Raw genomic sequence first — 57,671 nt, 5'->3', positions numbered from 1 at the left:
CTGTTAAATTAATTTGACCTAAAGAAAAATATTTAAAATCTGCACCCCAAGCTGCATTTTCACTAAATCTATTCATATAAGAAGCACTTCCTACAAAAATATCGTCTGTTAAATTACGTAGCCAAGGCGAATAGGTAATTCCTGTTTTTATTTGCCTGTTACTAAATGCCATTTTAGACGGATTGTGAAACATAGAAAAAGCATCTGCTGTTGTTGCAACACCTACATCTCCCATACCTGCAGCTCTTGCATCTGGTATAATAAGTAAAAATGGGGCTGCTGTTGTTATTCCACCAATTCTATCTGTATTAATTGTACTTTGAGCACTAATTTTTAATGTTGTTAAAACACAAAGTACTAAACATATTCCTAATTTCTTCATTTATAATTATCTTATTAATTGTTACAAATATACTATTTATTGAAGTATTACCAATTTCTCGTATTTCTCGGAAACTAAATTACTTATGGTAGATTTTACTTTTAATTTATATACATATACTCCCTTTCCTATTTTATTTCCAAAATCGTCTAAACCATTCCAACTAATACTTCTAGATAAATTACCTGTTGTTTGTATGTTTCGATTGATTGTTTTTACCAATTTACCTGAAACAGTAAAAACCTGTACTTGAACTTCTAAAGGTTCATTTGGTTTGTTATGATTGAACCAAAACTGGGTGTAATTTACAAAAGGATTTGGGTAATTTAAAACGTTTTCTAAATTTAAAATAGCATCACTAACAACCACGAAGTTTAACGTGGTTTCTGATGAGTTATTGTATGTATCCCAGGCTTTTATTTTTAAAGTATGTGGACCAACTGCCAAATCTCGTAATCTGTACGTTACTTTTCCTTTTGTAAAGTCATTCAATTCTGTTTCATAAAAATCGTTTAAAATAATTGGGTTGGAGGTATCTCCATCTAAAATTCCAACAATATCGTGGTCTACAGCTGTAATAGAAGTATTTATTCCACTGGAGTCCGACAATACTGCTATTAAATTAGGTGATGCGTTTGTATTGGCTCCATCTATAAAAGATTCATCATTCATAAATAATTTAATTTCTGGGCCAACTGTATCTTCTGGAGCGTTTTCGTCAATTCCACCAATAGTTATTTTATTATTAAAACCTGCTTTGTCTGTTTTTCTATTTTCTGCATAAAAACTTAACTTTCCTTTGCCATAAGCTATTTTAATATCTTTAGGAACAATAAAATCGAAACTAAAAATTCCGTTTGCAACTGTAGATTTTCCTCTAAACAGTTTACTGTCTTGTGTATCAAAAGGTAATTTTTCGTTAAAATTATTGTTTCCTAAAGTTTCTCTATCTACAGATTTATCGTAAACTGTGGTGTAAAGTGTGCCATTAAAGTTTCTTAAAAGATTGTTTGAATTATCTAAAACTTCTCCTTGAAAACTTACTTTAGAAAGTGCTTTTAAAGTATCTGGCTTTCTTATCGTTGGTTGTGTAATATCTTTACCATTCATCTTTACAATTCTAACATTGGGTTCTGGTACTGCTAGTTTCATTGCTGGGTCTCCGAAAGAATAAATAAAGAATTTTTGAAATTTAAATGAGCCTGAATAATTATTTTTCGTTTTCATTAAAGTTTCAGAAATCGTTAAATCTTCAATAGGAATTAAACCATTATTAGGAAACTTAAATAAAATTCGAATGAACTCTTCATTAAAAGATTGCCCCATTGAAATATAAACTTCTCTAGTAGTAGTTATCATACTTGCAGCACCTCCATTTTTGTTCCATAATGTAAGTTCGCCAGCAGTAATTCTATTTGGATTATCGAACCTAGAAAAATCGCAGGTAACTGTTATTAATAATGGCAATGTGTTTGGATTGTTAAAGTCTTGTATTTGAGGTTTTTCTAAAATTCGTTCTGCAGCAAAACCATCTTCTCCTCCATGTCCAAAATAATCAAAAACAAGAGTACCTTTTTCTATTGCATTTGTAATTGCTTTATTTACTTCTGGATAACGTTCTCCACCAGAAGAATTTTCCTGTACATAAGCATCTGCATAAATTTTATTAATGTTAAATACGGGCTTGTTGTTTTTAATTTCGTCTGCAATAGACTCTACACCTCTTTGTATAGGAATATCAAAATCATCATCTACATCATCTGCTAACAAAGTAATTGTATTGCGCCAATCTCCAATAGCTGTTTTATTATAGTAAGATAGTATTTTATCTACAACTTGTTTTGCTTGTGTTGTTGTACTTACTGGGATTCTACTGGAGGCAACGTTTAAAGTATGTGATGGAGACATGGTTCCTTCATTATCGTCTAACATCACAAAATAATCGTCGGTAACATAAGAACTTGCCAAATTAAAACTGTCTATTGATAATTTTACTGGAACAATATTGTTGTTGCCAGGAACTCTATCTTTATAATCGTAAGAAGCATCTCCAAAAAAACAAACATATTTTAATTTTCCATCTCCAGACGAATTGTTATACAAGTGTTTTATAAAATCTCTAATTCCTGTAATATCTTTAGAACCTGAAGCAAATTCGTTATAAATCTTATCTAAAACTACTACTTTTGTAGTTAAACCAGAATTCTTTTTGTGGTAATCTGCCAATCTTTGTGCTTGAGAAGATAATTCTGAATTTGTTACTACTAAATAATTAATATCTTTTAATGCATGTAAATTTTGATTTTTAACCTTAGAATTCTCCACGGTTTCTGGAATGTAAAAATCAGACTGATTTAAAACTACATATTCTCTTAAAACCTCTTTATTATTTTTATCTCTAGCTCTTGTTTGATCTTTAAAAGTGAAGTTGTTTCCAGTACTTTCGTTTGTAATTAATTTTGGAGAAAGAAAATCGGACACATCCCAAACTTGGAAAATATTATTTTTATTTTGAATGTCGAAAGTTACGGATCCAGATGCTTCAAATTGCTCGAAACTTCTAAACGAAAACTGCTTTCCATTTGCAACCAAATTCTTTTTCCCAACAATTTCAATATAATCTAAATAGGTATTTGCAGATGGATTCCCTCCATTATCGTAGGTAATTTCTACATTAATGGCTTCATTAGAATTATTAATTAACTTTGTTTGCTCTTTAGATTCTGCTTTTGAAAGATTCAAATTAGCTCCACTTGGGTTTGTTCCAGAAAACGCTAATCTAATCTGTTCTCCATTGATATTCGCTGTTATATTAGAAGCTGTTGCAGAAGTAGAAACTGCTCTTATTTTAAAAGATATATTTTCATTCGTTAAAGCCTTTTTAAAAGGTATAGAAAATTTTTGTGTATTTTCAACATTAAAATTATCATCAAAAAACCATTGTGTGCCAGCTGCAATTATATTTAGTTCTTCTTTTTCGAAAAAAGTAAAATCGTCGAACTTGTTTATGGTTAAGGAAGACGAATTTATATTCGGTACTTTTGTTGTAATTCTTTTACCATCTGTTTCGTTAACAGTAATAAAGTAATAGGCTTTATCTGAATAGATGTTCTGATTATGTTTTGCCGTTTTTGAAGTTGTATTTACATTCCAACTATGAGGTCCTTTTGCATAAAAGAGAATAAAATCGCTATTATCGAAACTTCCATCAGTTTCACCTTCTATAAAAATGGCATTTTCTTGCAAATCTTCATATCTAAAATCGCTATTTAACTCTGGTAATAAATTACCTCCATTACCATATATATGAATTTTCTTCGGATTTAAATCATTTGTAGAAATACCAATGCTTTGTAGTAAATTTTTATCAATTTTAAAAACCCCAGTAGTATCTACAGAAAACTTATACCAACTTCCAGAAGATAAAACAGAAGTAGTCGTTTGTGCCTTGGAAAAAGGAATAACTAAGATAAATAAAAATAGTTGTAAAAGTCTTTTCATAAAATATATTCAAATAACGCAAATAAATTACAGATATTTTACATGGTTACAAAGATAAATTATACTAAATTTAAATTGTACTCGTTTAATAAAAAGTGAACAAAAAATTGATGCGTTAAATTTTATTATTTACTTGCTTGAAAGTATAATTATTGTAAATTGCATCGCAAATAAGAAAAATCATAAATAATTTTCAATTTGGAAATGAAAAATATCTTAAAAATAACTTTAATTGCTCTAACAACATTGCTTTTAGCAAATTGTAATAGATCAAATGCTGGTAAATCTCGTTTAACAGGTTTATCTTTTAATGACCCTAAAAATGGTAATTATATTCGTTCTAGTTCTTTCAAGGGTCAAAAACCACCTTTAGGAATGGTAGAGATTGAAGGTGGTACCTTTACAATGGGAGAAGTGCAAGACGATGTTATGTTCGATTGGAATACAACTCCAAAAAAAATGCACGTTCGTTCGTTTTTTATGGATGAAGCAGAAGTTACAAATTCGGAATATTTTTTATATGTACAATATATAAAAGATGTTTTTCCTCCTTCTGAAGAAAAATACAAGCACATCTATAGCTCTGTTTTACCAGATACTTTGGTTTGGAGGAAGAGTTTAGGGAATACAGACCTTTTAGCTGAAAATTATTTTCGTCACCCAGCATATGCAGATTATCCTGTAGTTGGTGTAAGCTGGTTACAAGCAAATGAATATTGTAAATGGAGAACAAATGCCGTAAACTTAAAAACATTAATCGAAAAAGGACATATCGAAAATATTTTTGAAAAAGATTCTGTAAGAAACTTTTTTGACACTGATGTTTTTTTAGTGGACGACTCTAAACTATTTGAAGGAGATACTACTATTTATAAAAAAGGTGTTAGAGTAAGAGGAAAATCTTCTAGTGCTAAATCAAATTCTTTTCAAGGAAGAAAAATTACAAAAGCAGATGGAATTCTTCAACAAAAATTTAGATTACCAACAGAAGCAGAATGGGAATTTGCTGCAAAAGCAATTATTGAAAACAGAGAATACAACAATATTAGAGGTAGAAAGAAGTATGCTTGGAATGGAAAATATACTAGAGAAAAGAAAAAACGCTTTAGAGGAAACCAATTAGCAAACTTTAAACAAGGGAATGGAAACTATAGTGGTTTACCTGGCTGGAGTTCAGATGGGTCTGATATTCCAATTCGTATAAAATCGTACCCTCCAAATGCTTTCGGTTTATATGACATGTCTGGAAACGTTGCAGAATGGGTGGCAGATGTTTATAGACCAATTATAGATAACGAAGCAAATGACTTTAACTATTTTAGAGGTAATTTATTTACCAAGAAAATGATTAATGAAAATGGGCAAGTTGTTATTGTTGGAGATGAAAATGCACAAGTTGAATATGATACTTTACCAAATGGCAGAATTATACCAAAACAGCTTCCTGGTTCTATAAAATACATTCCAATCACAAAAGACGATGCTACTTTTAGAACAAATTTCTCGAAAGCAGAAAATGCAAATATTGGAGATGGAGATTTAAACTCTACACGTTATTTCGAAGATGACGAAGAGAGATTTGCATCTAGACCTAGTATGTACAACTCTCCAAAAAGACCAATGAGGATAAGAGATTCTATTACAGGAAAAGATATTATTGCTACAGATGCAAAAAACAGAACAACTTTAATTAGTGATAGAACAAGAGTTTACAAAGGTGGCTCTTGGTCCGATAGAGAATATTGGTTAGACCCAGCTCAAAGAAGATATTTACCAGAATATATGGCTACAAACTACATTGGTTTTAGATGTGTTACAGATAAATTAGGTCCAATGACTTACAAGAAAAGAAAAAAAAGAACCTCAACTAGATAATTTAATGTATCTTTAGAATATTTACAACCTCATTGTTATCTTTACAATGAGGTTTTTTATTTTTCCTCTCTCGAAACTTTCTAAAAAAACTTTCGAGCTCTCCAAAAGAAAAATACCTAAAAAAATTATATTTGAGATTTAAAAGATGAGCATAAAAGATATTTACAAAAAATATACAGAACATTATTTAGTTGATACAGATACTAGAAAAATTCGTTCTAACACTATTTTTTTCGCATTAAAGGGCAATAATTTTAATGGAAATAAATTTGCAAAAAAAGCTTTAGAATTAGGAGCTAAATATGCTATAATAGATGAACCAGATTACGAAATTGAAAATAAAACCATCTTAGTTGATAATGTATTAGAAACATTACAAAATTTAGCAAAATATCACAGAATTCAATTAAACATTCCCATTATTGGTTTAACAGGCAGTAATGGAAAAACGACTACGAAAGAACTTATAAATTGTGTGCTTTCAGAAAAATATAAAACTACTGCCACTGCTGGTAATTTAAACAACCATATTGGAGTTCCACTAACTTTACTATCTATAACTCCAAGTACAGAAATTGGTATTGTTGAAATGGGTGCAAATCACCAAAAAGAAATAGCATTTTTATGTTCGATTGCTCAACCAGATTTTGGGTATATTACAAACTTTGGAAAAGCACATTTAGAGGGTTTTGGAGGAATGGAAGGTGTTATAAAAGGCAAAAGTGAATTGTATAATTACTTGATTAAAAATAAAAAAACCGCTTTTGTAAACCCTAATGATTGCATTCAAATGGAAAAAACTGCAAACTGTAACAGCGTTCTTTTTTCTGATAAAATTAAATTTTTGGAAGCAAACCCATTTGTGAAACTAACTTACAATTCTAAAAATATTTCCAGCAACTTAATTGGAAAATATAATTATACAAACATTGCAGTTGCTATAACATTTGGTAGTTATTTTAATATTTCTGATGAAATTATTAAAAAAGCAATAGAAAAGTATTCTCCGACAAATAATCGTTCTCAAATTATAAAAACAACTTGTAATACAATTATTTTAGATGCCTATAATGCAAATCCATCTAGCATGAAAGCTGCTTTGGATAATTTCTTACTTTTAAAAGAAACAGATAAAACAGTTATTTTAGGAGACATGTTCGAATTAGGAAAAGATAGCTCTAAAGAACACCAAGCAATTGTAGATTTGTGTGATAGTTATTCCTTTAAAAACATATTGTATGTTGGGGAGTTATTCCACAAGACTAAAACCAAAAACAAAACCTTTAAAACGTTTGAAAGTTTGAAACTATACATCATAAAAAAACCTCTGGAAAATCAGTCTATTTTAATTAAAGGTTCTAGAGGTATGCAATTAGAAAGAATTCTCGACTTTATTAGTTGATATTATTTCTATGGTATTCTAATAAATTGTCAATAGGTCTTTGGATAACATCTGTTAATTGTAAATTATTTTTTCGAGCAATTTTCTCTAAAATATCTCTAAAATAATGCGCAATAGAACCTATAAAATAAATTTTAGTTTCATTATTAATGTTGTAAGGTAAAATTCTATATTTAAAAAATTCTTGAAACCCTTTTTTAATAATTCTTTTAATATATTTTTCGTCTTTAAAGTCGAACATAAATTTTGCAAAAGAAGCTAAATACATGTTTGGGTTTGGCTCTTTATATATATTTTTCTTGATATAATCTGCTTCTAAATTAAACTCCTCGTTAAACTTTTCTGCAATTGCTTTTGGCATTTTACCATAAAAATAATCTACAATTAGCTTCTTACCAAAATAATTACCACTTGCTTCGTCCATTAAAATATACCCCAAAGAAGGTACCAACATCTGCATCTCATTACCATCGAAATAACAACTATTAGATCCCGTTCCTAAAATACAAACCATTCCAGGATTTTTACCAGTTGCTGCATAAACTGCTGCCAACATATCTTCCGCAATAAAAACTTTTGCATTTATAAAAATAGATTCTAATATTTTTTTTAAAATATCAACAGGTTTAGGAGTTCCACAACCAGCTCCATAAAAGTGAATTTCAGTAACATCGTCTTTAATGTTTATTAACTGAAACATATTTATAATTCTATTATGCAATTCTTCTTCTGGAACAACAGCTGGATTTAAACCTAAAGTTCTTACTCTAAATTCTTCGTTTTTATCTTTATTTATGGCTATCCAATCTGCTTTGGTAGAACCTCCATCTGCAATTAAAATCATATTATTTGTATTTATTATCAAATATATAACAACAGAAGCATTTTGGCAATAATTACTAAAACTTCAATCGATTTCGTTATCATAAATAATCTGAAATGTTGTAAATTTGTGATAAAATTTAATTTATGCTTTTTTTAAAGAAGAAAACAATACCCTTAACGGATTTTTTCTCTGATAATTTTATTGACATCCATTCGCATTTATTACCAGGTATAGATGATGGTGCAAAAAACCTAAAAAAATCATTAGAATTAATTTTGAAGATGTATTCTTATGGAATTAAGAACTTTATAACGACTCCACATGTTTTAGGTGATGTTTACCCAAACTCTTCTGAAACTATAAAAAGTAAGCTTATTGAAGTACAAAGTGCCTTAAAAGAAAAAGGTTATTTAGATATTAAGATAAATGCTGCTGCAGAGTATATGATGGATGAACAATTTAGCTTTCGTTTAGAAAAAAATGACATTCTTACTTTAAAAGATAATTATGTTTTAGTGGAAATGTCTTATTTTAATGCTCCTATTAATCTATATGAAATTCTTTTTGAAATTCAGTTAAAAGGCTACAAACCTGTATTGGCACATCCTGAACGATATAATTTTTATCATAACGATTTCAACAACTTTTACAAACTTAAAAAGGCGGGTTGTTTGTTTCAATTGAACTTGCTTTCATTAACGGAGCAATATGGAAAAAATGTTCAAAAAATTAGTCATGAACTTTTAAAGGCAAATATGTACGATTTTGTAGGTTCAGACACGCATCACAATCAGCATTTAGAATTACTTAAAAAGATTGGAACGAAAAAAAATTATACAAAAATTGAGAAACTATTGATTAATAATGGTAAAGTATTTAACTAAAAAATATTTCTATTTAGAAAACATCTTTTTATACCAAGGTTTTGTTTCATCTTCGGAAAGATACCCATAACCATATCCACCATATCCATAACCATAACTTCGCTTTGGATCTGTATCGTTTAAAACGATAGACATATTTGGTAATCTTTTATTCTTATACAACTCTTCTGGCACAGCTAATAACCTTTTATCTAAATAATTTGCTCTTACTACATATAAAAACATGTCTGCATATTTAGAAATTAAAAGCGTATCTGTTACCAGGTTAACTGGAGCAGTATCAACGATAATAAAGTCGTAATAATCTAAATCTCTAACTTCTTTGAATAAATTTTCAACACTTTTACTCGCTAATAATTCAGCCGGATTTGGCGGAATTGCTCCAGAAGAAATAATATCTAATCCTTTAGCTTCTGGAATAGTAAATTTAATATCATCTAAAGTTAAATTATTATTTGTAATGTAATTCGTAACCCCTTTTCTACTTTCTATCCCTAAATATTCTGTTACTTTTGGTGCTCGTAAATCCATACCCATTAATAACACTTTTTTTCCTGAAAGCGCTAAAGTAGCTGCTAAATTAATGGAGATAAAAGATTTTCCTTCTCCACTTGTAGTAGAAGTAATAAAGACAAACTTACTATTTTTTGTATTGTTCGCAAGCATGAAATCTAAGTTCGTTCTTATTAAACGAAATGCTTCAGAACCACTTGACCTAGCATCATGACTTACAATAACTTTCTCATTGCTTTCAGATTTTGGAATGTCTCCAAGAAAAGGAACGGATAGAGCTGCTTCAACATCTTTTTTATTATGAATTTTAGTATCTAATAAATTTTTCAAATAAATAATAATAAAAGGGATTAGAAAACCTAATAGTAATGCCGCTAAATAAATAATTTTTTTCTTTGGAGAAACTGGTTTTTCTGAACTGTAAGCAACATCAATTATTTTTGCATTTGGTACAGTAACTGCTAAAGATATAGCTGTTTCTTCTTTCTTTTTTAACAAATACGAATATAAATTTGCTATAATTTCTTGTTGTCTTGCAATATCAATATAACCTCTTTCTATAGAAGGAATTGAAGAAACTTTATTATTAACTAAAGTAGCAGCCTTTTGTAAACTATTTAACTCTGACTTTAAGGAGAAAATTAAGTTATCAATACTTTTCCTTAAATTTAATCTTAGATTTTCAATCTCAGAAATTAGCTGTAAAACCCCTGGATTTTTTTCACCTGCATTAATGGTTAACCTATTTTTTGTTAACACCAATTCATTATATTTCTCAATAGAAGAAGTGATACTAACGTCAGAAAAACCTAAGTTTTGAGGTAGTGTTTTATCCGAAGAACTATTTTTCTTTAAATTATTCGCAATGGACTCTGCTAATGTTAGTTGAATTTTTAAATCGATTAATTTTTCATTGTTTTTAGAAGCATTTTCTAAAGCCAACTCACCTTCTTTTGAAAGACCTGTTATTCTATTGTCTTTTTTATAATTTTTAGCAGAATCTTGTATAGATGCCAAGTCTAAGTATACTTTCGCTAATCTTTCTTCTAAAAATTCTTTTGTTTTCTTAGAAACCTCACTTTTATCGTTTATCGCATCTAAATTGTATTGTTTTACCAATTCATCTAGAAAATCTTCTGCTTTTTCTCGAACTGTATTATTAATGGAAAGTGAGAGAACACTTGAGTTCTTCCCAATTGGATTAATATTAACACCTTTTCTATATCCATCAATAATTTTAGATCTCTTATTAATCGTGATAAAGACATCAGATTCATCATCATCTGTTATTGAATCTTTCGTGATTTTAAACTCCCCAATTTTAGAGCTAACAACTTCATTATATTGATGCGTTGAAATAATTTCTTTGTCAATATTTTTTAAATAAAATTCATTTTTATCTTTAAATGAAACTGTAATTAAAGTGTCTTTATTAGTAAAAGTAGAGTCTTTTGATAAAAACACTAATCTAATTGGGCTAGTTTTATATAATTCAGTTTTCTTTATCCTACCTTCTCTAAAATAAGCAATGTCTAAATTTAAAGAATCTACAACTTGACCAATAATTTTTCGAGATTTTATAATTTCTATTTCGTTGTCTGTATTGTTGACAGAACCTGTTCCTACAATTCCCAAATCTGCAATGGCAGATAATTCTTGCGATATACCAGACTTTTGATTGTCTTTAATCATAATTGTAGCAGATGCATTGTATTGTGGCGTTGTATATCTCAAATATAAAAAAGCTCCTATAATTGCTAAAATAACACCAATAACAAACCATTTCCAATGAAGTGCATATTTCTCTATCTCCTCTCTAATGTTTATTGTATCGTTTTCTTCAATATGAGAGTTTATAATATCATTATGTTTTTGCATGGTCTATCTCGTTAAAACAGCGATTAAAGAAATTAAAACAGAACCTATTGAAATGAAAAGTCCTGTGTTTTGATTGTAAGAAGCCGATTGGATTGCAGCATTATTATGTTCTACATACACAATATCGTTTTGTTGTAAATAGAAAACAGGAGAGGTATTTAGTTTATTGGACCTTAAATCTACTCTATATTGTATTTTCTTATTATCAATCTCTCTTTGAATCATTACATTATCCCTTCTTCCAGATATATTTAAATCTCCAGCTAATGCTATCGCATCGATTATACTTACACGCTCATTTGGAATATTATAAGTACCTGGTTTTTTTACATCTCCCATAACCGAAATTTTAAAGTTAGAAATACGGATGTTTATATTAGGGTCTTTTACATAATCTGGATCTAATTTAGATTTTAACAAATGTATTGTTTCCTCTCTTGTTAACCCTCCTATTTTTAATTTTCCTAAAATAGGAAAGTCAATTTCTCCTTTACTATCAATTAAATAAGACTGCTGTCTTGGCTGCCCAACCACAGCATCTGTTGTTGTGTTAAATGTTACTGCTGGCAAATTAAAAGGTTTTACTGCTTTTAAATCTTCAGAAGAAATGGTAATTTGCAGTAAATCATCTGGTTTAAAGATGGTTTTGTAGTTGTTACTTACTTTCGCTTGGTCTATTTCATCATATTGAAAATAAGCAATTTTTTTATTTGAAACACAAGAGGTTAAACTTACTAAAACCGCAAGAAATAATATAGATTTCTTTAAAGACATATTTATTACAATAATTTATCGCAAAAATAGCATTTTTTAATTGAAATCTTAATTATTAATATCTAATTTTTCATAGATAGAATTTTTAGAAACATACTCTGGTACAATTTCTTTTATGGCTTCTACAATTGCATAATTATTTAATTGAAAATTCCCAACACATAATTTTTCAATTTGAGCTTTTACACTTGCGTGTTCCATATCTGGAGAATTTGCAATCATTATTTTTTCATGGTAAGTCTTTTTAGTATTTTCTCCATTTGCTAACAATTCTTCATATAATTTTTCACCAGGTCTTAGGCCTGTTATCTTTATATCTATATCTTCTGGATAATTTAATCCTGAAAGAGAAATCATTCTTTTTGCCATCTCAAAAATCTTTACAGATTTCCCCATGTCAAAAATATAAATTTCTCCACCTATTCCCATGGTTCCTGCTTCCAACACTAATCGACAAGCTTCAGGAATTGTCATAAAATACCTGGTAATATCTTGATGTGTTACCGTAAGAGGCCCTCCATTTTCAATTTGTTTCTTAAACAAAGGAATTACAGATCCATTGGAACCTAAAACATTTCCAAATCTTGTTATTGTAAACTTTGTGAATTTAGATTCTTTACTTAAACAACTAATATATTTTTCGGCAACACGTTTTGATGCCCCCATTACATTAGTAGGGTTTACAGCTTTATCTGTTGAAACCATAACAAATCTTTCCACTTTATATTTTAGTGACAAGTCTGCAATATTCTTTGTTCCACAAACATTAATTTTTATAGCCTCGTAAGGACTGTGCTCCATTAATGGCACATGCTTATATGCTGCTGCATGAAACACTTTTTCTGGTTGAAATTTTTTAAAAATTTCTTCCATTCTAATTATATCTCGAACATCGGCTACAATTGCGATAAAATCGTTTATGCCTTTTTGTATTAACTCTTGTTGTAAGTCATATAAAGGGGATTCTGCTTGGTCTACTAATATCAAGTTTTTCAACTGATATGAGGCTAATTGCCTTGATATCTCACTTCCTATAGACCCTGCTGCACCAGTAACGATAACTACCTTATTATTAACCTCTCTTTTAACAATAGGGTTGTCTATAGAAATTTGATCTCTCCCTAATAAATCATCAATATTAATTTGTTTGATTTGATTAGCCTGTAAATCTCCTCCAATCCACTTGAATAATGGTGGCACAATTTTAACTTCTACTCCTAAGGCAAGTAATTTATCTGTAATTTCTAAAAGTCTATTAGGTTTTATATTTTGAATAGAAATAATAACCTCATCAATATCATGATAATCTATAAATTCTTCGTCGATTTTAGCAGGGTCATAAATTTTAATTCGGTCTATTTTTTTTCCTATTTTATTTGAATTATCATCAATAAACCCCAAAACATCGTAGTTATTCTCTCTTTCTCGATTAATTGCTCCATAAGTAACTAAACCAGAGTCACCTGCTCCATATATTAGAACGTTTGTTATGGATTTTAATTCAGTAGAAATAACTTCATAAAAAGCTTTAAATATATACCTGCTTATTATCAATAAAAAAACAGATACTAAATAATGAATTAATACGATAGATTTTGGAATTGTAAAACCTGTATAAATAGAAAAGAATTGGTTTATAACTACCAAAAAAACTATAAATACTGAAAAAATAGTGACTCCAAAGAAAACATTGAAAGCATCTTTTGTTCCTGTGTGTCTGATAATACCTTTGTAAGACCCTACAAAAAGAAAACAGATTAAAGCAACTATAGCCACAACAGGCAATTGTGCTTGAAGGTTTGAAGTGTTAAAATTAAAACTTATATTAAAGCGAATTGCATAAGCTACGATAAACGCAAAACAAATTAATAAAATATCAATACATAATACAATCCATTTGGATGCATACTTATTTAATGCTTTTAAAAAAAAATTTCTAATCATCTTGTTAGCAATAGTAAAGAATAATGCGAAGTTACAATAATTTCTTTATAGAAATAGAAATTCTTTTAAGTTGATTTTTAGTAAGATTTGAACCTGAAGGTAAACAAAGACCTTGTTTAAATAAATTTTCTGAAATAGATCCTCCAAAATAGAGAGCTTCTTTAAAAATTGGTTGCAAATGCATTGGTTTCCATAAAAGTCTTGATTCTATATTGTCTTCTAATAACTGTAAGCGTATATCTTCAGATGCAAAACCAGCTTCTTTTTCATTAACAATAATACAACTCAACCAATGATTTGAAAACAAAATTTTATTTGACTCTTCAAAAACATATATTCCATCAATATCTTTAAAAATACTCTTGTAAAATTGATTAACACTTCTTCTAAAGGAAAGGTATTCGTTTAAAAAACTCATTTGACCTCTACCAATACCAGCTAAAACACTACTCATTCTATAATTATACCCAATTTGTGAATGTTGATAGTGAGGAGCTTGATCTCTTGCTTGAGTTGAGAAAAAAAAAGCCTTTTCTTTTTGCTTAACATCCTTACAAATTAATGCTCCACCACCAAATGTTGTTAAAAGCTTATTGTTATTAAAAGATATAATTCCAAAATCTCCAAAAGTTCCACATTTTTGTCCTTTATATGTTGAACCTAAGGCTTCTGCTGCGTCTTCAATTAGAATGATATTGTATTTTTTTGCAATTAGAGAAATTTCTTCAATTTTAGCAGGCATACCATACAAATGAACAAAAATTATAGCTTTTGGTTTTTTTCCATTTTTTATTCTGTGTTTTATGGCTTTTTCTAAATAAAAAGGACACATATTCCAAGTATCTATTTCACTATCTATAAATATGGGATTCGCTCCTTGGTAAATAATTGGATTGGCAGACGCCGAAAAAGTAAAGCTTTGGCAAACTACATCATCTCCCTTGCTAACTCCTGCTAAAAGTAAAGATAAGTGTATTGCAGATGTTCCTGAATTAACGGCCAACACCGATTTTTCTTCACCAAAATACTTTTCCAATAATTTTTCGAATTCTAAGATATTATTATCTTCTAATAAATTTAAGTTTTTTAAGGGAACATTAGATTTAGATAAAAATATTCTATTATCCATTAGATATTTTTTTTCGTTTTAATTTTATAAACAAATAAATATATAAAAGTATAAATGCTAAAATTAAAGATATAAAAATAATAAATTGAGTTTGTAGCTCTAAGCGATACGTTTTAAAAATAAGAACATTAATTACTATTTGAATCATTGCATATACTGCAGAAACTTGTAGATGAGACATACATTTATTGTCTACTAATTTTTGATAAATGTGATGCCTATGAGGCTCTAAAACACTTTCTTTAGTGAAAAATTTTCTGTAGATTAAAGTATTCCCTGAATCTGCACCATATACTATAACTAATAAAAGAATTAATGGAGAAGACAAATAAAAGGTAAAATACATTCCTAAAAAAAAGATTAACATACCAATGGCTATGCTACCTATATCTCCAGCAAAAAAAAGTGCTTTTTTTCTAAAGTTATAAAAACCAAAAATTAAAAGAGCTATTAAAGAATATATAATTAGATTCGAGTTTATTAGACCTTCATTACAATTTATTAAATAGAAACCTAGTAAAACTGAAATGCTGTATAAGCCAGTAATACCATTAATACCATCCATAAAATTAAACATATTTACAATACCTACCCCAAATATTAAGTAAAAAACAAAAACATAAAAAGGCTCAAAAGGCACTCCTACTTGGTACAAAATAAGAAAAATTGCTATCATTTGAAATGGAAATCGGATCTTAGAACTTAGAGTATAAATATCGTCAAGAAAACTAATAATTGAAATAGCAATTACACCGGTAAAAAAATAAGGGTATTGAAAATTGTTAAATAAGAAAAATAAAATTATAGCTATAGGAAAAAGAATTCCTCCTCCCCTAACTGTTATTTTCTTATGAGAACTTCTTTTGTTGGGTTTGTCTATAATCTTATATTTAACTGCTAACCTTAAATACAAGTAAGAAAGAGCACATAGAATAATTAAAACGAGTAAATAGGTTTTCATAATTTAAAATGAAGAAATGGTTTTTTTAATTCCTTCTTCCGACGATAAAGGTAGTTCTTTTTGAATTGCTTTTTTTATTTTTAAATTAGACACTTCGTAATTTTCAGTAAGTTTTTGAAGCCTCTCTGAATTTAAAGGCAATGGTAAAACATCTCCAACTTTAGCTAAAAGACGAATTAATGATTTTGGTAAATTTAGAATTTTTGAAGGTTTATTTAAAACATCTCCCATTATTTTAACCAAATCTACAGTAGATAAAGAAGTATCGTCTGCAATATTATAAATACCCGATTTTACTTCTCTATTGTCTAAAATTTCGTTGATAATAAAACATAAATTTTCTACAGAAACAAAAGATCTTTTATTTTTATATTTTCCAAATGGATATGGTATTCCTTTGGAAACAAAACTATACAAAAGATTTAAATTCCCCTTATTATTAGGTCCATGAATCATGCAGGGTCTTAAAATATAAACTCTTTTGTTATTTGGAATCTCTTTTGATAAGATATATTTCTCTGCCGCTAATTTAGACTTTCCGTAAACAGTTATTGGGTTTGGTAATACGTTTTCATCTAAAACTCCATCAACAACATCTGCCACTGCTTTTACTGAACTCATGTATATAAAAACTTCACAGCTACTTTTTAAAAATTTATCAAAGATTTTTTTTGTTAATTCTGTATTCACTTCAAAATATTCGGCATCTTCGGATGTTTTTTTTAAATCATGTGCTTTACCCGCTAAGTGGACAATCCCTTTTACATTATTTAAAATATCTAAATCTAAAGCCTTGTAATGCACCTCACTTTTCAAGGGAGATCTAGACACTCCTATAATTTGCTTACTATTTTGAAGTAAAAATGTCGTTAAATTTCCACCAACAAAACCTTTATTCCCTGTTATTAGTATTTTCATAAGCGCTAATTATAGATTCTGACATTAAAATATTAATTTTTTCTCTTGAGTAATTATCTACAAAGGCATTTCTTAATTCTTTTTTATATTTATACTTTTTTAAAGAAACTATAAACTCTTTAACATTTCCTGGTTCAAATAAAATCACATTCGATAAATTTTCTTCAAGAAACTCAGAGGCATAACCACCCACCCCTGCAATTATAGGCTTATCAAAAGCACCATATTCGAATAATTTAGACGGTAAAACTCTTTCAAAAGCTTTATATTTATTTAAGTGAAGAAACAAAAAATCTGTTTTTTGATACTCTTCTATCAATAACTTTCTGTTAATAGGTTTTTTTATTTCTATATTCTTTACTCCCTTTTCTTTTATTGCCAACATTAACTTTTGCTTAGCCCCTCCATCTCCATAAACAACAAATTTATATTTTTCTGGAAAAGCTTTTGCTACTTTTGGTAAAATAATATGCAAACCTTGTCCTTCTCCAATATTACCTGCATATACAATTGTTTTAAGTTTTTTATCTTCAATAGCCGTTTCTATATTCTTATTTAAGAAAACAGTATCGATTCCATTTGTGAAAAATGAAAAGGTACACTGCTTGTATTTAACAAAATAACTTTCAAAACCTTTTGAAACTAAATTTATGTGATTTGCCTTTTTAAAAGTATAATTTTCAATAGGCTTTAGAAAAAAATCTAATCCGATTTTAACTACAGGGTTTTTAAAAATCTCAACAATACTTTCTCTAAAAATATCTCGAATATCCAAATATAATTTTGCCTTATTTTTTCGAGCTAATTTTGCACCAAGAAATGCTGTAAATAATCTAGAGGAAGAAGCATAAACGAAGTCATATTTTTTATCTTTTGCTATTTTTTTAGCTTCATTATAAAAAACTCTAAAAGACTTTATTTGTCCAAATAAACCACTTTTATGGTCTGGAATAAGAACTCTATTTATTGTAATATTATCCCCTCTTTTTTCCATCTTATCTGCGGAAACCTTGTAAGAATCGTATCTATTTGGATAAGTTGTAATTACATCGATACTATCTGTACTTTTAAGTCTTGGAGCTAAAGCTTTAAATAAAGATGTATTCCTAAAAGAGCCAGCACATAAATCCGGTTCGAAATAATAAGTTAGAAATAGTATTTTCATAGCACTAATAATGTTTTTTTTTAAACTTTTTCTTATTTTTTTATTAAACAAATCATGGTTATATTATATTTAAACTAACCGTGACCAATTATTAATTTTTTATAGAATATTGAATCTATATAATATGTTTCTTTAAAATATTTACTAATTCATTAAATTGCAAATCCCAGTTTATTATTTTTTTTATATTAGGGTTGTCTAATTTTTCTTTTGTTTTAAATAAACCCGCGTAAATACTTGAAAATACAAAAGAAAAATAAGCCCAAAGTCTTCCAATAAAATTTACATTATAACTCTCGGAAACGTGGCATCTTAAAACGTTTACATTTTTATAGAATTGCTTTTCTTTAAATATAAACTTTCCTTTATATCTTTTAGCTTTTTTCCCGGTTGCATAATGGACCATTCCTGAAAGTACTGTGATATCATGACCTTCGTTAGCCCATATCTTAGTCATCTCATTAAATCTTGAACCTCCTCCATCTCCTTTTTCTAAAAAATACTGGTGAATAAGTAGTATTCTCATTTAATTTTGAATTCTTATTGTAGTATTAAACACATTTTCTTCAGAGGCAAATGTAAGCCTTATTGACTTCTCTTTAAAATCATAATACCTAGAAAACCATTTTTCTTCAATTAACGGGGTTATAATTTTCCCGTTTTTATCTAATTAAATTATTTTCCTTTTAACCGTAATTTAATTCTAAAAAAAAGCACCTTGGATATTGATAAAATTCTAGAGATGTAGAAACTGAAACTGTATTTAGTTATTGAAGAAAAATAAATTTTAGAAAATAAACCTATTTTAACAATGTAATTTTTTAAATCCGCAGATAAAGGTACAGTCTTCCTAATTGTAGAGTCCTTTCTTAATACTCTGTAATAAATACAGTTTTCAGGTGAAAAATCAATTAACTTTATTTTATTTGATAATTTGAAAAGAAACACAGCGTCTTCTGCAATTGGTAGTTTAACATTAAACCTATCTTTACCAATTACAGATTTATCGATTAGCTTGCCACACACACTTGACAAAAACTTCCTGTAAGTAAATAAATTATAAGAATTTCCTTTAATCCTATTATAAGCGTTTGAAATGTAATCATTATTAATTTGCCCATTTAAATCAGTCTTAAAATTACTTTGTACAATTGAAATTTTATTATTTTTTTTCTTTAATAAACTTTGCAAATAATTATTAGAAACATAGTCATCATCATCTATAAAGGTTATATAGTTACCTTTAGCTTTTTCGATTCCAAAGTTTCTTGCACTTGAAACTCCTTTTATTGAATTATAATACAATCTGAAATTTTTTTTATTTTCTATTTTTTTAAGTATTTGTGTAAAATAAGGTAACTTTTCTCCATTCAATACAAGTATAACTTCAAACAAATTGGGTTCTATGGTCTGATTAAATAAAGATGTTAAACATTTATCTAAATACTCTTTTGGCTCGTAAGTAGGTATTATAACGCTAATTTCAATCATTAAGTCTAAATATTTTTTATACTTTTATTTAAAAAGAAAATTATCATAATAAATTTTCATAATATTTAATAAATTTTGTCTTTTCCGAAGTAATTAAACTTTCTAAGACGTTTTCTGAAATTGAAATTTTAAATAATTTTTCTAAATTATCTTTACTTTTTATTTCTTCTATAAACCTACCACAATTCATTTCTTTCACCATTTTATTAAGCACAGGGTTATCTTCATTTACAATAATTGGTACATTATTTTTTAAGGAAATATAGAAACGATTTGGAGCACACAATTTATTATTAATATAAGTTGGCAAATACATAATTATACTTGCATCTACTTTTTCCCAAACATAGTTTAAATCTTTATAATCAACATATCCTCCATAAATAAACAAGTTTACATCTAAATTATACTCAAAAATAAAATCTGAAAAAACTTTTTCATTTACACCAATTATTAATATTTTAAAATTACTAAGTCTTTTTTTTGCAAAAGCAGCTAATTTTTCTCTTCCACGCTCCACTTCAAGTGACCCCTGATGCATAATTATTTTTTTTTCTTTACTTGCTATTTCAATCTCAGATATTAACCGAGTAGTTGCATCTGAAATTCCAGTAGAGCTGTCTTGAGAGTTCTCGTAATAAGGTAAATTTAAAAAATAATTAATTTTTTCTTTACTTATACCATATATTTTTGAGACAACAGAGGCTCTTTCACTATTTGCTTCAATTATAAGAGTCGATTGCTTCATCAATTTAACCTCTAAAAAACTAAAAATCTGGTATTGAAAATTTTCATTCTCATTTGGTATTTCATGGTCATCATAAATTAACTTTAACTGACTTCCTTTAAAATACTTATATATAAGAATTGGCAAAACCACAGCACTGTCCTGAACATGAATTTGTTTTGGTTTTATTTTTATTAATTTAACAAGTGTTTTAATCGTAAACTCTAAAACAGTTAAAAATCTTAATAATGAATTGTTTCTAAAAAGAGTACTTATGGGGTAAATTTTTACGTTAGTTCCTAAACTTATAGTTGTCGGACTATCCTCTAAAAGTAAAAAATCTATAACTATTTCAGGGAACCTTTCTTTTAATATTTTTATTTGATTTAAAATTCTACCATCGTTATTAAGATTTGTTTTTGCTATAAATAAGATATTTTTCATTTTTATACTTTAGTTTTTCATTTGTTATAATTAAAATAATTATTAAAAAGAACACTGTGTTTTGTCTTAGTAATGAATCTATATTTAATGACGATATTAAATATAGCACAAAAATAGTTTTGTAAAAATTATTACGTGAAACCTTATAAAGTTGCTTAAAAATGAGAACTATAAGAAATAAAGGTATAATACCATAACGTAATAAAAAAGTTATAACTGAAGTATCTGTAACGCTCATTTCTCTATCTTCACCTGTAGACCATTTTCTTAACCAAACGAAAATGGGTTTTTTCATTGGTAAGCCTATCCAAAAATACCCAGAGTTTAACCTGTCTAGTACTCCTTCATAAATTACTCGCCTGTTACCATCTATTGTTGAAGATTTTAATGTCTTTTCACCAAGTACTATTGAAGTAATTCTTTTATCTACACTATTCTTTATAATCTTATTGTTATTATAAATCAATATAATAAGTAAAATAAAACTAGCGCTTAATAAGAAGGTTTTAATTAATTTTCTAACTGAAAATGTTTTTTTAACTAAGTATAAAATTTCTATAATTAGAATTGCTAAAAAAGTTCTGTTAAAAGAAAGCATCAATGATATAATACTTAAAACAGATACGAATTTTACCAATTTACCGCTACTGTACCATTTCTGCTTTTTTGATAATAATAAATAAATGCCAATTAATCCAAAAGAGGCATTCGAGTTAATTATTCTTCCGTTGTTTTTAGATAAAAAATTTTGTCCATTTTCTATGTCATAATAAATAGGTAAAGGGAAATAAATAGAAATTATTGATAAAACGACAGAAATACCTATAGCAACTAACAAGACTTTCCAAATTATTTTAATATCACCCCTTATACCCTGAAACAAAAGTATTAACGAGGAAAATAATGGCAACCCTATTCGTATAGCCTTGAAAGATTCAATAATTGTTTGATTATATATTAAACCCTTAACAATTACTTCTGTAAAAACTATAATAATAATAACTAAAAAAATATTTCTTTTTAGTTTAAAATTAGTTACTAAAAATTTATTTTTTGAAGAACAAAATAAATTGATAATTGGTAACAAGAAGAACGATATTTCATTAATACTTAATAATACTCCGTCAATTGAAATATAATAACTACTATTGCTTGGTAAGAAGAAACCAAGGAAAAGAAATATATAAAAAAGAATATTTGGTAATTTCATTAAATATAAATTTTAAATGAACCATTCAATATAAATTTAATTTCTTGTAAACGAACTGTTAATAATTTTACAACTTTATCAAAATGTATTCTATTATTTATTTTTCCTGTTTTTTTTGTCTCGATACTAAAACCATAGTCTAAATCTTTCATTTGTGTTTTTTTTATACCAATTTTTAGGGACCATAAACATAAAACTAATATTAATGTTACGATACTTAAAATAGACGTTATAAAATGTAAAAAAACAATAAAATTACCAAAGAAATTAGACCTTATGTTAACAAAAAAAAATAGAAAACTCAATACAAAAAAAACATTAAATATTAACGCAGGTGCTACTGGTTTATTAAAATCCCTTTTTTTTCTTCTTTGATTGAAAGTCATTAGATATCTATTCTTTTTCTTGCAATTGGAACTATTATCTTAAAATTAATTAAACTTATTTTTAAGTAATCCTAAAAAATTAAAATTCATCTTAAAACAAGCTTTAAAATATTCTAAAAAACTTGCTCTAGTTAACTTAAATACAAGTAACCTCCAAGCTGGTAAATATAAAATTATCATTGAAAGTGTAACACCAATTGTTACCCCAACAATACTAAATCGGGAACCTAAATAGATAAAAAGCGGAGTAATTAATAAAACTATTACATTCCAAACAAACTCCAAATCTGTTCTACCTGTCGCTACAACTAAACTACCTATTGGGTTACCAAGAGACCTAAATATCATATAAACAGATAAAATTCGAACAATAATTACTATATTTTCAAAACCAGTACCATATAAAACTTGAACAATGAACGATGCAAATATAATGACTCCAAAATAAATAGGAATATTAATTGATGCTACAATGTTTATTAATCTTAAATACGCTTTTTTTAATTCATTAATATCTTTTTGGAATAATGCCAGCGTAGGAGTAGCAACTTTTACCAAAATAGGGTTAATTAACTGTGCTGGTCTAAAAACTAATTGTTTTGCTAAACTATAGCCTCCCAATGCATCAGCTGAGAATAGCTTTCCTATTAATAAAATATCTAAATCTCTATTAAAATAATTTATAATTTGTCCTCCGACTTGATAAATACCAATCTTAATAAAACTTTGTATTTCTATAAATTTAAAATGGAATATAAGTCCTTGTTGTTTTATACCTATAATAAAAAAAGATATATTTGTAAATAGAGATTGGAATATAAGTGAATATACTAATGAGAAAACTCCATAACCTTTAATCGCTAGAAATATTGCAATTATTAACGAAAAACAAGCTCCTACAATTTCTATTATGCCTATTAAATTGAAGAGCATTTTTTTTTGCTGTATTGTTTTAAATTGCCTTCCTAAACCTGATAATAACAAATTTATTCCTATAAGAGGAATTAGCGTATTCAAAAGTGGTTGTTCATAAAATGAAGCTACATAGGGAGTAAGCAAATAAAGCAATCCAAATAAAAGCAAACTAACACACCAATTAATCCAATATAAACTAGCATACTGCTTTTTTGTAATATCCTGTTTATGTAAAATTGCAGAACTTAACCCCATGTCATTAAATAGTTCCATAAAACTCATTACAAAGGTAACTAACGCCATTAAACCAAAATCTGCTTTATCCAAGAAACGTGCTAAAACAGAAATTTTAAGAATGGCTACAATAGCTAAAACAATAGAACTGGCAGTAGTCCATTTAACCCCTTTTGTAACTTGTTTTTTTAACGACATATAACACTATTAATCGCTATTTTTAAATCATTTAAAAGTACTTCTTTATTAATTTCTTCTTTTAAACACGCTCTGTTATGTTCTTGCTGGGCTACTGTTAAACTGTTTAAAGCTTCTTTATTTTCTGGAATAAAATCTTTTGAAATTTCATATATATTTACTCCTATTCTTTTAAGGTAATGATATAATGTATTTCTTTTATCTAAATATACTTTAGAGCCCATCCACAACATTGCAAGTACATTTCCTACAGCTTGTTGCCTATAATGGTTCATAATTACGATGCTACAATTTTGAACATATGCATTGTATTTATGTAATGGCATAAAATTTACTAATGGCTTAAACTTATCTTTTAGTATTTGCTTCCCTTTTTTTTCTATTTCATTTTTATAATTTTTATCTCCATAGCTTAAAGGTGTAATAATTTTACGTCCATCAAGATTCATTTTTTTTAACATATCAAAAGCCTCTAAATGATTATTAGTGGTACTTGCTGAATTACCTAACAGAATATTTATACCTGAAATTTTTGAATTTATATCACCAATCATTTTTTCAATTGGATAATAAGAAAATTTAATATATTCTATTTTAGTGTTAAGCTTCTCTTTTACTAATTGAAATTCTTCTTTGTATAAAATACCACAATAATTTGCTCTTTTCATGGCTTTTGTTATTTCATAAAAAGGGCTTCCTGTTTTATTTCTTATACGGTAGTAAACCCCTCTAAAATAATCTTTATATTTCCCCTTCAATCTATCCAAGATATTTTTAGACAAAAATTTAGCGTATGTTTTTTCTCCAATATTTTTTTTTGTGTTTAGCAGATGAGAATTATTATGTACTTCTTTGCCGAATAATATCCATAGTACTTTTTGATTTCTAGGTAAATTATTTAAAACGATACTACTATAATAATCTAAACCATGGAAACATACTAAAGTTGCCTTATCTAATGATTTTCCTAAAATTTTTAAGTTTCTTATATTTAAAGAAACTAAATTCATACCGTCCTCAATATTTACATGCTTTAGTTTTTTATCAACATCTTGTACAAGTATATAAAATATATTTTCTTTTTCTCCAATATTGTTAAATTGCCAATAAGCACTATTTATAAACTTTTCGTCAGACGCAATGTGTATTATCATTATATAGTAGTAATAATATCTATTATTTTTTTTATATCCTCTTCTTTTAATTCATAAAATAAAGGCAACCTAACCAAACAATTTGAATAGTGATTTGATTTAGGCAAAGCTCTACCATCGTGTTTAGAATGATAAAAAGGGCTTTCGTGTAAACTTAAATAATGAAATACTGCAGATATGCCGTGCTCTTTTAATTTCTTTATTAAAATTGTTCTTTGTTCAATGCTCTTACAAACAAGGTAAAACATGTGCGCATTATTTGTAGAATAATCTGGCCTATAAGGCAATATTACATCATTTTTTTTTGCCCATTTCTCTAACCCAAAATAATAATTGTTCCAAATACCTATTCTTTTAGTTTGTATCTTCTCTAAGTTTTCTAGCTGTGCCCACAAAAAAGCGGCAATAATTTCTGAAGGTAAAAAAGAGGAACCTATATCTACCCAACCATATTTATCTACCTCACCTTTAAAGAATGCAGATCGATTAGTACCCTTTTCCCATATTATTTCAGCACGATTTGAAAATTTTAAATCATTTACAACCAACATTCCTCCCTCTCCAGATATAATATTTTTAGTTTCGTGAAAAGAAAAAGCACTTAAATGGCCAATACTACCTAATACTTTTTTTGAGCCATCACTAAACGTATAGTAACTGTCTATAGCTTGTGCTGCATCTTCAATAACCAATAAATTATATTTAGTTGCTAAGTTCATTATTTTTTCCATATTACACGCAACACCTGCGTAATGAACTGGAACAATCACTTTTGTTTTTTCAGTTATTAAAGATTCTATACTAGCCTCATCAATCCCTGGATGATCTTTTCTACTATCAGCAAAAACAATTTTTGCGCCCCTTAAAACAAAAGCATTAGAGGTAGATACAAAAGTGTATGATGGCATAATAACTTCATCTCCCGGCTGTATATTTGCTAAAATAGCGGCCATTTCTAAAGCATCCGTACAAGAAGTGGTTAATAAACATTTTCCGAAATTGTATTTTTCTTCAAAATAATGTTGACATAATTTTGTGTATTTCCCATTACCAGATAATTTACCTGTTAAAACGGCATCCTCAATATATTCTGTCTCTTTTCCAGTTAAGTATGGTTTGTTGAATGGTATCATAAGTTCCAATAATGGTATATATAAGTTGTTTCCTTTTCTAAAAAACCTGCTCTTGAATATAGTTTCATAGCTGGTATATTATCTTTTTGAGTTACTACTTCAATTTTTTTATATCCTAATAAAATTGATTCTTGGATAGCTCTTTCAATTAGTGTTTGAGCAACTCCTTTACCTCTTTCATTTTTATCCACAGCTATTAGCCCGATTTCTGAAACATCTTCATTTATTTTCCCTAATGTAATAAAACCAATAAGATTACCCAAAACATTCTTAGCTACAAAAACTTCAAAAGCTAGCTTACCGTTAATTGAATTTAAAACCCACTCCCTGTAAAGCCTCTCAAAGTTACTATTGGTTATTTTTTTATCTAAATTAAATCGTGAATATATCCCACTTTCAATTGACAGATTAATTAAACTATCCAAATTATCTGTTCGTGAATCAAAGCTTTTTATAGTTATATCATGTTTTTTTAGAAAAGGTTGTTTATATTTTGCTAATTCTTGATAAAAAGTTACTTTTCTGTCTAATAGTTCAAAATTTTCAAGATTTTGTTTTTTCTCCGAATATATATATATTAATTTATATTTAATACTTCTACGCTTAAAAATTTCGAAATCAAAACTACTCTCTTTAAGTATTACAGTTTTACCTATTTGATAACCAAAAAAATTCGAGTCCCAATCTAATTTTTTTATCATACTTATATATCTTTACTATTTCTTTAAAATATTTTTTATATAATCATAATAATCCCCTTTTAACTCCTTTACTCTATTGTATATCGATTTTTCAGAAATCATCTTCATTTTTATAGCAATTTCTTCTAAACAAGCAATCTTAAGTCCCGTTCTTTTCTCAACTGCTTTTACAAACTCTGTTGCCTCCGTTAAAGACTCATGTGTTCCGGTATCTAACCAAGCAAAACCTCTACTTAACACCTTTATTTTTAATTTTTTTTCATCTAAATAAGAATCATTTACACTTGTAATTTCTAACTCTCCTCTATTAGAAGGTTTTACTTTTTTTGCTATTTCAACAACTGAGTTTGGATAAAAATACAAGCCTACAATGGCGTAGTTTGATTTTGGTTTTATTGGCTTTTCTTCAACACTTATTACATTTCCTTCTCCATCTATCTCTGCAATACCATATCGCTCTGGATCTTTTACAACATTTCCGAAAACAATAGCTTTTTTTTCATTTTTCACTGTATTTACAGCTTCTGCTAATAAACTTTGAAAACCTGATCCATAAAATATATTATCTCCTAAAATTAAACAAACATCATCATTTGCTATAAACTCCTCTCCAATAATAAATGCTTGTGCTAACCCGTCTGGTGATGGTTGTTCCGCATAAGATAATTGCAAACCAATTTGAGAGCCATCTCCTAAAAGAGTCTTAAAATTTGGTAAATCGTGTGGGGTTGAAATAATTAAAATTTCTTTAATTCCCGCTAACATTAGCACCGATAATGGATAATAAATCATCGGTTTATCATAAATTGGTAGTAACTGCTTAGAAACTGCAATTGTTAATGGATGTAATCTTGTACCAGACCCTCCAGCAAGTATAATTCCTTTCATAGCTTATATTTATAAATAGGTTTCTTTGTAGTATTTTTGATATTTACCAGAAGTAACATTATTTAACCATACTTCATTCTCTAAATACCAATCAATAGTTTTAGAAAGCCCTTCTTCAAAAGTTACTGATGGTTTCCACCCTAGTTCATTATTTATTTTTGTTGCATCTATTGCATATCTTAAATCATGACCAGGTCTGTCTTTTATATATGTAATTAACTTTTCGCTTTCTCTTTTATCTCTTCCTAATTTTATATCCATTTGTTGACACAACACTTTAATTAAATCAATGTTTTGCCATTCATTAAAACCTCCAATGTTATATGTTTCTCCTTCTTCTCCTTTATGAAAAACTAAATCTATAGCGATAGCGTGATCTATAACATATAACCAATCTCGAGTATATTTTCCGTCTCCATAAACTGGTAACTTTTTGTTATTAATAATATTATTTATAAATAAAGGAATTAGTTTTTCTGGAAATTGATTTGCACCATAATTATTTGAACAGTTACTAATAACATATGGCATATTATAAGTTTCTCCATATGCTCTAACAAAATGATCTGAACTTGCCTTACTTGCAGAATAAGGAGAGTTTGGGTCATAAGATGTTTTTTCGGTGAAGAGTCCTTTTTCTCCTAATGTTCCATAAACCTCATCTGTACTTACATGATAAAATAATTTATTATTAAAATTATCTTTCCAAGTATTTTTAAAGGCATTTAAAAGCACCATTGTACCCAAAATATTTGTTTTTGCAAATGCCAATGGATCTGTAATCGACCTATCTACATGAGATTCTGCGGCTAAATGAATTACATTGTCAAATTTATATTTATTAAAAATACGATCTATAAAAGCTTCATCGGTTATATCTCCTTTGATAAAAATATAGTTCTCTTTTGACTCGACATCTGTTAAGTTTTCTAAATTTCCAGCATATGTTAACAGATCTAAATTGTAAATCTTATATTCTGGGTATTTATTTACAAAAAGCCTAATTACATGAGATCCTATAAACCCTGCCCCTCCAGTTATTAATATTTTCTTACTCATGGTTTTTACTTATTAACTCCACAAAAATCTAAAATAACCTTATTGTTTATGTTTTTCAGGTTCTTAAACTCATCATGAGCTACTAATAAAACTACAATATCTGCTTCCCTTACTGCTTTAGAATAAGCTGTCAACTTAAAAACATTATGCTCTTTAATATTCGGTTCTACAATAAAATATTCACCATTACTGTCATTTTGCAAAACTTTATTAACAATATATTTAGCTGGAGACTCTCTTAAATCATCAATATTTGGTTTAAAAGCTAATCCCATTAAGGCAACTTTTGGTTTTCTTCTGTGTTCTAGCTCAAACTTTAATTTTTCATTTTGTATTTTTTCTGCACACCAAAACGATTTGTAATTATTTACCTCTCTGGCAGTTCCAATAATTTTAGACTCCATCGGGTAATCAGAAACTATAAAGTAAGGATCAACAGCAATACAATGCCCTCCAACACCACAACCAGGCTGTAAAATATTTACTCTTGGATGTTTATTTGCCAAGTTAATTAATTCCCAAACATTAATAGCTGCTTTATCACAAATTAAAGAAAGCTCATTTGCGAAGGCTATTTGCACATCTCTTGAAGAGTTTTCTGTTAGTTTACACATTTCAGCAGTTCTTGCATTTGTAGCGTGTAACTCTCCTTTAACAAATTGTTTGTAAAAGCTTAAAGCTTTTTGGGTAGATTTCTCGTCAATACCACCAATTACTCTATCATTATGCACCAACTCATGCATTACATTTCCTGGTAATACTCTTTCAGGACAATATGCAATGTTCAGTTTTCCTTTTAATTCTGGTCTTTCTCCATAAATTAAATTCATCATTTTTTCTGTTGTACCGATAGGTGAAGTTGACTCTATAATATATAAATCATCATCTTTTAAAAAAGGTATAATATTTTTAGTTGCAGACTCAACATAAGATATATCTGGCTCATGATTTCCTTTAAAAGGTGTTGGAACAACTATTAAATATGTTTCTGCTTCAACAGGTTTCACGTCTGCTTTTAAAAAACCTTTTCTAACTGATTCTTCAACAGCAATATCTAAACTTGGTTCAACTATATGAATTTTCCCTTTATTAATAGTATCAACTACTTTTTGATTGACATCTACTCCATGAACTTGAATTCCATTTTGCGCTATTAATGCAGAGGTTGGCAACCCAATATATCCTAAACCTACTGTAACAACTTTTACTTTACCCATTTATTATAATTTTGAAATAAACTCAATAATTCTTTTACATGCCTTTCCATCTCCGTACGGATTATGCAAAGAACTCATAGAATTATATGTGTCTGAATTATCTAACAACTCTTGTGTTTCTTTAATAATTTTATCTGTATTTGTTCCGACCAAAATTACAGTCCCTGCCTCTACAGCTTCTGGTCTTTCAGTAGTATCCCTCATAACTAAAACAGGTTTCCCTAAACTTGGTGCTTCTTCCTGAACACCTCCACTATCCGTAACAATTAAGTAAGATTGATTCATTAACCATACAAATGACGGATAAGAAAGAGGCTTTACTAAATGTATATTTTTAATATCTCCTAAAAGTTCATTTACAGGTTTTAAAACATTAGGGTTCAAGTGAACTGGATAAATAATTTCTACATCTAAATTTTTAATTGCAACCTCTTTTAAAGCTGCACAAATATTGATGAACCCTTGACCATGATTTTCTCTTCTATGCCCAGTAACTAAAATAATACGATTGTTAAAATTTACTTTTTCTTTAAGACTAACTACATCTTCATTCTTAAGGTTCTCTACCCTACTCGAACTCTCTAACAAAGCATCTATTACAGTATTCCCTGTAACTAAAATATCATCTTTAAGTATGTTTTCTTTAAGTAAATTTTCCTGTGATTTTATTGTAGGTGCAAAATGATATGTTGCAACTCTACCTGCAACTTGCCTATTCATTTCTTCTGGAAAAGGGGATAGCATATTATGTGTTCTTAGTCCTGCTTCCACATGACACACTTTGGATCCTGCATAAAACCCTGCAATACTGGCTGCCATTGTAGTTGTTGTATCTCCATGAACATATACAAAATCTGGCTGAAAAGACTCTAATATTGGTTTTAAGCCTGCTATTACTTCACCTGTTAAATTATATAAATTTTGATTTGGCTTCATTAAGCTTAAATCGTAATCTGGAATTATATCAAAAAAGTTTAATACTTGATCCAACATTTCTCGATGCTGACCAGTTACACAAACTTTCGTTTCAAATCTTTTGTCTTTTAAAAACTGATTGACAAGTGGCGCCATTTTGATCGCTTCTGGCCTTGTTCCAAAAATAATTAAATTTTTCTTTTTCATCTTTTATCAATAATTTTTACTTTTTTTTAACAACTAATTTTCACTTTTAAATTCTCTTTATCTTGAACTTCTCTTCTTAAACCACTACTCGAAAAACGATACTATCTTTTATTAAAATAAAACTCAATACCTTTTTCTTCATAATATTATCTTCCTGTAAATTGCTTTCTAGCATATTCATCTCCAATAATTCTTATATCGACTTTAAAAGATTTCAAAATACCCTCTAAATCTTGTTCTGTTAAATGAGTTATAATTTCATCAACATATTTACATCCTATTAATTAAATGTATCTTCCTACTATTTATTGGACTGGTTTATTTTTTCTGGACGATCAATAGTTGGATTCGTTTGTATACCACATATCAAATAATCACACTGTCCTTTTGCTTCTTCCAACATTTTTATGTGTCCTACATGCAACAAATCGAATGCGCTAAATGTAATTCCTATTTTCATCTTATTTTCATTTTGCAAATATAGTTTTTTTATCCTTTTAAGAAAGGATGAATTTCCTCATCTTTACATATTTGAGAATTCCTGATGTCGTGTACAATGCTAATAGAGGTTTTTACATCTTTTAATCCAAAACCATTTCCTTTAATAATTTCTTTATAACTTTCTGTATGTAATTCTGTAAAACCTTGACTAAACTCTAATTCTTCACCATCGATTGTTATAGACCTGTATGTTCTTTGTCCGTTTTTACGAATTTCTACTGGCACATCGTTTTCATCAATAGATAAAAACCAACGAACTCTAGCGTTTTCAAACTCTAAATATCCAGCCGCTTTGTGTTTTTCTCTTAGATGCACTTTATTTTCTTGCACCTCTCCAAAAACCCAAGACAACATATCATAAAAATGAACACCAATATTTGTAGCGATTCCACCAGATTTACTTTCATCTCCTTTCCAAGAAATATCGTACCATTTTCCTCTTGATGTAATATAGGTTAAATCGACATCGTATTTTTCACTTTTATTGTGAGAATCTACTTTGTTTTTTAATTTTATGATAGATTCATGTAATCGCAACTGAAGTATCGTATTAATATTTCCCGCTGATTCTTTTTCAATAGCTTCCAAAGCATCAATATTCCAAGGGTTTAATACGATTGGTTTTTCACAAATTGCATGCGCATCTCTTCTTAGTGCCATTCTAATATGAGAATCGTGTAAATAATTTGGTGTACAAATGCTAACGTAATCTAAATTGATATTTTTATTACGTTTTAATTTTTCTAAATGTCGATCAAAACGTTCAAATTCAACAAAAAAATCTGCATCTGGGAAATAACTATCCATAATACCAACAGAATCGAACTTATCTAAAGCAGCAATTAAATTATTGTTTGTATCTTTTATTGCTTTTAAATGTCTTGGAGCAATATAACCTGCAGCTCCTATTAGTGCAAAATTTTTCATTTTAAAGTGATTTGTCTATTTTTTCGATTTCTAAAAAGTTCTTAACATCATATACCACAGATTTCTCTTTTTTCAACTTGTTTAAATCAAGTTTTTTAAATTCACTGTGAGCAACGGTTAAGACTATTGCATCAAATTTTTTATTCGGAATTGTCTTTTGAGAATCTAAATTGTATTCTTTTTTCACCTCTGAAGGGTTTGCAGAAGGATCGTAAATAGTAACATTTGTTCCGAAATCAGTCAGCTCTTTTACAACATCTACAGCTTTTGTATTTCTAACATCTGGGCAGTTTTCTTTAAAAGTAATTCCTAAAACTAAAATGTCTGCATTTTTAACCTCTACATCTTGTTTAATCATCAACTTTGCAACTTCTGATGCTACGTATTTACCCATACCATCATTTACTCTTCTTCCTGCTAAAATAATTTCTGGATGATATCCATATTCTTGTGCTTTTTGCGCTAAATAATAAGGATCTACACCAATACAATGTCCACCAACCAAACCTGGTTTAAAAGGAAGGAAGTTCCATTTTGTACCTGCCGCTTTTAAAACATCTTGAGTATTTATATCCATTAAATTAAAAATCTTCGCCAATTCATTTACGAAAGCAATATTGATATCTCTCTGAGAATTTTCAATCACTTTTGCTGCTTCTGCTACTTTTATCGTAGGTGCTAGATGTGTTCCTGCAATAATTACAGATTTATATAAAACATCAATTTTTTTTCCGATTTCTGGAGTAGAGCCTGAGGTAACTTTCAATATTTTTTCTACGGTATGTTTTTTATCTCCTGGATTAATTCTTTCTGGAGAATACCCTGCAAAAAAATCTTTATTAAATTTTAATCCTGATTTTTCTTCTAAAACAGGTATACACTCCTCTTCAGTGGCACCTGGATATACTGTAGATTCGTAAATTACAATATCTTCTTCCTTTAAAACAGCGCCTACTGTTTCACTTGCTTTTATTAAGGGTGTTAAAACGGGTCTGTTATTTTTATCTACTGGTGTTGGAACTGTAACTATATAATAATTACAATCTCTTATATCGTCTAATTTTGTTGTGCAAAAAAGCCCTTTTCCCTTTGAATTACCATCGATTAAAACTGCCTTTAAAACACTCTCTTCAACTTCTAAAGTAGCATCTTTTCCTTGCATTAATTCAGAAACTCTTTCTTTATTAATATCAAAACCAACTACAGCATATTTTGTAGCAAATAATCTTGCTAAGGGAAGCCCAACATAACCTAAACCTATTATTGCTATTCTAATCTCGTTCATACTTACAAATTCTTACAATACCAAGTTATTGCTTCTTTTAACCCTTCTTTTAAAGAGAACTCAGGTTTATAGCCTAATAATGTTTTTGCCTTTTCTATACTAGCATGCGAATGTGGAATGTCTCCTTGTCTATTTGACCCGTATAATATTTCAACATTATTAATTTTTGGATTATATTCTGACAAAAATTCTATTAGATATCCCATTAAATTATTTAATGTATTTCTATCTCCATAAGCTACATTATAGACTGTATTAACAGCTTTTTTATCCGCAATTAAACTTAGTAAATTCGCCTGAATTACATTATCTATATACGTAAAATCTCTAGAGTAGTTTCCATCTCCATTGATTGTTGGAGATTCTAAATTTATTAATTGACTTACAAATTTTGGAATTACAGCTGCGTAAGCTCCCTCAGGATCTTGTTTTCTACCAAAAACGTTAAAATAACGCAATCCAATTGTTTCTAAATCGTATGTTTTTGAAAAGATATCTGCATATAACTCATTCACATATTTTGTAATCGCATATGGAGAAAGTGGTTTCCCTATTTTATCTTCTATTTTAGGAAGCGATTCAGAATCACCATAGGTTGAAGAACTTGCAGCATACACAAACCTTTTTACTTGATTATCTCTTGATGCTACCAACATATTCAAAAAACCAGAAACATTTACATCATTGGTAGTTATTGGATCTTTTATTGATCTTGGTACAGAACCAAGTGCAGCCTGATGTAAAACATAGTCTACATTTTTTGTTGCTTTTAAACAATCTTCTAAATTTCGAATATCCCCTTTAATTAAAGTGAAATTTAAATTATCTAAAAAAGGGATTATATTTTCTTTTTTTCCTGTTGAAAAATTATCTAAGCAAACAACCTCGTTATTCTTAAGTAGAAGTGACTCACAGAGATTAGAACCAATAAAACCAGCTCCACCTGTTACTACTATCTTTTTTCCTGACAGCTCAATATTCATCAACAATAATTATTTAAGACAACGAAAATACAAAAACTATCTCAATCATTAATAAATGATAAGAATTCATTTCTATTTCAGAAAATTTTATGTTTTCATTCTTAAAACAAGTAGAATTCTATGCTACTTTTTACCAATCTGATAATACTCAAATCCGTTTTCTTCTAAACTAAAAGCATTATATTGATTTCTACCATCAAAAATAACAGGAAATTTTAATTGCTTTTTTATCTCTTCAAAATCTGGGGAACGAAACTCTTTCCACTCTGTTAACAGAATTAAGGCACTTGAATCTTTTAAAACTTCGTATTTTGAAGTACAATAAAAGATATTTTCAATTCCTTTTAAATAAAAATCTCTAGCATTTTTTGTTGCTTTTGGGTCGTAAACTCTAACAACTGCTCCTCTTTTTACCAACTCTTTAATGGTGTATATAGATGGCGCCTCACGCATATCGTCTGTTCCTGGTTTATAGGATAACCCCCATAAACCAAAAGTTAAACCTGTTAAATTCTCGCCAAACTTTGCAATTATCTTTTTAGATATCAATAATTTCTGACTATTATTTACCTCTTCAACAGAACCTATTAATTTTGCTTCGTAACCATAATCTTCGGCTGTCTTCTTTAAGGCTTTTACATCTTTTGGAAAACAAGAACCACCATAACCAACTCCTGGATAAATAAAACTATAGCCTATTCTTTTGTCGGAACCAATGCCTAATCGTACCTTATTTGCATCTGCATCTACGTTTTCACAAATATTGGCAATTTCATTCATAAAAGAAATTTTTGTTGCTAACATTGCATTTGCTGCGTATTTTGTCATTTCTGCAGATCGAATATCCATCGTAATAAAACGATCGTGAGTTCTAAAGAAAGGAGAATACAATTGTTTCATTTTGGCAAAAACAGCTTCCGAACTTGCTCCAATAACAATACGATCTGGCTTCATAAAGTCGTTAATTGCATCGCCTTCTTTTAAAAATTCTGGGTTGGAAACAACATCGAAATCAATGGTTACATTTCTGCTTTTTAATTCTTTTTCTATGGCTGATTTTACTTTATCCGCAGTTCCAACAGGCACTGTAGATTTATTTACAACAATTAATCTATTTTGCATCGTTTGTCCAATTGAGCTCGCAACTTTTAAAACATATTGTAGATCGGCGGAACCATCTTCGTCCATCGGAGTTCCCACGGCTATAAAAACAATTTCTGCATTTTTTATAACTGATGATAAATCTGTAGTAAATGAAAGATTCTTATTTTCGGTATTTGTTTGAACCATTTGAGTTAAACCTGGCTCATATATAGTAATAATTCCATTTTTTAAGTTTGAAATTTTTTCTTTATCAATATCTACACAAGTAACTGTATTTCCCATTTCTGAAAAACAAGTTCCTGAAACCAAACCAACATAACCAGTTCCAATAACAACTATTTTCATTTTTTATATATTTACGAAGATACAAAAGCAATTATATACGTAAAACAAAAAACCTCAACATTAATGTTGAGGTTTTTTGTTTCTGTGGGCAATGAGGGATTCGAACCCCCGACCCCCTCGGTGTAAACGAGGTGCTCTGAACCAACTGAGCTAATTGCCCTTAGCGGGTGCAAATATAACATAGAATTTAATATCTCCAAAATAAAAATGCTATTTATTTTAAAATACTTCTGAAAGTACAAATGTACTTCCTCCTACATAAATTACATCTTCCTGATTTGCACTGAGTAACGCTTTTTTTAGAGCTAAGTTAACGGATAAATATTTTTTTCCAAATAAATTAAATTCTTTTGCTTTTTGTTGTAAAATGTTTTCAGAAAGCCCTCTTGGTATATCTGGTTTACAAAAATAATAAGTTGCATTTTGGGGAAATAAAGGAAATATTTCTTCTACCTTTTTATCTGAAACTACTCCTAAAACAATGTGTAATTTTTTATACTTTTCTTTCTGAAGTTGATTAAGCACTATTTCTAATCCGTTTTTATTATGAGCTGTATCGCAAATTACTTTTGGACGCTCTTGAAGAACTTGCCACCTGCCTTTTAAGTCGGTGTTTTTTACTACGTTTAATAACCCAGTTCTAATGTTTTCTTTAGAAATTGTAAAATCTTTTAATTTCTGAATGGCAACAACTGCTGTTTTTGTGTTTTTTTGCTGATAAGCGCCTAATAAATCTGTTTTGTAAAATTCTTTAATGTTAGAAGCGAAAATAATTTCAGAATTTGTTTCTTTTGCTTTTTTAAGAAATACTTCTTTTACTTCTTCTTGTTCTTCTCCTATTACAACTGGAATATTGTTTTTAATTATTCCTGCCTTTTCAAATGCTATTTCTGGTAATGTTTCTCCTAAAAATTGTGTGTGATCTAAACCAATATTGGTAATTACAGAAACTTCTGGTGTAATAATATTTGTGGAATCTAATCTTCCACCTAAACCTACTTCAACAATGGCGATATCTACTTTTTCGTTTGCGAAATAGTCGAACGCTAAACCAACCGTCATTTCAAAAAAAGATAATTTTTGTCTTTCTAAAAAAGCTTTGTTTTTTTTGATGAAAGAAGATACTTTTCGCTTTGGAATTTCTTTCCCATTAATTCGGATTCTTTCTGTAAAGTTTTTTAAATGTGGAGAAGTATATAAACCAACTTTACAACCTGCCTCTTGTAAAATTGAAGCCAGCATATGGCTTGTAGAACCTTTTCCATTGGTTCCCCCAACATGAATGGTTTTAAACTTTTTTTCTGGAAAATTTAATTCTTTAGAAAATGCTAAAATATTGGTTAAGTCTTTTTTGAAAGCTGTTTCCCCCTCTCTTTGATACATTGGAAGCTGTGCAAACATCCAATCTAAAGTTTCTTCGTAAGTCATAAAATAATTAGAAAACAGGTACTTATTTGTCTTTCTTTTTCAAATTTTCTTTTTCTTGAACTTCTTTACGCAAAGAGGTACTTGAAAAACGATGTTCTCTTTTGTTGAAATATAAATCGATACCTTTTTCTTCGCAGTATTTTCTACCTGTAAACTGCTTACTCGCATATTCCTCTCCAATAATTCTAACATCAATCTTAAAGGAACGTAAAACATCTTCTAAATCTTGCTCTGTTGCATATGGCACTATTTCATCTACAAACCTGCAACCTTTTAACTGTATATAGCGTTCTACAACAGATTGAACTGGTCTGTTTTTTTCTGGTCTGTCTATGGTAGGGTCTGTTTGCAAGCCACAAATTAAATAATCGCATTGGCGCTTTGCATCCTCTAACATGGTAATATGGCCTGCGTGTAATAAATCGAATGCACTAAAAGTAATTCCTATTTTCATTATTTTAAATTAAAAGAATGTATTTACATTTATAAAAGGTTAAAAATAAACAAATTAACTATTATTTAGATAAAGAAAACTTATAAATAATAGTTCCTGTTTGTTTTGAAGGTGCTTTAGCGTCTGAATTCCATTTCGTTTTTAAGGCGGCCTCTTTTGCTGGTTTTAATAAACAAGGTGCTGTATTTGTAGAACCTTTTACGCCTGCAACTGCACGAATTACTTTTCCGTTTTTGTTTACTGTAATTCTTACCACCACAATTCCTTCTTCTTGGCAATCTGGTTGTTCTTTGGGTTTAGACAATGCTTTTCGCCCTGCTAAATTGTAATTTCCGCCTGAACCACTTCCTGTATTTCCATAGTATTTAGAAGAGGTTGGATCTCCACCTTTTTTACCTTTTACACCTTCAATTGTATCGTCTCCTTCTCCTTTTGGTTTTCCGTCTGAAGAATTTCCATTTAATAACTTATTTAACGCATCTTGGTTTTCTTTTGATGGTTTTGGTTTTGGCTTTTCTTTTGGTTTTTCTTCTTTTTTAACGACTTCTTTTACAGGTTCTTTTTTCTTTTTTTTTACTTTTTCAACCACAGGAACATCTTCTGTGGTATCTTCTGTAATAATTTCTTCTTTAATTATTTCTTTGGGAGTTTCTTTTACCTCCTCTACAACTTCTTCTTTTTTCTCCACAACTTTTGGAGCTGTTTTTTTTGAATTTACAACAGGCTCTCCCATTCCAACATTAGAATCACCAAAATTTATCGCCAAACCATATTCTTCTGGCGGATCTAAATAATGCATCCCATAATTGAAAATTGCAAATACCAACAACATTAAAATTATTGCTGTTATTAATGCCGATTTTCGTTTATGTTTTGTTTCTAATATTTTCATTTTCTTTTGTAAAGAATTATTGTCGTATTTGGTTTATGCCTTTTTTTGTTAAACAAGCAATTGCGTTAGGGATTGAAACGGCATCCTTTTTGCTTTTTTAAGCAAAAAGATATAGTGGAAAGCCCGTTAAAACGCCCAAAAAATTATTTCCCTTTTACGGCTAAAATCATTTTTAATTTGTTCTTATTTGCGATATCTATAACTTTCATGACATTTTTATAAAGTACATCTTTGTCTCCTCTAATTACAATGGTTTTCTTTTTATCTGTACCAACACTTCTTATAATTTCGCTTTCTAAATTGGAGGCATCTACTTTTGTTTTATCTATATAAAACACAGATTTATTAGTAATAGAAATTGCTACAGATTTACTGTTTTCTGTTTTTCCACCAGCTTTTGGTAACAAAACATCAATCGCGCTTACGGTTACCAAAGTGGATGTTAACATAAAAAATATTAACAACAAGAAAACAATATCTGTCATGGACGACATATTAAATGTTGGATCTACTTTATTTCTTCCGCGTAAATTCATACTGTTAATTCAAAATTTAAAGTTTTGAATTTAAGGTTTAGGATTCGACTGAAAACTTTGAATTCTAAACTTTAAACCTTAAACTTATTTATACTGGTTCGTTTAACAAGTCTAAAAACTCCACAGATTTTGCTTCCATTTGATAGACTACTTTATCTGTTCTAACAACCAAATGATTGTAAGTTATATAGGCAATAATACCTACAATTAAACCTGCAACTGTGGTTGTCATGGCTGTATATAAACCGTCTGAAAGCATTTTTATATCTATTTGCCCACCAGCATTTGCAATTTCATGTATGGCAACAATCATACCTATTACGGTTCCTAAAAACCCAATCATTGGTGCTGCTCCTGCAATTGTTGCTAGAACACTTACATTTTTTTCAAGTTGATAAACCTCCAATTTCCCTGCTGTTTCAATTGCTGTATTTATATCTTCTAAAGGTTTTCCAATTCTCGAAATTCCTTTTCCAATTAACCTTGCAGTTGGTGTATCTTTACTTTTACAAAGTGCATTTGCAGATTCTAATTTCCCATTGGAAACATAATCTCTAATTTGATTCATAAAGTTTTTATCGACTTTCGAAGCGGCTTTAATTGCGAAAAATCGTTCGAAATAAATATAAATTGCCACTGCCAAAAGCACAAAAAGTATGGCGATTATTATTTGCCCTCCTAAACCACCATCCATAATTAATTTGTAGATGGATAATGTTTTTTCTTCGGAAACTGCTTCTTCTAATAATCCTGTATTTTCTTGAAAAAGTGAGATCATGAATATTTTTTTATGTTCTTTATAGTAACGATAAATCTTTTTTAAAATTGTTTTATTTTATGAATGAATTTATGTCGTACAAAAAATGTCATTTCAAAAAAAAAGATGAAATGACATTTTTAAAATTATTTTTCTTTACTTAAAATAGTGTTCTTGTAATCATAAATGTAGCAGAACCTACCACAAAACCAATTAAAGCCAACCAAGATATTTTCTTTAAATACCAGAAAAAATCTATTTTTTCCATTCCCATGGCAACTACTCCAGCTGCAGAACCTATAATTAACATAGAACCTCCTGTTCCTGCAGAAAATGCAATAAAGTGCCATAACTCATTATCTATTGGCTCTGTAAACATTCCTAAACTTGCTGCAACTAAAGGTACATTATCTATTACAGCAGAACCAAGACCTAGTAAAAGAACTACTAAATCTGATACTCCTACTGTACCTACTGAGTGTATTTCTGTACCCATCATTGGAACATTTTCTTGTAGTGTTGATGCAAAATTAAATAAAATCCCTAATGATTCTAATGCAGCAACTGCCATTAAAATTCCTAAGAAAAATAAAATACTTGGCATTTCTATCTTAGATAAAGATGCATGTACAGGACTGTGATGTGCACCTTTTTCATGGTCATCTGCCTCTTCTCCTTCGATACTTGAAATTGAAAATTTAGAATTACTGTAAATTTCTGCAAAAGTTGCAACCACTGCTAAAGACAACATCATACCAACGTAAGGTGGTAAATGTGTTATTGTTTTAAAAACAGGTACAAAAACAATTGCTCCTAATCCTAAATATAACATTCTTGCACTGTGAGGACTTTTTGGTTTATCAGCTTCTTCTTCAGAATCTATTTCTCCTTTAAAAGCAGGTAAAAAAGACGCTATTAAAGAGGGTACAACCATACATAGTAAAGAAGGTAATAATAAATATTCTATTAATTTTAAAGTAGTTACTTTTTTACCAATCCAAAGCATTGTTGTGGTAACATCACCTATTGGAGACCAAGCACCACCAGCATTTGCTGCAATAATTATTAAACCAGCAAACCAAATTCTTTCATTTCTATTTTTAACTATTTTTTGAAGGATAGAAATTAGTACAATTGTTGCTGTTAGGTTATCTATAATTGCAGATAAAACGAAAGCTAAAATTGAAAAAATCCAGAGTATGCTCTTCTTCTTTTTAGTTTTCACAAAGCTTTTTATTGTTGAAAAACCATCGAAATAATCAATAATTTCTACAATCGTCATCGCTCCTAAAAGAAACACTAGTATCTCTGCAGTTTTCCCTAAATGATGCAATAAAGTTTCTTCAACTAAGTGTAGTTTATCATCATGCACCATCGAACCAAAACCATCTACTAAAGCATGCTTACTGGAATCGAACCAATTTGTAAAATTATCTACACCAAGTGCAACTAAAGCCCAACATACAGCCATCATAATTAAGGCCGGAATTAATTTATCTAATTTTAAATTGTGTTCTAGTGTAATGGCTAAATACCCCATTACGAATACGATTATAATTACTGACTCCATAGTTTTAATTTAGTTTATATTAATTGTTTTAATGCTATTTCGAATGCTGTTGAGCATATATTTGTTTTTGATGCGCTTTTGTTAAATGTCTTTTGCAAGGCTTTTTTTATAATGTTAGAAGTATCATTAAAAATAGCCTTGTCTTGCATTGGTAATGTAACTCTTGCTTCCATTAGATATGCAAAAACTCTAGCAATACCACAGTTAGATATAAAATCTGGCAACAAACTTAAATGAGTATCTGTGTACTCCATAATAGGGCCAAAGAAAATCTCTTTATCTGCAAAAGGAACATTTGCTCCTGGAGAAATTACTTCTAAGCCAGTATCTATCATTCGTTGAACCTGATCTTGAGAAACCAACCTCGAAGCTGCTGCAGGAACAAATATTTCTGCTGGTAAACTCCAAATTTTTTCATTTATTTCTTCGAAAGGAATCATGTTTTTTGTAGATAATTGATTTCCGTCTTTTGTTAGAAATAATTCCGTCATTTCATTTTTAGTGAAACCTTTCTCATTAATAACTCCTCCTTGCCTATCTATAATTCCAACAACTTTTGCACCTAATTGTGTTAAATAATAGGCTGCTGCAGCTCCAACATTTCCAAAACCCTGTACAATTGCACGTTTTCCTTTAATATTTCCACCATAAATATTGTAATAATGCTTTACAGCTTCTGCAACTCCATAGCCAGTTAACATGTCTGCAACTGTATATTTTCTTAACACATCTGGCGAATATTGCTCATCTTCAATTACCTTAATAACTCCCATTCGTAATTGCCCAATCCTATTAATTTTATCGGCTTCAGATGGTTTAAAATGTCCGTTAAAAATACCTTCTTGTGGATGCCAAACACCACAATCTTCCGTAATTGGAATTACATCTTTATCTGCATCTACATTTAAATCGCCTCCAGTTCCATAATAATGTTTTAAAAGCGGAGTTACTGCTTTATACCAACGTTGCAAAACACCTCTTTTTCTTGGATCGTTTGGATCGAAATTAATTCCTGACTTTGCTCCACCAATTGCGGGTCCAGAAACCGTAAACTTCACTTCCATTGTTTTCGCCAAAGACATCACTTCGTTTTGGTCTAAACCTTTACGCATTCTTGTTCCACCACCTGCAGCACCACCTCTTAAAGAGTTTATAACAGTCCAACCTTCTGCATCTGTTTCTTGGTCTTTCCAATGAAAAACAATTTCTGGTTGTTTATTTTCGTATCTTTTTAATAATTCTTTCATTCTATTTTTTATAAACTTTCAACTTAATTTTAACTAATTTTCAAATGCAATTTTTACGATATTGTTTTGTTTAGTGAAGTTAAAGCTGATTCATAATTTACTTTTTTAGAATTATTATTTTTATTGATGTTACTTACAAACTTAATGTAAAAAAATGATTTTATAAATTATTTAAACCAAAAACTATGGTATAAAAATCACACCAGAAGAATGATCTTTTTCGGCACCTGTTACAGACTTAAAACAATTAACCTGATTATCAATCTTTAACAAACCTAAAAAAGCAAAAACTAAGGCTTCTTTATAGTTGATAATTTCTTTGTTATTTTCTTCAATTTTAACATTTGAATGCTTTTCAATTTGTTTCATTAAAAATGAATTAAAAAAACCACCTCCAGTTACTAAAATCGAATTATTATTAACAATAACTTTGCTTATTTGAATAGCAATATGCTCTACAAAAGTTCTTAATATAGATGGTATGTCTTTTTCTAAAGAATTAATTAACGGAAACACCTCTTGTTGCACCCACTCTAAACCTAAAGATTTTGGTGGTTCTTTTTTATAAAAATTTAAAGAATTTAATTTTTTTAATAATTGTTGATTTATCTCTCCTCCTAAAGCTACTTTTCCAGACGCATCGTAATCTAAACCAATTTTATTCGCATAGAAATTCAACACAATATTTACAGGACAAATATCGTAGGCAATTCTTTCCTCATTCTTATCAAACGAAATATTAGAAAAGCCACCTAAATTTAAACAAAAACGATATTTACCAAACAATAATTTATCTCCAATTGGCACTAAAGGCGCACCTTGCCCTCCTAATTTTACATCTTGCGTTCTAAAATCGCAAACCACTTTCTGTTTTGTAATTTTTGCGATTTCTTTACCTGAGCCTATTTGCAGTGTAATTCCTTTTTCTGGCTCGTGTAAAATTGTATGTCCATGAGAAGCTATAAAATCAATATTTTTAATTTTATAATTAGACATAAAGTTATGAATAATAACTCCTAAATATTTTCCATAAATAACATTTAAATTCTCTAATTCTTTTCCTGAAGAGTGAATTGCGTTTTGCAACATTTGTTTCCACTCTAACGAATACGGAATTGTTGTCGCTTGTAAAATCTTAAAATCGCTGTAATTATTCTTTTCAAACTTTACATAGACCAAATCTACTCCATCTAAAGACGTTCCAGACATTACTCCTATTGAAAAAACCTCTTTTTTATTCATATCTGTAAAAATAATAAAAGTCTGTTGAAAATCTATTACGAAATCGATATCTTTACACTCTTAAATTACGAATATAATAATACTTAGTATGGATTTTAGCTTAACAGAAGAACATGTTATGATTCGCGATGCCGCAAGAGATTTTGCACAAACCGAATTGTTACCAGGAGTTATCGAAAGAGATGATAAACAAGAATTTCCGCAAGAATTGGTCAGAAAAATGGGCGATTTAGGTTTTTTGGGAATTATGGTAGATCCAAAATACGGAGGAAGTGGAATGGACGCCATTTCTTACGTATTAATTATGGAAGAATTATCTAAAATAGATGCTTCTGCCTCTGTAATTGTTTCTGTTAATAATTCTTTAGTCTGTTATGGGTTAGAAGCCTGTGGGAATGAAGAACAAAAACAAAAATACCTAACCAAATTAGCTACAGGAGAATTTGTTGGTGCTTTTTGTTTGAGTGAACCAGAAGCTGGTTCAGATGCAACTTCGCAAGCAACAACTGCAGAAGATAAAGGCGACCATTATGTAATTAACGGAACAAAAAACTGGATTACAAGTGGCGGAAGAGCAGATGTGTATTTGGTAATTGCACAAACAGACAGAGCAAAAGGTCACAGAGGAATCAACGCTTTTATTGTAGAGAAAGGAACAGAAGGTTTTCATATAGGACCAAAAGAAGATAAGTTAGGAATTCGTGGTTCAGACACACACACTTTACAATTTAATGACGTAAAAGTACCTAAAGAAAATAGAATTGGCGAAGATGGTTTTGGGTTCAAATTCGCCATGAAAACACTTTCCGGAGGAAGAATTGGTATTGCAGCACAAGCTTTAGGAATCGCTTCAGGTGCATACGAATTGGCTTTAAAATATTCGAAAGAACGTAAAGCTTTTGGTACAGAAATCTGTAACCACCAAGCAATTGCATTTAAACTGGCAGATATGTACACAGAAATTGAAGCTGCAAGAATGTTGGTAATGAAGGCTGCTTGGGACAAAGACCAAGGTAATAATTACGATATGTCTTCTGCCATGGCAAAATTATATGCATCTAAAGTAGCGATGGAACAAACTGTAGAAGCTGTGCAAATTCATGGAGGAAATGGTTTTGTAAAAGAATATCATGTGGAGCGTTTAATGCGAGATGCAAAAATTACTCAGATTTACGAAGGAACTTCAGAAATTCAGAAAATTGTAATTTCGAGAGGTGTTATCAAAGGATAAATTACTCATTATATATATCGTATAAAAATCCATCTTTTTAAAAGGTGGATTTTTCTTTTGGATAAGTTTTTGCAAAAAACAAAAAAACGCGCTATCCACTATATCTTTTTATACTGAATTTATTTCAGCATCTCTCTTTTTTGAATAAATAATTTCATTTTTATAACAAATACTTAATTTAGTTTAGCATAAAAAGAATATAGCCTGTCTTGAGCGTAGTCTAAAGATTTCTATCGCTCTCACAAATTTTTGCCAACCAAATGAATTATTGAAACAAAGTTTAATTTTAAATTACTTACAAACAAGCCCCTAAAGGGTTTAAAGCCCTTTAGAGCTACAAATATTATAATATCAATCAAAATAAACCTAAAAGCAGCTTCTAATTACTTCATTTTCGGGTTTAGCAAAGTGCATTAAGAATTAAATGCATGTTTGAACTCTTTTTTTATGCTGAACTCAATCCAGTATCTACTAAAATTAATTCACTTATTTTTTAAGATGAAAGATGCTGAAATAAATTCAGCATAAAAAAAGTGAGTAATGAAAGTCTGACCCCTTTGTGGAACGCCTAAAAAAATTACAAGTTATTCCAACTCAATATCAAACAATTGCAAACCAGAAGAAGGCGCAATATTTCGCATAAACATTCTGTCATTATCTTCTTTTAACGATTTTTCAACAAAGTTTAAATCTATATTTTCTTTTCCAACCTCAAACAAAGTCGCCATTATTAAACGAATCTGATATCTTAAAAAACCTTTTCCTCTTACTTTTAGAATATAACTTTTCTCAGGAAAGAAATTAGCCGTTAAAATATCATTTTCTACAATTTCACAGGAATCTATGGTTCTTTTTAGAATGGTGTTTTCAGAGGGTTTTGTACAATATTTATGAAAATGATGCTCTCCTTGAAAGCGTTTTGCAGCTTCCTTCATATTTTCAAGATTTAAATTTTCATCCAAAGTAACCATAAAAGGCGCAGAAAAAGGATGACTTTTCTCCCCAAAAGCAAAGTAATAATGGTATTCTTTAATTTTTGGAGCATTAACAATATTATAACTCCTTTCTACTTTATGAATAGAAAGCGCTCTAAAATCCGCAGAAAAATTTGAATTTAACAAATTTAAAAACGCATCTTCTTCAATTTCTTCAACTATAAAAAGCTGTAAATAATACGAGTTTGCAGACACTTTTGCATCTGTTCTACCTACTCCAATTGTTTTATAAGCTCCTTTTTCTATAACGAAAGAAATGGTTTTATCAACCATATCATGCAAGGTCTTTGCATTTGTCTGTTTTTGCCAACCAGAAAATCGAAATCCTAAAAACTGAAGCTTAATAATGTAAGAAAATGGATATTTCATACTTCAAAAATACAATAAAATGAACTTTTTATTCAAAAACTGCACTTTTATCGATATCATAATTTTAAACTTTATTTTATACATACACCCTATTTTAAATACTCATTAAAACAAATAAAATACATTATAAATAAAATATACCCCTATTTTTTAAGGGTACATATCAAAAAATATAGACATTATAAAAAACAACCCCTAAAATTAAAATAGTTTTATATACATTTGATCCGTTTAATAAAATTAAAAGAACAATTATTATGAAAAAAATATTTTTAACTTTATTAGTAGCTACAAGTTTAGCAACAACTGCACAGGAAAAAAAGGGTATATTTACAATAAGTGGTACAGTTGATACTTATTATACAAGTAATCTTAAAGACAATTCTTTGGGAAGTATTGGCGTTTTGTATGGTGGAAGTGGCGTAGCAAACGGATTCGGTTTAGGAATGGCAAACACCATTTTTTCTTATGAAAAAGGAAAAGCTGGAGTTGTAGCAGATTTAGCTTATGGACCAAGAGCAAATGCTGCAAATGCATACGAAGGCGCAATTAATCAATTATATGCATATTACAGAGCATCAGAAAAAATTACTTTTACATTAGGACAGTTTAACACATTTTTTGGGTACGAAGTTATTTCTCCAGCAGGAAACTTTAACTATTCAGTATCCTACTTGTTCAATGCAGGTCCCTTTTCTCATACAGGTTTAAAAATGGATTATGAAGCTTCAGAAGATTTATCCTTTATGTTGGCCGTTACAAATCCTCATGGAATAACTGCTGGTGCGAATCCAAGTACAAACTATCAATTAGGTTTTCAAACTGGTTACAAAGGTCAGTATTTTAATCTTGCTTATGGAGCAGACGGATTCGGGTTTAACGATGTGTTGTATTTAGATTATTCAGGTGGCTTTAATTTAACTGACTCTTTCTTCTTTGGAATAAATGCTGCATATTCTAATTCCAGTGATGCAGATGCTGGTTACCAAGGTGTCGCTTTATATTTGCAGAATTCATTCAGCAAAAAGTTTTCTTTAGGACTAAGACCAGAATACTACCAAACAACAGCTGGAAAAGGAGACGCAAGTGTAACTGCATTTACTTTATCTGGAAACATCTCTTTAACAGAAAACCTAAACCTTATTCCTGAAATTAGATACGACTCTTTAAACGATATGATTATTTCAGGATTATCCGCACAAAACAACATAACTGGTGCAACTTTAGCAACAGTTTATTCATTCTAATACCAACCAAATAACATTTATTAATTATGAAAAAAATAGAAGCAATCATTAGAAAATCGAAATTTAGCACAGTAAAAGATGCACTACATGAAGTAGGTGTTAATTTCTTCTCTTACTGGGATGTTACAGGTTTAGGTAACGAACAAGAAGGACATGTTTACAGAGGAATTAGCTATAGCACAAGCGATATCCAAAGAAGGTACATTTCTATTGTTGTGAATGACAATTTCGAAAAAATAACCATTAACACAATTATTGAAGCAGCATCTACAGGCGAAGTTGGAGATGGTAAAATTTTCGTAAGCGACATTATAGATGCTTACAGAATTAGAACTGGAGAAAAAGGAGGAGAAACTTTAAACTAAACTATTACACTATTTTATTATGGAATTACTTACAACAAATAATGTATGGATAATGATCTGTACAGTATTGGTTTTCTTTATGCACACAGGGTTTGCATTTTTAGAAATCGGTTTAACAAGACAGAAAAATACCATTAATATTTTATTTAAAAATATATTTATTATTACAGTTGGTTTATTATTATATGCTTTCGTTGGTTTCAACTTAATGTACCCAACTTGGGGGGCAAATGCTTCTGGTTATTTAGGAGATTTCGTGTTCGGCCTTTCTTCTCCATTAACCACAGAAGGAACTTTAGATTTAACTTATAATGAAGGATATACTTACTGGACAGACTTCTTATTCCAAGGAATGTTTGCTGCAACTGCTGCAACAATTGTTTCTGGTGCTGTAGCTGAAAGAATGAAAATTGGATCTTTTATGGTTTTCACCATATTATATGTAGGATTCGTTTACCCAATTGCAGGTTCTTGGAAATGGGGTGGTGGATTTTTAGATAAAATGTCAACTCCTTTTTACGATTTTGCAGGTTCTACTTTAGTACATTCAGTTGGTGGATGGGCTGCTTTAGTTGCTGTTTGCTTATTAGGTTCGAGAATTGGAAAATTCAAGAACGGAAAAATACAAGCCATCCCTGGCCATAACATTCCACTAGCAACTGCAGGAGTTTTAATTCTTTGGTTAGGTTGGTTTGGTTTTAATGGAGGTTCTGTTTTATCTGCAGATCCAGCATTAACTTCTTTAACCTTAGTAACCACTTGTTTAGCAGCTGCTGCAGGTGGAGTAATAGCTGCATTGGTTTCTACATTTATGTATAAAAACCTAGATTTAACCATGTTTTTAAACGGAATTTTAGGAGGTTTAGTAGCAATTACTGCTGGTGCAGATGTAATGTCGCCAACAGACGCCATTTTAATTGGTGCAATTGCTGGAGCATTAATTGTATTTGGAGTTAGCTTAATTGATAAATTAAAATTAGACGACCCAGTTGGTGCAATTGCTGTTCACCTAGTTTGTGGAATTTGGGGAACATTAGCTGTGGGTATTTTTGGAAATCTTGCAAGTGGTGCCCAATTTTTAAGTCAATTAATTGGAGTTGTATCTTATGCAGTATTCTGTTTAGCAACTTCATTTATTATCTTGTTTACATTAAAGAAAACAATAGGAATACGTGTTAGCGAAAAAGAAGAATTAGAAGGGTTAGATGCTCACGAACATGGTATGGATGCATATCCAGACTTTCGTTTAAACGAACATTAATCAATAAAACAACACTTATTTTACCTACAAGTTTTAAAAAATTTGTAGGTTTTTTTATTTTTATGAATATCACAATATAAATTCGTTTAATTATTATAATTTAATTATTTATAGTGAAATATTATTTCCATCATAAAAATTATATTAAAAGCTTATAAACAGTACGTTTTTCTCAATAAAAAATATAAATTAGCAAATATAATTTATTAAAATATGGAGAAACAAGGCTTATATTTACCAGAATTTGAACACGAAAATTGCGGTGCAGGATTCATCTGTAATTTAAATGGAGACAAGACAAATCAAATTATTCACGACGCTTTAGAAATTTTAGTAAAACTAGAACACAGAGGTGGTGTTAGTTCCGATGGAAAAACAGGAGATGGAGCTGGTTTATTAATTGATATTCCTCATAAATACTTTAAAAGAGTTTGTGATTTCTCAATTCCAGAACAAAGAGAATATGCAGTTGGAATGGTGTTCTTACCAAAAGCAAAAAACCAATATAATTTCTGTAAAGCTACTTTCGAAAACGAAATAAAAGCACAAGGACTTTCTATTTTAGGATGGAGAGAGGTTCCTGTAGATGCTACACAATTGGGACCAATTGCATTGGCTTCCGAACCAAACATCGAGCAAATTTTTGTTGGTAAAAATGAAAAAGAGTTAGATGAAGCTACTTTTAAAGCAAAATTATATGCTGCTCGTAAAATTGCAGAACATAAAATAAGAAAATCGAAAACTTCGGAAAGCGGTTATTTTTACGTTTCAAGTTTATCAATAACAACCATTATATATAAAGGTATTATTATGCCTGAAGATATTGGCCCTTATTATAAAGATCTTCAAGAAAAAGATTTGGTAACGCGTTTGGCGTTAGTTCACCAACGATTTTCAACCAATACAATGCCAACTTGGGAGTTGGCACAACCCTTTAGACACATGTGTCAGAATGGAGAAATTAATACATTACGTGGAAATGTAAGTAGAATGCGTGTGCGTGAAGAAATTATGAAAAGTGATGTTTTTGGTCCACAAATCGAAGAATTATTCCCAATTATTTTACCAGGAAAATCAGATTCTGCTTCTATGGATATGGTGGTAGAATTGTTAACACACACAGGTCGTTCGTTACCAGAAATTATGATGATGATGATTCCTGAAGCGTGGGAAAAACACAAAACAATGTCTAAAGAACGTAAAGCTTTTTACGAATACAACAGTTGTATTATGGAACCTTGGGATGGCCCTGCTTCTGTACCTTTTACAGATGGAGATTATATTGGTGCTTTATTGGATAGAAATGGTTTAAGACCCTCAAGATATACAGTTACAAAAAGCGGAAAGTTAATTATGTCGTCAGAAATTGGTGTGGTAGATATTGCTCCAGAAGACATAAAAAAACACGGTAGATTAGAGCCAGGAAAAATGTTCTTGGTAGACATGAACAAAGGAAGAATTATTGAAGATGAAGAAATAAAAGCAAAAATTGTTTTAGAAAGACCCTATCAAGAATGGTTAGACAAAACGCGTTTGCATTTAAAAGATGTTCCTTATACTGGTGATACTTGTCCAATTGAAACGATAGATATTAAAACACGTCAGCGTTTATTTAATTACACGTTTGAAGATATTCAAGAAGTAATTACGCCAATGGCACAAGTTGGTAAAGAGGCGTTAGGTTCTATGGGAATTGATACTCCTTTGGCAGTTTTGTCAGACAGACCTCAATTAATCTCCAACTACTTTAAACAACTATTTGCACAAGTTACAAACCCACCTTTAGATGGAATTCGTGAAGAAATCGTAACAGATATCAGTTTAAATTTAGGAAAAGATAGAAATATTTTTAGCATTACAGAAAGACAGTGTAGAAAATTAAATATTAAAAACCCTGTTATTTCTAATGCCGATTTAGAAAAAATTAGAAGTATCGATATTGAAAGTTTTAAAGCAACAACAATTAATATTCTATATCCAAAAGCACAAGGATTAAATGGTTTAGAAGACGCTTTAGATACTATTGTTATTCAAGTAGAAAAAGCAATTCAAAATAAGAATAATATTATCATTCTTTCAGACAGAGGTGTAAACCAAGAATTTGCTCCAATTCCTGCTTTATTAGCGTGTTCTTATGTAAATCATCAATTAAATCGTTTAAGAAAACGTTCTTTTTTCGATATCATTATAGAATCTGCAGAGCCACGTGAACCACATCATTTTGCTACTTTATTTGGTTATGGTGCAAGTGCCATCAACCCATATATGGTAAACGAAATTATTAGAGCGCAAGTAAAAGAAGGTTTTATTGTTGGTATGGATGAGCAACAAGCTGTCGATAATTTCAACAAAGCAATCGGAAAAGGAATATTAAAAGTGATGAACAAAATAGGAATCTCGACTTTACATTCGTACAGAGGTTCTCAAATTTTCGAAATTGTTGGTTTTAATTCTCAATTTGTAGAAAAATATTTCCCTTATACAGCTTCAAGAATAGAAGGTATTGGTTTATATGAAATAGAAAAAGAAATAGACCAACGTTACAAACAAGCGTATCCAGACAATCAAATTGATAAAAATTTAGGTTTAAATATTGGTGGAGATTATAGATGGAGAAGAAATGGCGAGCGTCATTTATTCAACCCAACTACAGTTGCAAAATTACAACAAGCAGTTCGTTTAAGCGATCAAGCAAGTTACGATGTGTACTCAAAAGCCATAAACGAACAAGCAGAAAATTTAATGACCATTCGTGGTTTATTTCAGTTTGATAATTTAGACCCAATTCCTTTAGACGAAGTAGAACCTTGGACAGAAATTGTAAAACGTTTTAAAACAGGTGCCATGTCTTATGGATCAATTTCCAGAGAAGCACACGAAAATTTAGCGATTGCCATGAACAGAATTGGCGGAAAATCTAATTCTGGTGAAGGTGGTGAAGATAGAAAACGTTTCCAAAAAGATATTAATGGAGATAGTAGAAATTCTGCGATTAAACAAGTTGCTTCTGGTAGATTTGGAGTTACTTCTCACTATTTAACAAACGCAAGAGAGATTCAAATTAAAATGGCACAAGGTGCAAAACCTGGTGAAGGTGGACAGTTACCTGGCTACAAGGTTTTACCTTGGATTGCAAATGCGAGAAATTCAACGCCATTTGTTGGGTTGATTTCTCCTCCTCCACATCACGATATTTATTCAATTGAAGATTTAGCACAATTAATTTACGATTTAAAAAATGCAAATCGTGAAGCAAGAATTAATGTAAAATTAGTTTCGGAAGTTGGTGTTGGAACCATTGCTGCTGGTGTTGCAAAAGCAAAAGCAGATGTCGTTTTAATAGCTGGTTATGATGGTGGAACAGGAGCTTCTCCTTTAACGTCATTAAAACACGCAGGTTTACCTTGGGAACTTGGTTTGTCTGAAGCACAGCAAACTTTGGTAATGAATAATTTAAGAAGTAGAATTGTTGTAGAATGTGATGGACAACTAAAAACGGGTAGAGATGTTGCAATTGCAGCCTTATTAGGTGCAGAAGAATTCGGTTTTGCAACAGCTCCTTTAGTGGCTTCTGGGTGTATTATGATGCGTAAATGTCATTTAAATACTTGTCCAGTTGGTATCGCAACTCAAGATAAAGAATTGCGTAAAAACTTTAAAGGAACACCAGAACACGTTATTAATTTCTTCTATTATATTGCTGAAGAATTAAGAAAAATAATGGCAGAACTTGGTTTTAGAACATTATCTGAAATGGTGGGTCAGACGCATAAAATCAATGCAAACAGAGCAATTAAGCATTATAAAGCGAAAGGTTTAGATTTATCAAGTATTTTACATAGACCTACTGGCTACAATCATCTCCCTGTAAAAAACACAGAAAAACAAGATCATAATTTAGAAGACGTTTTAGACTTTACTATTTTAAAAGATTCTCACAGAGCTCTATATAGAAAGGAAAAAATGAATCTTTCTTATGCTATAAAAAATACAGATAGAACTGTTGGTGCAATTGTTAGTAACGAAATTTCTAAAATTTATGGTCATTTGGGTTTACCTGAAGATACTTTAAATATCAATTTCACGGGTTCTGCAGGACAAAGTTTTGGAGCATTTGGTGCTCATGGATTGACATTCATTTTAGACGGAAATACAAATGATTATTTAGGAAAAGGTTTATCTGGAGCTAAATTAATCATCAAAAAACCAGCAAAAGCAAATTTTATTGCGGAAAACAATATCATTATCGGTAACGTTTGTTTATTTGGTGCTGTTGAAGGTGAAGCATATATAAATGGAATTGCAGGTGAACGTTTTGCAGTTCGTAATTCTGGAGCCAAAACAGTTGTAGAAGGTGTTGGAGACCATTGTTGTGAATATATGACTGGTGGAAAAGTAATTGTTTTAGGAAAAACAGGAAGAAATTTCGCTGCTGGAATGAGTGGAGGAATAGCGTATGTTTATGATCCTGAAAACAAATTTATAAATGGTCTTTGTAATACTGAAACCATCGAATTTGAAGAGATTTCAGATATAGATGCACTAGATTTAAAGACAACTATAGAAAAACACGTTTTATATACAGATAGTAAAAAAGGTACTTCTTTATTAGCAGATTGGGATGCTAGTTTAAAAAACTTTGTAAAAGTAATGCCAATAGAATACAAAAAAGCATTAAAACGTATAGAAACAGAAGAACCAATGTTCGAAGAATTAACAAAAGCATAATGTCATGGGAAAAGTAACAGGATTTAAAGAATTTGAAAGACAAGATGAAACATACACTTCTGTAAAAGATCGTGTAAAAAATTATAAAGAATTTACAGTTCCTCTTTCACAAAAAGAATTAACGAAGCAAGGTTCACGTTGTATGGATTGTGGTATTCCTTTTTGTCACAGTGGTTGTCCACTAGGAAATCTAATTCCAGATTTTAACCATATGGTGCATCAAGGTGAATGGAAAAAAGCTTCTTGGATATTACATTCAACAAACAATTTTCCAGAATTTACAGGTCGTTTGTGTCCTGCTCCATGTGAACAAGCATGTGTTTTAGGTATTATTGAAGACCCAGTTTCTATTGAAAATATTGAAAAAAATATTGTAGAACGTGCTTTTAAAGAAGGATGGATTAAACCACAACCTCCAAAAATAAGGACAGGAAAAACGGTTGCTGTTGTGGGTTCTGGGCCTGCTGGTTTAGCTACTGCACAACAATTAAACAGAGCTGGTCACACAGTTACTGTTTTCGAAAGAGATGATGAAGTGGGTGGCTTGTTACGTTATGGAATTCCAAACTTTAAAATGGAAAAAGGAATTATCGATAGAAGAATTGCCATTTTAGAAGCAGAAGGAATTATTTTTAAAACCAATGTAAATGTTGGTGTTAATTATAAAGTTGAAGATTTAAAAAGTTTCGATGCTGTAGTTTTATGTGGTGGAGCAACCGAAAGACGTAGTTTACCAACTCCAGGAATTGATGCAGATGGTGTTGTACAAGCAATGGATTTTTTAACACAACAAACAAAAGTATTATTTGGTAAAGAAGTAAAAAACCAAGTAATGGCAACAGGTAAAAATGTAATTGTTATTGGTGGTGGAGATACAGGATCTGATTGCATTGGAACTTCCAACAGACAAGGAGCAAAATCTGTGGTTAATTTTGAAATTATGCCAAAACCTCCAGGGCATCGTTCTCCAACAACTCCTTGGCCTTTTTGGCCTTTACAATTAAAGACTTCATCTTCTCATAAAGAAGGTGTAGAACGTAACTGGCTAATCAATACAAAAGAATTTGTAAAAGACGAAAATGGAAAATTAACTGCTTTAAAAACAGTAAATGTTGAATGGAAAATGGTTCCAGGACAAAGACCTCAATTGATAGAAATTGAAGGAACAGAAAAAACTTGGCCATGTGATTTAGCATTGCTTGCCCTTGGTTTTACAGGACCAGAAAGTACTTTAGCTGATAAACTAGGTATTTATAAAGATGCTCGTTCAAACTATAAAGCTGAATATGGAAAATACCAAACTAATGTCCCTAATATATTTACTGCTGGTGATATGAGAAGAGGACAATCTTTAATCGTTTGGGCAATTTCTGAAGGAAGAGAAGCTGCAAGACAAGTAGATATTTATTTAATGGGAAAATCGGAATTGCCTTCAAAAGATGTTACTGGAGATTTGGTAGCAATGTAGTAAATAACGTGAGTTCGATTTAAGAAACAATATAGATTTTTTTACTTAACGTATTAATATATAGGTTTTTATTTTTTCTGTATTATTTCAATGATAGGGAAAATCTCATAATTTATAACTACAATTTGTAAGATTCCTCATCCTGCTTCATCAGAATGATATTAATTTTCAAAAAAACAATATTTAAGTAATTAGTAATATATCGAACTCAAATTAAATATATCAATATAAAATTTAAAACACTGTCTTAAAGAGTATTAGGATTTGTTATCCTATATTTGTTAATTCCTAAATTCAAATGCTAGTACAAGTTTTTGATAGGATTTCCCTACGGGTTTTACCCCATTAGAAAAAGTCCAAAAAAAGTTAAAGATTTGTGATATGAACTACAAACAATTAACTTTCGAACAAAGGTACTCAATAGAATTAATGCTTAAGGCAAAAATTAGTAAAAAAGAGATTATTAAATCACTTTGTATTAATAAAAGTACTTTTATAGAGAATTGAAAAGGAACTCAAAACCTAGGACTTATAGTGCTAAACACGCACAAAAATTAGCTGATGAGCGTAAAAAAGAAGGTCATTATAAGACTATTTTTTCAACGGAAATGAAAAAAATAATCAAAGAAAAAATGATTAAATTTCAATGGTCTCCAGAACAGATAGTTGGTTGGTGTAAACTTAAAACAATACAGATGGCCTCTCACGAGCGAATTTACCAATATGTTTGGCAAGATAAAAAACAAGGAGGATTGCTTTATAAAGAACTAGGAACAGGTCAAAAAAATATAAAAAAGGTATGGAAGTAAATCCAATAGAGGACAAATACCCGATAAAATGTCCATAGAAAAACGTCCAAAAATTGTAGAACTCAAAGAAAGAGTAGGTAATTTAGAATCTGATTTAATTATTGGAAAAGACCATAAAGGAGCTTTATTAACCATTGTAGATCGCTATTCTAGTTTTTTATGGATTGAAAATGTGACAGAAAGAAAAGCAGATATGATTACAAAAATGACTATAAACACTTTAGCACCACATAAAGAATGGGTTCGAACAATTTTAACAATGATAATGGTAAAGAGTTTGCAAGACATAAGAGAATAGCAGAAAAATTAAATTGTGATGTCTATTTTGCTCACTCTTATAACTCTTGGGAACGTGGACTTAACGAGTATACGAACAAACTTATCAGACAATATTTTCCAAAAAATAAACACTTGGATAATGTCAAACAAAACGATATTTCTGAAACGATAAAAAAACTCAATAATAGACCAAGAACAAAGTTAGGATACAGAACCCCTAAAGAGGTTTTTATCAATTTATTAAACAAAATAAATTAAAACTTACCATACTACTTAAATTTTTCTAGCACTAATTATTTATAATAGGATTCTTGTTTTAAAACAAGAATAAGTTTTAGTTTACAAATTTTGAGTATAAAAAAAGCCTCATATCTTTGATATGAGGCTTATAAAATTCTTAAATAAATAAGAATTAAGAAAGGCAGCGACCTACTCTCCCACATAAATGCAGTACCATCGGCGCTATTGGGCTTAACTTCTCTGTTCGAGATGGGAAGAGGTGAGCCCCAATGCTATAACCACCCTAAGAATTTAGTGGTTAGTAGTTAGGGTTTAGAGTTAGCACTTTGACTAATAACTAAAAACTATCAACTAACAACTGCAGCATAGCTGCAATA

General features: G+C 29.7%; 45 protein-coding genes, 1 tRNA gene, 1 rRNA gene and 2 pseudogenes (1 of these 49 only partly in view). 10 read left to right on the top strand and 39 right to left on the bottom strand.

Annotation, left to right across the window (positions count from 1 at the left end; translation table 11 throughout):
• A protein-coding gene (gene porV, locus J3359_RS17345) for a type IX secretion system outer membrane channel protein PorV (protein ID WP_208078385.1) crosses the window boundary here: on the bottom strand, positions 1–382 show its 5' end (the start). 746 nt of this gene lie to the left of the window's left edge; 382 of the gene's 1,128 nt are visible here — the first part of the coding sequence; it begins with the start codon at positions 380–382; its stop codon lies beyond the left edge, outside the window.
• 36 nt (positions 383–418) lie between these two features.
• A complete protein-coding gene (porU, locus tag J3359_RS17340) occupies positions 419–3,883 on the bottom strand; it encodes a type IX secretion system sortase PorU (RefSeq protein WP_208078383.1) in 3,465 nt (1,154 codons plus the stop codon).
• A gap of 204 nt (positions 3,884–4,087) precedes the next feature.
• On the opposite strand from porU, the gene gldJ reads away from it, so the two are divergent.
• The gene (gldJ, locus tag J3359_RS17335; RefSeq protein WP_208078381.1) at positions 4,088–5,758 is read left to right on the top strand and encodes a gliding motility lipoprotein GldJ; all 1,671 of its coding nucleotides are present in this window, start codon (positions 4,088–4,090) and stop codon (positions 5,756–5,758) included.
• 145 nt (positions 5,759–5,903) lie between these two features.
• Entirely contained in the window at positions 5,904–7,160 is a 1,257-nt protein-coding gene (locus tag J3359_RS17330; protein WP_208078379.1) for a UDP-N-acetylmuramoyl-tripeptide--D-alanyl-D-alanine ligase, read from the top strand.
• Here J3359_RS17330 and J3359_RS17325 read toward each other — a convergent pair.
• Positions 7,153–8,004 (bottom strand): N-acetylglucosamine kinase, encoded by an 852-nt coding sequence (locus J3359_RS17325; protein WP_208078377.1) that lies wholly within the window; start codon positions 8,002–8,004, stop codon positions 7,153–7,155. The genes J3359_RS17330 and J3359_RS17325 overlap by 8 nt on opposite strands.
• Positions 8,005–8,129: 125 nt before the next feature.
• On the opposite strand from J3359_RS17325, the gene J3359_RS17320 reads away from it, so the two are divergent.
• Positions 8,130–8,870: a tyrosine-protein phosphatase gene (locus tag J3359_RS17320; protein WP_208078375.1), complete on the top strand. Its 741-nt coding sequence runs from the start codon at positions 8,130–8,132 to the stop codon at positions 8,868–8,870.
• A gap of 9 nt (positions 8,871–8,879) precedes the next feature.
• Here J3359_RS17320 and J3359_RS17315 read toward each other — a convergent pair whose 3' ends face one another.
• The 34 genes and pseudogenes from J3359_RS17315 to J3359_RS17150 form a co-directional block, all read right to left on the bottom strand.
• Complete coding sequence (locus J3359_RS17315) at positions 8,880–11,261, bottom strand: GumC family protein (RefSeq protein WP_208078373.1); 2,382 nt, start codon at positions 11,259–11,261, stop codon at positions 8,880–8,882.
• 3 nt (positions 11,262–11,264) lie between these two features.
• Complete coding sequence (locus J3359_RS17310) at positions 11,265–12,035, bottom strand: polysaccharide biosynthesis/export family protein (RefSeq protein WP_208078371.1); 771 nt, start codon at positions 12,033–12,035, stop codon at positions 11,265–11,267.
• A gap of 48 nt (positions 12,036–12,083) precedes the next feature.
• The gene (locus J3359_RS17305; RefSeq protein WP_208078369.1) at positions 12,084–13,979 is read right to left on the bottom strand and encodes a polysaccharide biosynthesis protein; all 1,896 of its coding nucleotides are present in this window, start codon (positions 13,977–13,979) and stop codon (positions 12,084–12,086) included.
• 31 nt (positions 13,980–14,010) lie between these two features.
• Positions 14,011–15,108: a DegT/DnrJ/EryC1/StrS family aminotransferase gene (locus J3359_RS17300; RefSeq protein WP_208078367.1), complete on the bottom strand. Its 1,098-nt coding sequence runs from the start codon at positions 15,106–15,108 to the stop codon at positions 14,011–14,013.
• Entirely contained in the window at positions 15,101–16,069 is a 969-nt protein-coding gene (locus J3359_RS17295) for an MraY family glycosyltransferase (RefSeq protein WP_208078365.1), read from the bottom strand. The genes J3359_RS17300 and J3359_RS17295 overlap by 8 nt, the downstream gene beginning before the upstream one ends.
• A 3-nt stretch (positions 16,070–16,072) precedes the next feature.
• On the bottom strand, positions 16,073–16,987 hold the full coding sequence (locus tag J3359_RS17290) for an NAD-dependent epimerase/dehydratase family protein (RefSeq protein ID WP_208078364.1): 915 nt from the start codon (positions 16,985–16,987) through the stop codon (positions 16,073–16,075).
• Complete coding sequence (locus J3359_RS17285; protein WP_208078362.1) at positions 16,962–18,152, bottom strand: glycosyltransferase family 4 protein; 1,191 nt, start codon at positions 18,150–18,152, stop codon at positions 16,962–16,964. Before J3359_RS17285 ends, J3359_RS17290 begins: the two co-directional genes overlap by 26 nt.
• A gap of 115 nt (positions 18,153–18,267) precedes the next feature.
• Positions 18,268–18,678 carry a glycosyltransferase family protein gene (locus J3359_RS17280; protein ID WP_208078361.1) on the bottom strand — a complete coding sequence of 137 codons (411 nt, stop codon included), beginning with the start codon at positions 18,676–18,678 and terminating at the stop codon, positions 18,268–18,270.
• A gap of 149 nt (positions 18,679–18,827) precedes the next feature.
• The gene (locus J3359_RS17275; RefSeq protein WP_208078360.1) at positions 18,828–19,643 is read right to left on the bottom strand and encodes a glycosyltransferase family 2 protein; all 816 of its coding nucleotides are present in this window, start codon (positions 19,641–19,643) and stop codon (positions 18,828–18,830) included.
• 43 nt (positions 19,644–19,686) lie between these two features.
• Complete coding sequence (locus J3359_RS17270; protein ID WP_208078359.1) at positions 19,687–20,814, bottom strand: hypothetical protein; 1,128 nt, start codon at positions 20,812–20,814, stop codon at positions 19,687–19,689.
• Positions 20,777–21,652 (bottom strand): hypothetical protein, encoded by an 876-nt coding sequence (locus J3359_RS17265; protein WP_208078358.1) that lies wholly within the window; start codon positions 21,650–21,652, stop codon positions 20,777–20,779. Before J3359_RS17265 ends, J3359_RS17270 begins: the two co-directional genes overlap by 38 nt.
• 371 nt (positions 21,653–22,023) lie before the next feature.
• On the bottom strand, positions 22,024–22,176 hold the full coding sequence (locus J3359_RS17260; RefSeq protein ID WP_208078357.1) for a hypothetical protein: 153 nt from the start codon (positions 22,174–22,176) through the stop codon (positions 22,024–22,026).
• Between the two features lie 279 nt (positions 22,177–22,455).
• Positions 22,456–23,757, bottom strand: coding sequence for an MOP flippase family protein (locus tag J3359_RS17255; RefSeq protein ID WP_208078356.1), 1,302 nt, complete (start codon positions 23,755–23,757; stop codon positions 22,456–22,458).
• On the bottom strand, positions 23,748–24,911 hold the full coding sequence (locus J3359_RS17250; protein ID WP_208078354.1) for a TDP-N-acetylfucosamine:lipid II N-acetylfucosaminyltransferase family protein: 1,164 nt from the start codon (positions 24,909–24,911) through the stop codon (positions 23,748–23,750). Before J3359_RS17250 ends, J3359_RS17255 begins: the two co-directional genes overlap by 10 nt.
• Positions 24,911–26,044 carry a dTDP-4-amino-4,6-dideoxygalactose transaminase gene (rffA, locus tag J3359_RS17245; RefSeq protein WP_208078352.1) on the bottom strand — a complete coding sequence of 378 codons (1,134 nt, stop codon included), beginning with the start codon at positions 26,042–26,044 and terminating at the stop codon, positions 24,911–24,913. Before rffA ends, J3359_RS17250 begins: the two co-directional genes overlap by 1 nt.
• The gene (locus J3359_RS17240) at positions 26,041–26,745 is read right to left on the bottom strand and encodes a GNAT family N-acetyltransferase (protein ID WP_208078351.1); all 705 of its coding nucleotides are present in this window, start codon (positions 26,743–26,745) and stop codon (positions 26,041–26,043) included. The genes rffA and J3359_RS17240 overlap by 4 nt, the downstream gene beginning before the upstream one ends.
• Positions 26,746–26,760: 15 nt before the next feature.
• Positions 26,761–27,633: a glucose-1-phosphate thymidylyltransferase RfbA gene (gene rfbA, locus J3359_RS17235; RefSeq protein ID WP_208078349.1), complete on the bottom strand. Its 873-nt coding sequence runs from the start codon at positions 27,631–27,633 to the stop codon at positions 26,761–26,763.
• 9 nt (positions 27,634–27,642) lie between these two features.
• Positions 27,643–28,692 carry a dTDP-glucose 4,6-dehydratase gene (gene rfbB, locus J3359_RS17230; RefSeq protein ID WP_208078348.1) on the bottom strand — a complete coding sequence of 350 codons (1,050 nt, stop codon included), beginning with the start codon at positions 28,690–28,692 and terminating at the stop codon, positions 27,643–27,645.
• A gap of 5 nt (positions 28,693–28,697) precedes the next feature.
• Positions 28,698–29,909 (bottom strand): UDP-N-acetyl-D-mannosamine dehydrogenase, encoded by a 1,212-nt coding sequence (gene wecC, locus J3359_RS17225; RefSeq protein ID WP_208078347.1) that lies wholly within the window; start codon positions 29,907–29,909, stop codon positions 28,698–28,700.
• Between the two features lie 3 nt (positions 29,910–29,912).
• Positions 29,913–31,031 (bottom strand): non-hydrolyzing UDP-N-acetylglucosamine 2-epimerase, encoded by a 1,119-nt coding sequence (gene wecB, locus J3359_RS17220; protein ID WP_208078346.1) that lies wholly within the window; start codon positions 31,029–31,031, stop codon positions 29,913–29,915.
• 26 nt (positions 31,032–31,057) lie between these two features.
• Positions 31,058–31,491, bottom strand: a pseudogene (locus tag J3359_RS17215) (adenylyltransferase/cytidyltransferase family protein).
• Between the two features lie 29 nt (positions 31,492–31,520).
• The gene (locus tag J3359_RS17210) at positions 31,521–32,459 is read right to left on the bottom strand and encodes a Gfo/Idh/MocA family protein (protein WP_208078345.1); all 939 of its coding nucleotides are present in this window, start codon (positions 32,457–32,459) and stop codon (positions 31,521–31,523) included.
• Between the two features lies 1 nt (position 32,460).
• Positions 32,461–33,744, bottom strand: a complete 1,284-nt coding sequence (locus tag J3359_RS17205; RefSeq protein ID WP_208078344.1) for a nucleotide sugar dehydrogenase — start codon at positions 33,742–33,744, stop codon at positions 32,461–32,463.
• A gap of 2 nt (positions 33,745–33,746) precedes the next feature.
• Positions 33,747–34,727: an SDR family oxidoreductase gene (locus tag J3359_RS17200; RefSeq protein ID WP_208078343.1), complete on the bottom strand. Its 981-nt coding sequence runs from the start codon at positions 34,725–34,727 to the stop codon at positions 33,747–33,749.
• A gap of 123 nt (positions 34,728–34,850) precedes the next feature.
• Positions 34,851–36,176, bottom strand: coding sequence for a UDP-glucose dehydrogenase family protein (locus J3359_RS17195; RefSeq protein WP_208078342.1), 1,326 nt, complete (start codon positions 36,174–36,176; stop codon positions 34,851–34,853).
• An 85-nt stretch (positions 36,177–36,261) separates the two neighbouring features.
• Positions 36,262–36,336: transfer RNA gene (locus J3359_RS17190), tRNA-Val, on the bottom strand.
• 59 nt (positions 36,337–36,395) lie between these two features.
• Positions 36,396–37,604, bottom strand: a complete 1,209-nt coding sequence (locus J3359_RS17185) for a bifunctional folylpolyglutamate synthase/dihydrofolate synthase (RefSeq protein WP_208078340.1) — start codon at positions 37,602–37,604, stop codon at positions 36,396–36,398.
• A 22-nt stretch (positions 37,605–37,626) separates the two neighbouring features.
• Positions 37,627–38,058, bottom strand: coding sequence for an adenylyltransferase/cytidyltransferase family protein (locus J3359_RS17180; protein ID WP_208078338.1), 432 nt, complete (start codon positions 38,056–38,058; stop codon positions 37,627–37,629).
• Between the two features lie 61 nt (positions 38,059–38,119).
• The gene (locus tag J3359_RS17175) at positions 38,120–38,950 is read right to left on the bottom strand and encodes an energy transducer TonB family protein (protein WP_208078336.1); all 831 of its coding nucleotides are present in this window, start codon (positions 38,948–38,950) and stop codon (positions 38,120–38,122) included.
• Between the two features lie 143 nt (positions 38,951–39,093).
• Entirely contained in the window at positions 39,094–39,486 is a 393-nt protein-coding gene (locus J3359_RS17170) for an ExbD/TolR family protein (RefSeq protein WP_208078334.1), read from the bottom strand.
• Positions 39,487–39,574: 88 nt separating this feature from the next.
• Complete coding sequence (locus J3359_RS17165; RefSeq protein WP_208078332.1) at positions 39,575–40,264, bottom strand: MotA/TolQ/ExbB proton channel family protein; 690 nt, start codon at positions 40,262–40,264, stop codon at positions 39,575–39,577.
• 139 nt (positions 40,265–40,403) lie between these two features.
• Positions 40,404–41,813, bottom strand: coding sequence for a sodium:proton antiporter NhaD (nhaD, locus tag J3359_RS17160; RefSeq protein WP_208078330.1), 1,410 nt, complete (start codon positions 41,811–41,813; stop codon positions 40,404–40,406).
• Positions 41,814–41,827: 14 nt separating this feature from the next.
• Positions 41,828–43,060 (bottom strand): Glu/Leu/Phe/Val dehydrogenase dimerization domain-containing protein, encoded by a 1,233-nt coding sequence (locus tag J3359_RS17155; protein WP_208078329.1) that lies wholly within the window; start codon positions 43,058–43,060, stop codon positions 41,828–41,830.
• A 183-nt stretch (positions 43,061–43,243) separates the two neighbouring features.
• Positions 43,244–44,302 carry an anhydro-N-acetylmuramic acid kinase gene (locus J3359_RS17150; protein ID WP_208078327.1) on the bottom strand — a complete coding sequence of 353 codons (1,059 nt, stop codon included), beginning with the start codon at positions 44,300–44,302 and terminating at the stop codon, positions 43,244–43,246.
• Positions 44,303–44,390: 88 nt separating this feature from the next.
• Between J3359_RS17150 and J3359_RS17145 the strand changes: the two genes are divergently transcribed.
• Entirely contained in the window at positions 44,391–45,533 is a 1,143-nt protein-coding gene (locus J3359_RS17145; RefSeq protein ID WP_208078325.1) for an acyl-CoA dehydrogenase, read from the top strand.
• Between the two features lie 584 nt (positions 45,534–46,117).
• On the opposite strand, the gene J3359_RS17140 is transcribed toward J3359_RS17145, so the two are convergent.
• Complete coding sequence (locus J3359_RS17140; protein ID WP_208078323.1) at positions 46,118–46,897, bottom strand: tRNA pseudouridine synthase A; 780 nt, start codon at positions 46,895–46,897, stop codon at positions 46,118–46,120.
• A gap of 257 nt (positions 46,898–47,154) precedes the next feature.
• Between J3359_RS17140 and J3359_RS17135 the strand changes: the two genes are divergently transcribed.
• The 6 genes and pseudogenes from J3359_RS17135 to J3359_RS18600 all read left to right on the top strand — a co-directional run bounded on the left by J3359_RS17135 (position 47,155) and on the right by J3359_RS18600 (position 57,312).
• A complete protein-coding gene (locus J3359_RS17135; protein ID WP_208078321.1) occupies positions 47,155–48,144 on the top strand; it encodes an outer membrane beta-barrel protein in 990 nt (329 codons plus the stop codon).
• 26 nt (positions 48,145–48,170) lie between these two features.
• Positions 48,171–48,509, top strand: coding sequence for a P-II family nitrogen regulator (locus J3359_RS17130; protein ID WP_208078319.1), 339 nt, complete (start codon positions 48,171–48,173; stop codon positions 48,507–48,509).
• 19 nt (positions 48,510–48,528) lie between these two features.
• The gene (locus tag J3359_RS17125) at positions 48,529–49,770 is read left to right on the top strand and encodes an ammonium transporter (RefSeq protein WP_208078317.1); all 1,242 of its coding nucleotides are present in this window, start codon (positions 48,529–48,531) and stop codon (positions 49,768–49,770) included.
• 213 nt (positions 49,771–49,983) lie between these two features.
• Positions 49,984–54,498 (top strand): glutamate synthase large subunit, encoded by a 4,515-nt coding sequence (gene gltB / locus J3359_RS17120; RefSeq protein ID WP_208078316.1) that lies wholly within the window; start codon positions 49,984–49,986, stop codon positions 54,496–54,498.
• A gap of 4 nt (positions 54,499–54,502) precedes the next feature.
• Positions 54,503–55,966 carry a glutamate synthase subunit beta gene (locus J3359_RS17115; protein ID WP_208078315.1) on the top strand — a complete coding sequence of 488 codons (1,464 nt, stop codon included), beginning with the start codon at positions 54,503–54,505 and terminating at the stop codon, positions 55,964–55,966.
• A 381-nt stretch (positions 55,967–56,347) separates the two neighbouring features.
• Positions 56,348–57,312, top strand: a pseudogene (locus tag J3359_RS18600) (IS30 family transposase).
• 158 nt (positions 57,313–57,470) lie between these two features.
• On the opposite strand, the gene rrf reads toward J3359_RS18600, so the two are convergent.
• Positions 57,471–57,580, bottom strand: a 5S ribosomal RNA gene (rrf, locus tag J3359_RS17095).
• Positions 57,581–57,671: the final 91 nt, after the last annotated feature.

It is taken from the genome of Polaribacter cellanae, assembly GCF_017569185.1.
Classification (GTDB): Bacteria; Bacteroidota; Bacteroidia; order Flavobacteriales; family Flavobacteriaceae; genus Polaribacter; species Polaribacter cellanae.
The sequence above is the reverse complement of the archived record's forward strand: the minus strand, read 5'-3'. Positions and strand labels throughout refer to the sequence as shown.

Excerpts from the sequence above, each read along its gene's own strand:
- porU (WP_208078383.1), bottom strand. The coding sequence starts at position 3,883 with ATGAAAAGACTTTTACAACTATTTTTATTTATCTTAGTTATTCCTTTT.
- gldJ (WP_208078381.1), top strand. The coding sequence starts at position 4,088 with ATGAAAAATATCTTAAAAATAACTTTAATTGCTCTAACAACATTGCTT.
- J3359_RS17330 (WP_208078379.1), top strand. The coding sequence starts at position 5,904 with ATGAGCATAAAAGATATTTACAAAAAATATACAGAACATTATTTAGTT.
- J3359_RS17325 (WP_208078377.1), bottom strand. The coding sequence starts at position 8,004 with ATGATTTTAATTGCAGATGGAGGTTCTACCAAAGCAGATTGGATAGCC.
- J3359_RS17320 (WP_208078375.1), top strand. The coding sequence starts at position 8,130 with ATGCTTTTTTTAAAGAAGAAAACAATACCCTTAACGGATTTTTTCTCT.
- J3359_RS17315 (WP_208078373.1), bottom strand. The coding sequence starts at position 11,261 with ATGCAAAAACATAATGATATTATAAACTCTCATATTGAAGAAAACGAT.
- J3359_RS17310 (WP_208078371.1), bottom strand. The coding sequence starts at position 12,035 with ATGTCTTTAAAGAAATCTATATTATTTCTTGCGGTTTTAGTAAGTTTA.
- J3359_RS17305 (WP_208078369.1), bottom strand. The coding sequence starts at position 13,979 with ATGATTAGAAATTTTTTTTTAAAAGCATTAAATAAGTATGCATCCAAA.
- J3359_RS17300 (WP_208078367.1), bottom strand. The coding sequence starts at position 15,108 with ATGGATAATAGAATATTTTTATCTAAATCTAATGTTCCCTTAAAAAAC.
- J3359_RS17295 (WP_208078365.1), bottom strand. The coding sequence starts at position 16,069 with ATGAAAACCTATTTACTCGTTTTAATTATTCTATGTGCTCTTTCTTAC.
- J3359_RS17290 (WP_208078364.1), bottom strand. The coding sequence starts at position 16,987 with ATGAAAATACTAATAACAGGGAATAAAGGTTTTGTTGGTGGAAATTTA.
- J3359_RS17285 (WP_208078362.1), bottom strand. The coding sequence starts at position 18,152 with ATGAAAATACTATTTCTAACTTATTATTTCGAACCGGATTTATGTGCT.
- J3359_RS17280 (WP_208078361.1), bottom strand. The coding sequence starts at position 18,678 with ATGAGAATACTACTTATTCACCAGTATTTTTTAGAAAAAGGAGATGGA.
- J3359_RS17275 (WP_208078360.1), bottom strand. The coding sequence starts at position 19,643 with ATGATTGAAATTAGCGTTATAATACCTACTTACGAGCCAAAAGAGTAT.
- J3359_RS17270 (WP_208078359.1), bottom strand. The coding sequence starts at position 20,814 with ATGAAAAATATCTTATTTATAGCAAAAACAAATCTTAATAACGATGGT.
- J3359_RS17260 (WP_208078357.1), bottom strand. The coding sequence starts at position 22,176 with ATGAAAGATTTAGACTATGGTTTTAGTATCGAGACAAAAAAAACAGGA.
- J3359_RS17255 (WP_208078356.1), bottom strand. The coding sequence starts at position 23,757 with ATGTCGTTAAAAAAACAAGTTACAAAAGGGGTTAAATGGACTACTGCC.
- J3359_RS17250 (WP_208078354.1), bottom strand. The coding sequence starts at position 24,911 with ATGATAATACACATTGCGTCTGACGAAAAGTTTATAAATAGTGCTTAT.
- rffA (WP_208078352.1), bottom strand. The coding sequence starts at position 26,044 with ATGATACCATTCAACAAACCATACTTAACTGGAAAAGAGACAGAATAT.
- J3359_RS17240 (WP_208078351.1), bottom strand. The coding sequence starts at position 26,745 with ATGATAAAAAAATTAGATTGGGACTCGAATTTTTTTGGTTATCAAATA.
- rfbA (WP_208078349.1), bottom strand. The coding sequence starts at position 27,633 with ATGAAAGGAATTATACTTGCTGGAGGGTCTGGTACAAGATTACATCCA.
- rfbB (WP_208078348.1), bottom strand. The coding sequence starts at position 28,692 with ATGAGTAAGAAAATATTAATAACTGGAGGGGCAGGGTTTATAGGATCT.
- wecC (WP_208078347.1), bottom strand. The coding sequence starts at position 29,909 with ATGGGTAAAGTAAAAGTTGTTACAGTAGGTTTAGGATATATTGGGTTG.
- wecB (WP_208078346.1), bottom strand. The coding sequence starts at position 31,031 with ATGAAAAAGAAAAATTTAATTATTTTTGGAACAAGGCCAGAAGCGATC.
- J3359_RS17210 (WP_208078345.1), bottom strand. The coding sequence starts at position 32,459 with ATGAAAAATTTTGCACTAATAGGAGCTGCAGGTTATATTGCTCCAAGA.
- J3359_RS17205 (WP_208078344.1), bottom strand. The coding sequence starts at position 33,744 with ATGAACGAGATTAGAATAGCAATAATAGGTTTAGGTTATGTTGGGCTT.
- J3359_RS17200 (WP_208078343.1), bottom strand. The coding sequence starts at position 34,727 with ATGAATATTGAGCTGTCAGGAAAAAAGATAGTAGTAACAGGTGGAGCT.
- J3359_RS17195 (WP_208078342.1), bottom strand. The coding sequence starts at position 36,176 with ATGAAAATAGTTGTTATTGGAACTGGTTATGTTGGTTTGGTTTCAGGA.
- J3359_RS17185 (WP_208078340.1), bottom strand. The coding sequence starts at position 37,604 with ATGACTTACGAAGAAACTTTAGATTGGATGTTTGCACAGCTTCCAATG.
- J3359_RS17180 (WP_208078338.1), bottom strand. The coding sequence starts at position 38,058 with ATGAAAATAGGAATTACTTTTAGTGCATTCGATTTATTACACGCAGGC.
- J3359_RS17175 (WP_208078336.1), bottom strand. The coding sequence starts at position 38,950 with ATGAAAATATTAGAAACAAAACATAAACGAAAATCGGCATTAATAACA.
- J3359_RS17170 (WP_208078334.1), bottom strand. The coding sequence starts at position 39,486 with ATGAATTTACGCGGAAGAAATAAAGTAGATCCAACATTTAATATGTCG.
- J3359_RS17165 (WP_208078332.1), bottom strand. The coding sequence starts at position 40,264 with ATGATCTCACTTTTTCAAGAAAATACAGGATTATTAGAAGAAGCAGTT.
- nhaD (WP_208078330.1), bottom strand. The coding sequence starts at position 41,813 with ATGGAGTCAGTAATTATAATCGTATTCGTAATGGGGTATTTAGCCATT.
- J3359_RS17155 (WP_208078329.1), bottom strand. The coding sequence starts at position 43,060 with ATGAAAGAATTATTAAAAAGATACGAAAATAAACAACCAGAAATTGTT.
- J3359_RS17150 (WP_208078327.1), bottom strand. The coding sequence starts at position 44,302 with ATGAATAAAAAAGAGGTTTTTTCAATAGGAGTAATGTCTGGAACGTCT.
- J3359_RS17145 (WP_208078325.1), top strand. The coding sequence starts at position 44,391 with ATGGATTTTAGCTTAACAGAAGAACATGTTATGATTCGCGATGCCGCA.
- J3359_RS17140 (WP_208078323.1), bottom strand. The coding sequence starts at position 46,897 with ATGAAATATCCATTTTCTTACATTATTAAGCTTCAGTTTTTAGGATTT.
- J3359_RS17135 (WP_208078321.1), top strand. The coding sequence starts at position 47,155 with ATGAAAAAAATATTTTTAACTTTATTAGTAGCTACAAGTTTAGCAACA.
- J3359_RS17130 (WP_208078319.1), top strand. The coding sequence starts at position 48,171 with ATGAAAAAAATAGAAGCAATCATTAGAAAATCGAAATTTAGCACAGTA.
- J3359_RS17125 (WP_208078317.1), top strand. The coding sequence starts at position 48,529 with ATGGAATTACTTACAACAAATAATGTATGGATAATGATCTGTACAGTA.
- gltB (WP_208078316.1), top strand. The coding sequence starts at position 49,984 with ATGGAGAAACAAGGCTTATATTTACCAGAATTTGAACACGAAAATTGC.
- J3359_RS17115 (WP_208078315.1), top strand. The coding sequence starts at position 54,503 with ATGGGAAAAGTAACAGGATTTAAAGAATTTGAAAGACAAGATGAAACA.